General features: G+C 60.5%; 53 protein-coding genes (2 of these 53 only partly in view). 19 read left to right on the forward strand and 34 right to left on the reverse strand.

Going from position 1 to position 56,951, the window contains the following annotated elements; genetic code table 11:
• From ACQY1J_RS02560 to ACQY1J_RS02590, 7 genes are all read right to left on the reverse strand, one after another.
• Positions 1-625, reverse strand: the 5' portion of a protein-coding gene (locus tag ACQY1J_RS02560) for an acetamidase/formamidase family protein (protein ID WP_430249237.1). The gene continues 320 nt to the left of window position 1, outside the view; the window shows 625 of its 945 coding nt (coding positions 1-625); the start codon lies at positions 623-625; its stop codon lies beyond the left edge, outside the window.
• A gap of 69 nt (positions 626-694) precedes the next feature.
• Positions 695-2,323, reverse strand: coding sequence for an ABC transporter substrate-binding protein (locus ACQY1J_RS02565; RefSeq protein ID WP_430249238.1), 1,629 nt, complete (start codon positions 2,321-2,323; stop codon positions 695-697).
• A 22-nt stretch (positions 2,324-2,345) separates the two neighbouring features.
• Positions 2,346-3,266: an ABC transporter permease gene (locus ACQY1J_RS02570; RefSeq protein WP_430249239.1), complete on the reverse strand. Its 921-nt coding sequence runs from the start codon at positions 3,264-3,266 to the stop codon at positions 2,346-2,348.
• Positions 3,266-4,114, reverse strand: coding sequence for an ABC transporter permease (locus tag ACQY1J_RS02575; protein ID WP_174197818.1), 849 nt, complete (start codon positions 4,112-4,114; stop codon positions 3,266-3,268). The genes ACQY1J_RS02570 and ACQY1J_RS02575 overlap by 1 nt, the downstream gene beginning before the upstream one ends.
• Complete coding sequence (locus ACQY1J_RS02580; RefSeq protein ID WP_113111355.1) at positions 4,114-4,695, reverse strand: ANTAR domain-containing protein; 582 nt, start codon at positions 4,693-4,695, stop codon at positions 4,114-4,116. The genes ACQY1J_RS02575 and ACQY1J_RS02580 overlap by 1 nt, the downstream gene beginning before the upstream one ends.
• Positions 4,692-5,819 (reverse strand): transporter substrate-binding protein, encoded by a 1,128-nt coding sequence (locus ACQY1J_RS02585; RefSeq protein WP_430249240.1) that lies wholly within the window; start codon positions 5,817-5,819, stop codon positions 4,692-4,694. The genes ACQY1J_RS02580 and ACQY1J_RS02585 overlap by 4 nt, the downstream gene beginning before the upstream one ends.
• Before the next feature lie 260 nt (positions 5,820-6,079).
• Positions 6,080-6,877, reverse strand: a complete 798-nt coding sequence (locus tag ACQY1J_RS02590; protein ID WP_430249241.1) for a hypothetical protein — start codon at positions 6,875-6,877, stop codon at positions 6,080-6,082.
• Between the two features lie 110 nt (positions 6,878-6,987).
• Between ACQY1J_RS02590 and ACQY1J_RS02595 the strand changes: the two genes are divergently transcribed.
• Positions 6,988-8,502 (forward strand): metal-dependent hydrolase family protein, encoded by a 1,515-nt coding sequence (locus ACQY1J_RS02595; protein ID WP_249406480.1) that lies wholly within the window; start codon positions 6,988-6,990, stop codon positions 8,500-8,502.
• A 59-nt stretch (positions 8,503-8,561) separates the two neighbouring features.
• Here the strand turns inward: ACQY1J_RS02595 and ACQY1J_RS02600 are convergent, their stop codons facing one another.
• Positions 8,562-10,199, reverse strand: coding sequence for an alpha/beta hydrolase (locus ACQY1J_RS02600; protein ID WP_430249242.1), 1,638 nt, complete (start codon positions 10,197-10,199; stop codon positions 8,562-8,564).
• Between the two features lie 595 nt (positions 10,200-10,794).
• Between ACQY1J_RS02600 and ACQY1J_RS02605 the strand changes: the two genes are divergently transcribed.
• The 5 genes from ACQY1J_RS02605 (at position 10,795) to ACQY1J_RS02625 (ending at position 12,852) form a co-directional block, all read left to right on the forward strand.
• Positions 10,795-11,163, forward strand: coding sequence for a LysR substrate-binding domain-containing protein (locus ACQY1J_RS02605; protein WP_430249243.1), 369 nt, complete (start codon positions 10,795-10,797; stop codon positions 11,161-11,163).
• 280 nt (positions 11,164-11,443) lie between these two features.
• Positions 11,444-11,680, forward strand: coding sequence for a hypothetical protein (locus tag ACQY1J_RS02610; RefSeq protein WP_139283871.1), 237 nt, complete (start codon positions 11,444-11,446; stop codon positions 11,678-11,680).
• Between the two features lie 90 nt (positions 11,681-11,770).
• The gene (locus ACQY1J_RS02615; protein ID WP_430249244.1) at positions 11,771-11,977 is read left to right on the forward strand and encodes a hypothetical protein; all 207 of its coding nucleotides are present in this window, start codon (positions 11,771-11,773) and stop codon (positions 11,975-11,977) included.
• Between the two features lie 77 nt (positions 11,978-12,054).
• Positions 12,055-12,366: a hypothetical protein gene (locus tag ACQY1J_RS02620; protein ID WP_430249245.1), complete on the forward strand. Its 312-nt coding sequence runs from the start codon at positions 12,055-12,057 to the stop codon at positions 12,364-12,366.
• A 177-nt stretch (positions 12,367-12,543) separates the two neighbouring features.
• The gene (locus ACQY1J_RS02625) at positions 12,544-12,852 is read left to right on the forward strand and encodes a sigma 54-interacting transcriptional regulator (RefSeq protein WP_092662695.1); all 309 of its coding nucleotides are present in this window, start codon (positions 12,544-12,546) and stop codon (positions 12,850-12,852) included.
• A 569-nt stretch (positions 12,853-13,421) separates the two neighbouring features.
• Here the strand turns inward: ACQY1J_RS02625 and ACQY1J_RS02630 are convergent.
• Positions 13,422-14,750 (reverse strand): NAD(P)/FAD-dependent oxidoreductase, encoded by a 1,329-nt coding sequence (locus ACQY1J_RS02630; RefSeq protein WP_430249246.1) that lies wholly within the window; start codon positions 14,748-14,750, stop codon positions 13,422-13,424.
• Between the two features lie 111 nt (positions 14,751-14,861).
• A complete protein-coding gene (locus ACQY1J_RS02635; protein ID WP_430249247.1) occupies positions 14,862-16,238 on the reverse strand; it encodes an aspartate aminotransferase family protein in 1,377 nt (458 codons plus the stop codon).
• A 360-nt stretch (positions 16,239-16,598) separates the two neighbouring features.
• Between ACQY1J_RS02635 and ACQY1J_RS02640 the strand changes: the two genes are divergently transcribed.
• Genes ACQY1J_RS02640 through ACQY1J_RS02650 form a run of 3 tightly spaced genes read left to right on the forward strand, consistent with a single transcriptional unit; the run spans position 16,599 to position 18,921 of the window.
• Positions 16,599-17,264, forward strand: coding sequence for a haloacid dehalogenase type II (locus ACQY1J_RS02640; RefSeq protein ID WP_430249249.1), 666 nt, complete (start codon positions 16,599-16,601; stop codon positions 17,262-17,264).
• Positions 17,265-17,273: 9 nt separating this feature from the next.
• Positions 17,274-18,551 carry an NAD(P)/FAD-dependent oxidoreductase gene (locus ACQY1J_RS02645; RefSeq protein ID WP_092662689.1) on the forward strand — a complete coding sequence of 426 codons (1,278 nt, stop codon included), beginning with the start codon at positions 17,274-17,276 and terminating at the stop codon, positions 18,549-18,551.
• 16 nt (positions 18,552-18,567) lie between these two features.
• Positions 18,568-18,921, forward strand: coding sequence for a cupin domain-containing protein (locus ACQY1J_RS02650; RefSeq protein WP_092662688.1), 354 nt, complete (start codon positions 18,568-18,570; stop codon positions 18,919-18,921).
• A 91-nt stretch (positions 18,922-19,012) separates the two neighbouring features.
• On the opposite strand, the gene ACQY1J_RS02655 is transcribed toward ACQY1J_RS02650, so the two are convergent.
• From ACQY1J_RS02655 to ACQY1J_RS02675, 5 genes are all read right to left on the reverse strand, one after another.
• Positions 19,013-19,861: a GNAT family N-acetyltransferase gene (locus tag ACQY1J_RS02655; RefSeq protein WP_430249251.1), complete on the reverse strand. Its 849-nt coding sequence runs from the start codon at positions 19,859-19,861 to the stop codon at positions 19,013-19,015.
• Positions 19,862-20,011: 150 nt separating this feature from the next.
• Positions 20,012-20,938 carry a 2-hydroxyacid dehydrogenase gene (locus tag ACQY1J_RS02660; protein ID WP_430249253.1) on the reverse strand — a complete coding sequence of 309 codons (927 nt, stop codon included), beginning with the start codon at positions 20,936-20,938 and terminating at the stop codon, positions 20,012-20,014.
• A gap of 96 nt (positions 20,939-21,034) precedes the next feature.
• Positions 21,035-22,219, reverse strand: coding sequence for a M20/M25/M40 family metallo-hydrolase (locus ACQY1J_RS02665; protein WP_430249256.1), 1,185 nt, complete (start codon positions 22,217-22,219; stop codon positions 21,035-21,037).
• A gap of 26 nt (positions 22,220-22,245) precedes the next feature.
• Entirely contained in the window at positions 22,246-23,397 is a 1,152-nt protein-coding gene (gene argE / locus ACQY1J_RS02670) for an acetylornithine deacetylase (RefSeq protein ID WP_430249258.1), read from the reverse strand.
• A gap of 19 nt (positions 23,398-23,416) precedes the next feature.
• Complete coding sequence (locus ACQY1J_RS02675) at positions 23,417-24,871, reverse strand: NAD-dependent succinate-semialdehyde dehydrogenase (RefSeq protein WP_430249259.1); 1,455 nt, start codon at positions 24,869-24,871, stop codon at positions 23,417-23,419.
• A gap of 162 nt (positions 24,872-25,033) precedes the next feature.
• Between ACQY1J_RS02675 and ACQY1J_RS02680 the strand changes: the two genes are divergently transcribed.
• Positions 25,034-26,077, forward strand: coding sequence for a tartrate dehydrogenase (locus ACQY1J_RS02680; RefSeq protein ID WP_430249260.1), 1,044 nt, complete (start codon positions 25,034-25,036; stop codon positions 26,075-26,077).
• A 53-nt stretch (positions 26,078-26,130) separates the two neighbouring features.
• Here ACQY1J_RS02680 and ACQY1J_RS02685 read toward each other — a convergent pair whose 3' ends face one another.
• Both ACQY1J_RS02685 and ACQY1J_RS02690 read right to left on the reverse strand, forming a co-directional pair.
• A complete protein-coding gene (locus tag ACQY1J_RS02685; protein ID WP_430249261.1) occupies positions 26,131-26,610 on the reverse strand; it encodes an Lrp/AsnC family transcriptional regulator in 480 nt (159 codons plus the stop codon).
• A 118-nt stretch (positions 26,611-26,728) separates the two neighbouring features.
• Positions 26,729-27,583 (reverse strand): GNAT family N-acetyltransferase, encoded by an 855-nt coding sequence (locus ACQY1J_RS02690; protein WP_430249262.1) that lies wholly within the window; start codon positions 27,581-27,583, stop codon positions 26,729-26,731.
• A 254-nt stretch (positions 27,584-27,837) separates the two neighbouring features.
• Between ACQY1J_RS02690 and ACQY1J_RS02695 the strand changes: the two genes are divergently transcribed.
• The gene (locus tag ACQY1J_RS02695) at positions 27,838-29,301 is read left to right on the forward strand and encodes an aldehyde dehydrogenase family protein (RefSeq protein WP_430249263.1); all 1,464 of its coding nucleotides are present in this window, start codon (positions 27,838-27,840) and stop codon (positions 29,299-29,301) included.
• 65 nt (positions 29,302-29,366) lie between these two features.
• Here ACQY1J_RS02695 and ACQY1J_RS02700 read toward each other — a convergent pair whose 3' ends face one another.
• The 4 genes from ACQY1J_RS02700 to ACQY1J_RS02715 form a co-directional block, all read right to left on the reverse strand.
• Complete coding sequence (locus tag ACQY1J_RS02700) at positions 29,367-31,046, reverse strand: ABC transporter ATP-binding protein (protein ID WP_430249264.1); 1,680 nt, start codon at positions 31,044-31,046, stop codon at positions 29,367-29,369.
• 3 nt (positions 31,047-31,049) lie between these two features.
• Positions 31,050-31,892, reverse strand: coding sequence for an ABC transporter permease (locus ACQY1J_RS02705; RefSeq protein ID WP_430249266.1), 843 nt, complete (start codon positions 31,890-31,892; stop codon positions 31,050-31,052).
• Entirely contained in the window at positions 31,892-32,842 is a 951-nt protein-coding gene (locus ACQY1J_RS02710; RefSeq protein WP_430249267.1) for an ABC transporter permease, read from the reverse strand. Before ACQY1J_RS02710 ends, ACQY1J_RS02705 begins: the two co-directional genes overlap by 1 nt.
• Positions 32,843-32,914: 72 nt before the next feature.
• Positions 32,915-34,531, reverse strand: a complete 1,617-nt coding sequence (locus tag ACQY1J_RS02715) for an ABC transporter substrate-binding protein (protein WP_430249268.1) — start codon at positions 34,529-34,531, stop codon at positions 32,915-32,917.
• 892 nt (positions 34,532-35,423) lie between these two features.
• Between ACQY1J_RS02715 and ACQY1J_RS02720 the strand changes: the two genes are divergently transcribed.
• Complete coding sequence (locus tag ACQY1J_RS02720; RefSeq protein ID WP_430250007.1) at positions 35,424-36,224, forward strand: creatininase family protein; 801 nt, start codon at positions 35,424-35,426, stop codon at positions 36,222-36,224.
• 12 nt (positions 36,225-36,236) lie between these two features.
• Here ACQY1J_RS02720 and ACQY1J_RS02725 read toward each other — a convergent pair whose 3' ends face one another.
• Positions 36,237-37,190 carry a LysR family transcriptional regulator gene (locus tag ACQY1J_RS02725; RefSeq protein ID WP_430249269.1) on the reverse strand — a complete coding sequence of 318 codons (954 nt, stop codon included), beginning with the start codon at positions 37,188-37,190 and terminating at the stop codon, positions 36,237-36,239.
• A gap of 178 nt (positions 37,191-37,368) precedes the next feature.
• Between ACQY1J_RS02725 and ACQY1J_RS02730 the strand changes: the two genes are divergently transcribed.
• The 6 genes from ACQY1J_RS02730 (at position 37,369) to ACQY1J_RS02755 (ending at position 43,861) form a co-directional block, all read left to right on the forward strand.
• Complete coding sequence (locus ACQY1J_RS02730; protein WP_430249272.1) at positions 37,369-38,385, forward strand: ABC transporter substrate-binding protein; 1,017 nt, start codon at positions 37,369-37,371, stop codon at positions 38,383-38,385.
• Between the two features lie 258 nt (positions 38,386-38,643).
• A complete protein-coding gene (locus ACQY1J_RS02735) occupies positions 38,644-39,480 on the forward strand; it encodes an ABC transporter ATP-binding protein (protein ID WP_430249274.1) in 837 nt (278 codons plus the stop codon).
• The gene (locus tag ACQY1J_RS02740) at positions 39,480-40,316 is read left to right on the forward strand and encodes an ABC transporter permease (protein ID WP_430249275.1); all 837 of its coding nucleotides are present in this window, start codon (positions 39,480-39,482) and stop codon (positions 40,314-40,316) included. The genes ACQY1J_RS02735 and ACQY1J_RS02740 overlap by 1 nt, the downstream gene beginning before the upstream one ends.
• Complete coding sequence (locus ACQY1J_RS02745) at positions 40,316-41,629, forward strand: cytosine deaminase (protein ID WP_430249276.1); 1,314 nt, start codon at positions 40,316-40,318, stop codon at positions 41,627-41,629. Before ACQY1J_RS02740 ends, ACQY1J_RS02745 begins: the two co-directional genes overlap by 1 nt.
• Before the next feature lie 2 nt (positions 41,630-41,631).
• The gene (locus tag ACQY1J_RS02750; protein ID WP_430249277.1) at positions 41,632-43,041 is read left to right on the forward strand and encodes an FAD-binding oxidoreductase; all 1,410 of its coding nucleotides are present in this window, start codon (positions 41,632-41,634) and stop codon (positions 43,039-43,041) included.
• 238 nt (positions 43,042-43,279) lie between these two features.
• Positions 43,280-43,861, forward strand: coding sequence for an NAD(P)H-dependent oxidoreductase (locus ACQY1J_RS02755; protein ID WP_092662648.1), 582 nt, complete (start codon positions 43,280-43,282; stop codon positions 43,859-43,861).
• Between the two features lie 150 nt (positions 43,862-44,011).
• Here ACQY1J_RS02755 and ACQY1J_RS02760 read toward each other — a convergent pair whose 3' ends face one another.
• From ACQY1J_RS02760 to ACQY1J_RS02805, 10 genes are all read right to left on the reverse strand, one after another.
• Positions 44,012-45,622, reverse strand: a complete 1,611-nt coding sequence (locus ACQY1J_RS02760) for an FGGY-family carbohydrate kinase (protein WP_092662646.1) — start codon at positions 45,620-45,622, stop codon at positions 44,012-44,014.
• A gap of 36 nt (positions 45,623-45,658) precedes the next feature.
• Positions 45,659-46,387: an SDR family oxidoreductase gene (locus ACQY1J_RS02765; protein WP_092662644.1), complete on the reverse strand. Its 729-nt coding sequence runs from the start codon at positions 46,385-46,387 to the stop codon at positions 45,659-45,661.
• A 29-nt stretch (positions 46,388-46,416) separates the two neighbouring features.
• Positions 46,417-47,454, reverse strand: a complete 1,038-nt coding sequence (locus ACQY1J_RS02770; RefSeq protein ID WP_430249280.1) for an NAD(P)-dependent alcohol dehydrogenase — start codon at positions 47,452-47,454, stop codon at positions 46,417-46,419.
• 17 nt (positions 47,455-47,471) lie between these two features.
• Positions 47,472-48,554, reverse strand: a complete 1,083-nt coding sequence (locus ACQY1J_RS02775; RefSeq protein ID WP_430249281.1) for an ABC transporter ATP-binding protein — start codon at positions 48,552-48,554, stop codon at positions 47,472-47,474.
• A 56-nt stretch (positions 48,555-48,610) separates the two neighbouring features.
• A complete protein-coding gene (locus tag ACQY1J_RS02780; RefSeq protein WP_430249284.1) occupies positions 48,611-49,609 on the reverse strand; it encodes a sugar-binding transcriptional regulator in 999 nt (332 codons plus the stop codon).
• A gap of 18 nt (positions 49,610-49,627) precedes the next feature.
• Positions 49,628-50,533 carry a sugar phosphate isomerase/epimerase family protein gene (locus tag ACQY1J_RS02785; protein WP_430249285.1) on the reverse strand — a complete coding sequence of 302 codons (906 nt, stop codon included), beginning with the start codon at positions 50,531-50,533 and terminating at the stop codon, positions 49,628-49,630.
• Complete coding sequence (locus tag ACQY1J_RS02790) at positions 50,530-51,348, reverse strand: carbohydrate ABC transporter permease (protein WP_113469347.1); 819 nt, start codon at positions 51,346-51,348, stop codon at positions 50,530-50,532. Before ACQY1J_RS02790 ends, ACQY1J_RS02785 begins: the two co-directional genes overlap by 4 nt.
• Positions 51,348-52,262, reverse strand: coding sequence for a carbohydrate ABC transporter permease (locus ACQY1J_RS02795; RefSeq protein WP_092662632.1), 915 nt, complete (start codon positions 52,260-52,262; stop codon positions 51,348-51,350). Before ACQY1J_RS02795 ends, ACQY1J_RS02790 begins: the two co-directional genes overlap by 1 nt.
• Positions 52,263-52,329: 67 nt before the next feature.
• Positions 52,330-52,881, reverse strand: a complete 552-nt coding sequence (locus ACQY1J_RS02800; RefSeq protein WP_092662631.1) for an SIS domain-containing protein — start codon at positions 52,879-52,881, stop codon at positions 52,330-52,332.
• A 102-nt stretch (positions 52,882-52,983) separates the two neighbouring features.
• Entirely contained in the window at positions 52,984-54,333 is a 1,350-nt protein-coding gene (locus ACQY1J_RS02805; protein ID WP_430249287.1) for an extracellular solute-binding protein, read from the reverse strand.
• Between the two features lie 316 nt (positions 54,334-54,649).
• On the opposite strand from ACQY1J_RS02805, the gene ACQY1J_RS02810 reads away from it, so the two are divergent.
• The gene (locus ACQY1J_RS02810; protein WP_430249290.1) at positions 54,650-55,459 is read left to right on the forward strand and encodes an inositol monophosphatase family protein; all 810 of its coding nucleotides are present in this window, start codon (positions 54,650-54,652) and stop codon (positions 55,457-55,459) included.
• 94 nt (positions 55,460-55,553) lie between these two features.
• Here the strand turns inward: ACQY1J_RS02810 and ACQY1J_RS02815 are convergent, their stop codons facing one another.
• Together ACQY1J_RS02815 and ACQY1J_RS02820 are read right to left on the reverse strand one after the other, a co-directional pair.
• Positions 55,554-56,423 carry a sugar phosphate isomerase/epimerase family protein gene (locus tag ACQY1J_RS02815; RefSeq protein WP_430249291.1) on the reverse strand — a complete coding sequence of 290 codons (870 nt, stop codon included), beginning with the start codon at positions 56,421-56,423 and terminating at the stop codon, positions 55,554-55,556.
• A 55-nt stretch (positions 56,424-56,478) separates the two neighbouring features.
• Positions 56,479-56,951, reverse strand: partial view of a nucleoside triphosphate hydrolase gene (locus ACQY1J_RS02820; RefSeq protein ID WP_430249292.1) — the 3' portion only. It continues 193 nt past the right edge of the window; 473 of the gene's 666 nt are visible here — the last part of the coding sequence; the start codon falls outside the window, past its right edge; its stop codon occupies positions 56,479-56,481.

Consider the following 56,951-nt stretch of genomic DNA (forward strand, 5'->3'; position numbering starts at 1 on the left):
TTTCGATCGCCGTGCCGCAGACCTCACCGTCGCCCTGGGCGGCATGCGTATCGCCGATCGAAAACAGCGCACCTTCGACTTCAACCGGCAGGTAGAGCGTGACGCCGGCCGACAGGTCGCGAATATCGAGGTTGCCCCCGACACGGCGCGGCGGCACGACCGAATGGGTCCCCGGTTCGGCAGGAGCGACACCGATCGTCCCTGCAAACGGTTTCAGCGGCACCCGTCCGCCGGGGCCAAACAGCGACGGCGCCATGGTGGCCGTATCATAGGTCCAGACATGCAGCGCCGGGTCCTTGAACTGGTCGGCCAGAAGACCGAAGCCCGGAATGTTGGCCGTCCAGCCGACGCCTGACGGAATGAACCTGCGCAGCGTGACCTTCAGCGCGTCGCCCGGCTTGGCGCCTTCCACATAAACAGGTCCGGAAACCGGATTGATCTTGCCGAAATCGAGGCTGTTCAGCGTCTCCAGCGTCGCATCACGCCCGAGCTGGCCGCCGGAGGAATCCAGGCACTCGAAATGGATCGTCTCGCCCGGTTTCGCGACCACTGCCGGTTCGAAATCCTTGTTCCAGCCAAAATTATGCTGAGCGCGATGAATGGTGTGGGTACAGGCTATGCACATGGGGTCTCTCCCTTCATTCCTATCGAAACCCTCCCGGCTTCCTGGCCGGGAGGGTAACTGCGAGAAGGCTTACTGCTTCACGAAGATCGCGTCGTAATTGATGACGCGGGTCGGATCGATGTAGATGTTGTCGGCACCGCCCATGCGCAGCGACTTGGCGACGACGCGGCGCTCATTGATGACCGGAACCCATGGCGCATCGGCCATGATGTCGGTGAAGACCTTGCCCCAGGCAGCGGTACGCTCCGCAGCCTTTGCAGGATCGGACATGGAGTCTGCCGCAACGGCGCGGGCATCGAGATCCTTGTTGCAGTACCAGGACCAGTTCCAGCCGCCCTGTACGGCACCGGCACAGCCGAGGATCGGGCCGTAGAAGTTCGACGCGTCCGGGAAGTCGGCGATCCAGGCCATGCCGCCCGACCAGATCATCGGCGCTTCGCCTTCCGTGCCGCCGGCAGCAATCACGTTCGCCTGGGCAAGCGCCCGGATTTCGGCCTTGACGCCGATTGCTGCCAGATCCTGCTGGATGGCCTGGGCAATGCGCGGCTGCGGATCGGTATTCGTCGAGTAGAGCACGGTCTCGAAACCGTCGGCAAAGCCCGCTTCCGCAAGCAGCGCCTTGGCTTTGGCAACGTCGTAGGCATAGCCGGTAAACGACTTGTCGTAACCGGGCATCAGCGGCGGCAACGGCTGGTTGGCAGGCGTGGCGCGGCCGTTGAGGATACGCGCGACGCGATCCTTGTTGACCGCCATGTTGAGGGCCTGACGCACCTTGACGTTGTCAAACGGCTTCATCTTGGTGTTGAGCGTGATGTAGCCCGTATGCAGCTGCTCGCCGTCGACGATGATCCGGGCGCCGTCGGGCGAGTTCTTGATCTCCAGGAACTTTGCCGGCGGGATGCCGTCACCGGCGATATCGACCTCGCCCTTCTGCACGCGCAGCAAGGCAACCAGCGGTTCCTGGCCGACTTCGACGGTGAACTTGTCGATATGCGGCATGTCCTTGACGTAATAGGCCGGGTTCTTCTCGAACACGAGACGCTGTCCGATCGTCCATTCCTTCAGAGTGAACGTACCGGAGCCGACCGGGTTCTTGCCGAAATCGCCGCCGGCTGCCTCGACGGCTTCCTTCGGCACGACCGAGGCAAAGTTGATCGCGAGCACGTGCAGGAAGGTCGCATCGGGGCGCGACAGCTTGAACACGACCGTGCCGGCATCCGGCGTCTCGATGCCTGACAATGTCGTCGACTTGCCACCCGTCACGTCCTCGAAGCCATTGATGGCGCCGAAGAAGCCGGCACCGGGGCCTTGCGTCTTCGGATCGACGGCACGCTCGATCGAGTATTTGACGTCGGAGGCGACGACTTCGCGACCGTTCGAGAATTTTACGCCCTTGCGGAGCTTGAACGTGTAGGTCAGCCCGTCCGGAGCGACCTCAAAGCTTTCGGCGAGCGACGGCACCGGGTTCGGCGTGCCCGGCTCGTAATCCATCAGGCGCGAATAAAGGCTCTTGATCATCGACCAGTTGACCCAGTCGTAACCGATCGCCGGATCGAGCGTGGTGATGTCGTCCTTGTAGGTGACGACGATATCGCCGCCCTGCTGCGGTGCGCCCTGCGCCATGGCGGACATCGTGCCCACGGGGGCGATTGCCACCATGGTTGCAACGGTTGTGTTTCGAAGCCAGCGTTTGAACATGTCGTTCCCCTTTTTGTTGCTGTCAGCGGGTTCTAATGCGCGGGTCGATGACCGGCGCGATGAGGTCTGCAACGAGGTTGCCGAGAATGATGGCGAGCGCAGAGGTGAGCGTGACGCCCATGATGATCGGAATATCCACCTGCTGGATCGCCTGCCAGGCCAGCTGGCCGATGCCCGGCCAGCCATAGACGGCCTCGACAACGACGACACCGCCCATGAACTGACCGATGTCGATGCCGATCATGGCGATGACCGGAAGCACCGCATTGGGCAGCGCATGGCGCAAGGTGATGCGGCGCGACGACAACCCTTTGGCGCGCGCCGTGCGAACGTAATCCTGGTTCAGCACGTCGATCATTGCCGAGCGGACCATGCGGGCATACCACCCGGCACCGAGCACGCCGAGCGTGGCGGCCGGCAGAACCACATGCGAAAACGTGCCGTAGCCGCTCATCGGAAACCAGCCGAGCGTTGCGGCAAACACATAAAGCAGCAGCAGCGCCACCACGAATTGCGGCGCCGACACGCCGACAAAGGATGCCATCATCACCACCCGGTCGACAAACCCGCCGCGGCGGACGGCAGCGATCGTTCCAAGCGTCAGCCCGAGCACCACTTCGACGACGATGCCGGAAAACATCAGCGTCAGGGTGGCCGGCAGCCGCGCCATGATCAGCGTCGCCACTTCGGTCTTCTGCGCATAGGAGCGACCGAGATTGCCCTGCAGCAGGTTGGAGAGATAGGACCAGAACTGCACCGGCAACGACTGGTCGAGGCCGAGTTCGCGGCGGATGTTGGCGACCGTCTGCGCCGTTGCGCTGCGGCCGGCAATCATCCGGGCCGGATCCGCCGGCAGGGCGTAGAGCAGCACGAAGGTGATCGCCGCGACCCCGAGCAGGATCAGCGCCATCTGCACCACGCGCCGGAGAAAGAGCATCGCCATCAGCCGCGTCCCCGCTGCGTCGGATCGAGAATGTCGCGAAGGGCGTCACCGACGAGGTTGAAGGAGAGTGCCGTCAGTAGAATGATCGCGCCGGGGAAAAACACCAGCCACGGTGCCGCCTGGAAATAGCTCTGGCTCTCGAAGATGATATTGCCCCATGACGGCTGCGGCGGCTGCACACCGATCCCGAGGAAGGACAGCGTCGCTTCGAGAAGCACGGTCGTCGCGATGCCGAGCGTGCCCCAGACGATCGCTGTAGGCATCAGATGCGGCAGGATATGCAGGAACAGGATCCGCCCGTGACCGGCACCGAGCGAACGTTCGGCCATGATGAAGTCGCGCTCCACCAGCCCGCGGGTCTCGGTATAGACGATCCGGGCGACCTGCACCCAGTTGACCAGCGCGATCACCATCGCGACGATCCAGAGGCTCGGGCGAAGCAGGGCGGCCAGCACGATTGCCAGCAGCAGCGCCGGAAACGCCATCATCAGATCGGTAAACCGCATCAGGAGCGTGCCGAAGAAGCCGCGCACGTAACCTGCGACGATGCCGACGAACAGCCCGATCGTGACCGCCACGCCATTGGCGACGAGCCCGATGATCAGCGATGTGCGGGCGCCGTAGAGAAGACGCGAAAACAGGTCCCGACCCAGCGTGTCGGTGCCGAGCAGAAACGGTCCGCCCGGCGGCAGCGGGGCGCCTTCCAGCGAAAGCCCGTCGAACATCTGGTTGTCAGGATCGAACGGCGCGATCATCGGCGCGGCGAGCGCTGCAATGACGACCGTGAGGACGATGAGAATGCCGAACAACGCGACCGGCTGCCTCAGAAGCTCCTTGAACACCCGCATCAGATCGCCTCCGGGAGCGGTTCGGCGCCGGCAACGATAAAGGCCGCGATCTGCTCCATCGGCAAGCGGCGGCGCATGGCGCATTCGCGCAGCGTCCGATAGGCCTGATCCTCGCCGATGGCATGCGAGACCATCAGACGCTCGACCGCCGCATAGACCAGCGGGCGCAGGCGCGAGCGCTCCTCCAGATGCCGGATGCGATCCTGCGCCTCCTCGCGCTCCTGCTGGATGGACAGCGCCATGACGAGCGCGGGATAGACGGCGGAACTGGCGACGGGCTTGGCGATGATGGCGCCCGCCCCTTGCGACAGCGCCCAGGCAATGCGACCGGGCGCTTCCGATCCGAGCAGTGCGACGACGGGGCGAAGCGGTGCCTGCCTGTCGAACGGCAGGAGATCGTCCCAGCCCTGGTCCGCATCGACCATGATGATGTCGGGCAGATCGCCGGGCGATAGCGGCGCCCACTGGACATTTGCCTCGACACCGAGCAGCCGAAGCTGGCGCACGAGCTTTTCGGTATTGCCGTCTTCGCGGTGGAGGATCGTGACCTTTGAGCCGGCGAAAGTCGGGGTCTGCCTCATGACACCACCCGCAGTCTCGGCTGCAGACGATTGCCGCCGGTGAGATAAGGATCTGCCGCAAGCGGCGGCCGCGAAGCGATCACGTCGAAACTGTTGGAACTGTTGATGCGGCCGAGATGGAAGGGCAGCGCCGCATGGTTGGTTTCCGCATCGATGGCAAGCGGCCCAAACAGGCTCGGCCAGGGCTGGCGGCTGAGCTGCTGCCGCACGGCCCGCGGATCGTCGGTACTCGCCGCCGAAATTGCCGCAAGTGCGAGTTTGACCGCCGTGTAGGCGCTCGCAAAGACACTCGACACCCGGCGCTCGCCGAACCTCGCATGAACATTCCGCTTGAAGCGCGCGTTTTCGGACGTCGCCAGCGTATCGAAATAGGAGGCGGCGCAAAGCTGCCCCGTGGCAGCACCCGGCGCGATATCGACAAGCTCGCATTCCATCAGATCGCAGCTGACGACCGGGCAGACCTCAGGCCGAAACGCAGGCTCCCTGTCAGCCAGCGCCCGCATCGCGGCCAGAAACGCATAGCTCGAAGGCCCGATAAGGTTGTTCAGAATGAAACTTGGACGCCGCTGCTCGATCTCCGCGATGATCCGTTCGACGGCGGTTTCATCAAGCGGCAGGTAACGCTCACCGAGAACCTCGCCGCCGGCACTGCCCACCAGTTCGCGCGCCAGCCGGTTCATTTCCCAGCCCCAGACATAGTTGGCGCCGACCAGATAGGGCCGCTTGCCATAGCGCGGGATGAGATACTCGAACAGCGGCAGGAGGTGCTGGTTCGGACAGCCGCCGAGATAGATGACGCTCTCATTGGCCTCGAACCCCTCGTAGGGGCACATGTACCAGAGAAGACCGTCATGCTTTTCGATCAGCGGCAGGACTTCCTTGCGGGCAGCCGAAGTGATGGTGCCGACGATGTGGCGGCATCCCTGTCTTAGCAGATCGCGGGCACCATCCAGATAGGCGGCAAGATCCGCGTGGGGATCGAAGAACAGAGCATCGACGCCGCCATCAGACACGTCGCCGAATTCGGCAATCGCGAGATCGGCACCGTCGCGCGCGTCCCGCCCCATCGACCCATAGGGTCCGGTTGTCGAAAAGAGAATGCCAATCCTGATCGGGTCGCTCATGCGGGTGCACCAAAACCAAAAAACCCCACAACGCAGATCCCGCACGGGGCGGGGCGATGTGAGGCGAAGCTGCCTGGAGACAATCGAAGTCATGTGATGCGGCGGCGCATGCCTATTCCGCGAGCTTGAGTAAAATACAGGCAGCACTGCGTTGTCAAGTGCGACGGGTCTTCGACTTCGGGATCGCACGCTGTCTGTTGGACATCCAGACGTCCTCGCTGACATGATCTCAGACGCAGATCACTGGGATCGAGACACCGTCAGAAACGCATGGAAAAGCCCAATACCGGGCCATGCTGGGTAACGTCCCAGCGAAATTTGTTTCCGGTGAAATCGTCCGTTTCGTAGTCTTGCGAAAGCACACGATACCCAACGCGCAAAATCGTTGGATGATTAAACATGTAGGTCCGGTATCCGAGATAGGCCTGGGCATTTACTGCGAGCTTCGAACCAATATCTAACCCGCCAATGTCGGCTTCGCCGGCCAGGTTCCACCGGTCGGAAAGGTCTGTGCTCAGACGCATGCCCACGAACGGGTCAAGCCAGTCCGCAGACTTGTTTGCCGAGATGAAGCCTGCATCAGCATGCGCTTCGAGTTTTGTCCAACGGATGCCGACCGTAGGCTCGACGGTGAAATGCCGCGGTTCACCAAACACCGTGTCGCCCCCAAGTGCGAGGTCGTAGACGCGGTAGTAAGCGCCGGCTGCCAGAATAGTCGTCTTGATCTTCAAGCCGACCTCGAAGTCGGCGAGATCCTCGTCCTGGCTCGTCTGAACGTACTGTCCATCAAAGTAGAAGCCGAAAAGTCCGTTCGTCACTTCGACATTGCCCATGGCCGCAAGATCGAGGTGTTTGAAAATATCCGAAAACGGAATATCGACATTGCTATCCAAACCTGCCAGCGACGCATCGCCATCCAGGGACGCAGCCCAGACATAGGGACTGACGATGATGCTCCATTCACGGTCAGCAAGTAGATCAGTCGCCTGATCTTCGGCGGATGCCGGAAGCGACAATGCGAGCGTAAGTCCGGCCGCGAGAACGATGTTGTAAAACATAGGTTTCTCCCATCGGAACCTGTGCGTACTTCCACGATATCACTATAGTTTTTGCTTGCAAGCAGTGGTTATTCACGCGTAACCTATTTCGACTTTTCGTGGAAAATTGAATGCGGGCGTATGCTTGTGTCGTGATGCTCGCGGAGGGGGGAAGCATGAGATTTCGGTTTGGCACGAAGTACGATCATCTCACCAGCGACCTGCCGTGCAAATGTTGCGATCCCGTATTGCAGACGCTCACGCACCGAATGAATGCCGATCTCCGGCGCCGCGGATTTTTCGTCGGCGCCGCTGCGGTGCTGGCGGGGTTCGGGCTGGCGGGTCTGCCGAGCGCCGTGCAGGCTCAAGCAACGCCGACAAAAGCCGTGTTGTTCGAAAATGTGCGCATATTCGACGGTATGTCGGAAACATTGTCCAATCCATCCAATGTGCTGGTGATCGGAAACCGGATAACGTCGATTTCACCGTCACCGATCCAGATTCCAGCCGACCTTTCCGTCACGCGAATAGCGGGCGGCGGGCGAACGCTGATGCCGGGCATGATCGACGCGCATACCCACATCATGTTTGCGACGGTTCCCCAATTGGCCGTCCTGACGTCTGATATCGGCTTCATCAATGTCGCGGCAGTGAAGGCGGCCAACGACACCTTGATGAGGGGGTTCACCACAATTCGCGATATGGGCGGCCCCTGCTTCGGGTTGAAGCGCGGCATCGATGCCGGGCTCGTTCCCGGGCCCAGGATCTGGCCATCGGGTGCGTTCATTTCGCAAACGGGTGGCCACGGCGACTTCAGGCTTCCGATCGACCTCCCCGCGCGGCCGGACGATTTCACCTACAGTGAGCGTGTGGGCGGCTCGGCCATTGCCGACGATCCCGGCACGGTCCGAAAGCGCGCCCGCGAACAACTGGCACTCGGCGCGTCGCAGATCAAGATCATGGCGGGTGGAGGCGTGTCATCCGCGTTCGACCCGCTCGATGTGACGCAGTTCACGCTTGAGGAAATGGAAGCGGGCGTCGGCGCTTCGGAGAACTGGGGGACCTACGCGACGGTTCATGCCTATACGCCAAAAGCAGTCGCCCAGGCGGTCGCCGCTGGCGTTCGGTGCATAGAGCATGGCAACCTGCTCGACGACGAGACGGTGGCCCTGCTCGCGGAAAAAGGTATCTGGTGGTGCCTACAGCCCTTTCTGGACGATCAGGACGCAACGCCCTTTGCCGAGGGGTCGCCAAACAGACGCAAGCAACTGCAGATGTTTTCCGGCACCGACGCCGCCTACGCGCTTGCCAAGAAGCACAAGGTCAAGACGGCCTGGGGTACCGACACGCTGTTCGATGATAAGGCAGCCGCGCGGCAGGGTGCACAACTCACAAAACTCACCCGCTGGTACAAGCCTGCCGAAATCCTGAAGATGGCGACGGGGGACAATGGCCAGCTACTCGCGCTCTCCGGCCTTCGGAGCCCTTACGAAGGGAAGCTGGGCGTGGTTCAGGAAGGCGCACTCGCCGACTTACTGCTGGTCGACGGCGACCCGATTGCGGACATCGCCTTAATCGAGGACCCGGCGAAAAACTTCCTTGTGATCATGAAGGATGGGCAGTTGAACAAGAACATTGCTGCGTAGATCAGTTCGTCCTCTGGCCGTCCCCTCCCACGGAGATTATTGGATCACGCCGAAATCGGTCACTTGGCAAACCGCGCCTTGAGTTGCTCGACCACCGAGTGATCCATATTGGGCGGATCGGTCAATGCGATCCAACTGTCGATGTAGTCCTCCGGTGCATAGACGTGGCCAAACCCCATTGGCGATGTTGTGCCGATCGCCATGTCAAATGTCAGTTGCAGCATGGTCACCACGGGAAACCACCTGAGCCGCGGCGAGACATCCGGGCCTCTTTCCCCCTTCATCCAATCCGGCTCCTTGAACAACGAAGCAGTTTCAAAAAAGACGATCGGGTCACTGGCATATTGCAAGTAGACAAACCGTATCGGTCCCCAGGACGCTTCAAACTGGACAGGAGGGGATGCTTGGTTCGCAAAGCGCACCAAGGAACCATCGCGAAACCTGGGAAGCCACGCAGGCGAAAGGTCTTGCCGCTGATCTGTGATTGTGCGCCATCTTTGACTGCGAAATGGGGGGCCGGTCCAAAGTGCTCCCTGGAACGGATCGGCCACAACATCATAGATGTCCGTCGATAGCTGCGAATTGAGCGCACCGAGGCTCAAGCCATACAGATAGAGCTTCGGCCGCCGTTCACGCGGAAGCGTTTTCCAGTGGCTGTAGACTTCGGTGAACAATGCCCTCGCCGCAGCCTGACCATTGTCCGGCTCCACCATCAAAGACAACCAGCTCGCAAGATAGGAATATTGGAGCGCGACGCTGGCCACATCGCCGCGGTGAAGAAACTCGAGCGTGTCCATGGCGGCTGGATCAACCCATCCGGTTCCTGTCGGGACGATAATGACGAGGATCGACCGATCGAAACCTCCCTGTCGCTGAAGCTCTCTCAGGGCGAGCGCGGCTCTTGCTTCCACCGTATGGCCGTTGTTGAGCCCGACATAGGCGCGGATCGGCTCCTCGGCTGTCTGCTGCCAGAACGCGCCGACGTCGGGCGCAGTGGGGCCAGAGCTGACAAAACGGCGCCCCTGCAGTCCAAGGCCCTCCCACGACACCAGTGAAGATGCGCTCCCGGTTTTCGCCTGGTCGGTCGGTTCAGGAGTGTCGTCGTCAATCAGCGCGTCCACTTTCTGGAACGAGGCATCCGTTGCGTCCAGCGCCCATCGCAGCAGCAGCCCCTGCCCGGCAGTCCAGAACAACAGGGCGGCCAGGGTCACGCCTAGGGCGTTCGCCACCCGTCGAGGAACGTACCTGTTGATCCACCCCGAAATACCGCGAGCCGCAAGCTGAAAGACACGTCCTGTAAAGAGCAGCACGGCGAAGGCGAGGATGGCAACGGCAGCCAGTTTCAAAGGTTCAGCGCTATCGAGCGCATCCATGCCCCAAAGCAAGCGAATGGAGTTTTGCCATTCGACCGCGTGCCAGAGAAAAACACCCAGGATGGCAATGGCAGCGATGAGGAATGCGACCTTCAGGGGTCGTTCCCTGCTCGAGGCGCGAGGAAGTTCCAGGTAGCGCCAAAGCCAAGCCACTGCCACGCCCGCCATATAGCCCACGGCGGCGCAGACGCCCGAAAGCGCTCCTTGCACCAGGTAAGACCGAGGCAAGAGACTTGGAGTGAGAGAGGCAGCAAAGAAAACAAGCGCGATGAACGTGCCTGTGTGGGACAAAGAACCAAGAAAACGTCGGACCATTTGGTACATCAAACCGCCCCTAACCGGAGTTTCGCTACCCATAGCATCACATCGCGGGAAATCGTCGCCGGCATCATTGCCCTATGCTCAAAGCTGATTTTGCGGTGCGTGCTCGAAGGCGTCGACACCTAATAGGAGATGGCTGTTCTTGCTGCCCTCAAGCCGCATCTGATCAAGGGATACCTGTTCGGACTGCCCATGAGCGATAGGGATGCCAGCCAACTCATCGAAAGTCAGCGGCAATTAAATGCAAATCAAACAGCATTACAAATCCAGTCAGCTCGAGGGATCAAGATTTGAACCCTTCACTGGATCCGACAGCGTAGTCTCCCCGTTTTAGAAGCTGAGACAAGTGTTTCACAAAGCTGTTGGCGGCTTGTCATCGAATGCGCAGCGAACGACTGGTTACGGGATTTAGGTCCAAGGTCGCGAATGACCGATTGGCGGGGCGCGGTGCGGAAATTATTCCCGCATGCGGCCCGAAGCGTCTACCGGCGATCGTAGCGGCGTGCCGCTACGATCGGTTTTTGAGGCATTGATACAGGTGATCCGACTGCTGACTGCGGCATCTTCTATTCGGCTACGTCGATGACGATTTTCCCAAATGCGCCTCGATCCAAATGGTCGAAGGCCGCTGGAAGATCGGGCAGACAATAGCAGGAATCCACCACAGGGACGAGCCCTGTACCCATCGCGGTTCGAAGGTGCAGATGGCGTCCTCGATGTTGATGTCGAGAACGTCGTTACCGTCAACGATACGGAGCTACTCCTTTCAGCAGCTCGCGAGGGACTTGGACTGGCTTACCTCATCGAGGACCTGGTGGAACCCTATTTGAAAACCAACGAACTTATGCGAGTGCTCGAACCGGTTTGCAAGCTCTTCCCCGGCTTCTATCTCTACTACTCGGAACGCTCTCACATGGCCGCATCTGTTCGGGCATTCATCGATTTCATGAAAGCCAGGAGCTCTTAGACGATCGGCCGATGCGAAAGATTGCTTCCCAGCCTTTCAGAAGGAGCGACCAGTAATTCACCGTTTTGACCCGACCGCATCGCGCGACATTGAGGAAGATGGTGTTGTCCGCGAGAGGGAAAAGCAGGATGGCGAAAATGAGTTTGCGATAAACCAATGTCATACACACGCCTCCTGCGATCAATCTCTCGCTCTGAGCACGAAAGGACACGCTCGACAGTTTAGGTGCTATGAAGGTGATCCGGTTGCTGGTAGCACGTTGCATCACATAGGAATGATCATGACCCTGGACGAAACAAACCAAATTATCGTCAACGCTTTTAAGAATAACAAGTTTGGCGTATCACCGACTTCGACACGCGGTGCTGTGCAAAACTTTTCGAAGAAGCATGGCCTCGAAGGTGCCGAATTCACAGAGGCCCTCGCTTCAGCGATAGCAAGCGGCCTTATCGCACCCATGGCGGACTCAGCGCTCACAATTAGAAATGCCGGCCGAGCCATGCTGCCTGCGCGCTAATCCTGTCTTCTTATCTTCTGGTGCGGGCAAGGCTGCCACTTGGGATAGGTGGGAGTGGTCTGATGAATACCCGTTTGCTGGAAGTCGGATGTGAACGACCATTTCGCGATGATCACGCCGTTGGGCAGTAAGCGGGTGATCGACTTAAAGCAGGCGCAACCACGATCGGAGGTCGTCGAGGACGCGGCGGTGTGTCTCGACCGCTCCAAGGACCTGGTGGATGCTCTTCCTGAGCGAGACTTGTGTTCTCAATTTCCACCGTCTGATCCCGCTTTGTGGTGGCCGAAAGCCTCTTGAAAAGCCGGCAGCACCGACGAAAGGAACTAAAATCACGCAACAGCCGTTCTTCAAGTGAATAGAAGATCGGTTCTCAGATGCGCAACGTCGCCGAGCTCGCCTCCATCGTCTCCTTCAGCGGTCTCATGTTTGCCGCTTTCGTGGCCCCTGCCAATGCGTTTCAGTTCCCCGAGCCCCAGGCGAACGCAGAAGCTTTCGGTGGGAACTCGGCCTCGGCATATGCCGAGAATGGACAAGGTTTGGCGACCGCGAATTCCTCCAAGCTGACGCCGAGCGAAGTCCGACATATTACATGGTGCGCCGCCCGGTATCGGCTGAGCTACGATGCAGTCAATGACGTCCACATCGGCGAAGGCGGCGTCCAGTCGAAGTGTATATCTCCCAGATAACGTATTACCGGCACCTTGACGGCTGACTTCCTGCCTGATGGGTTTTATCCAGACCTTTTTCTTTGCTGCCAACAAGGCATGACGGACGCGTTATCCCACGTCGCGACATCTACAGTCGACGCATGATGGCAGCACGAATTAGTCGCGGCCGTCCTCGCGGAACTGGCCGCCCATCTGATGTCTGGCATCATTGCGAACAGTAGCGTCGAGATCGATCTGGGCATTCTCCGGATTAGCGTAGCCGCCTATCTCGATCTGAAGCAGGCCGTGCAGAACCCGGAGTTTCGGGAGGACCTCTTCTTCCGTCTGGCGGTCCTCCCAATCGAGTCGGTGCCTCTGCGGGACCTGAGGGAAGACATTCCCCTCATCGCCCAGCGTTTTATGGGACGGCAGAGCGTCGCCCACCGGCGCGAGTTGACGCTGTCGAACGCCAACCTCCAGACTCTGCAGCGATATGCCTGGCCGGGCAATGTCCGCGAGTTTTAGAACGCGATCGAACGGGCCTCCATTTTGTCACAGCAGAGCCGCATTGACTTTGCCTTCGCGGACGCTCCCGCACCCGGAGCGCAGCCGCGACCGTCCGGGCGGCTGGAGCGGTCCTCACGGAAGCCGAGATGCGCCGGCAAGACTGGGACAACATCGGCAATGCCTGCAGCGTTGCGGCCGCAAGGTTTTTGGGAAAGGGGGGCCCCGAACTCCTGGACATGAAGCCAACAACGCCTGCCTCGTAGGTGAAGGCACTCGGCATTGTCTGACGGCTCGGTGCACAGGATCACAAGTGCGGGTTACGGCTGGAGACTTCGCTCCAGCCTCGCAAGTAAAGTAATCCCCGACGCAAAACACCCGCAGCTTGTCGCTACGGGTGTTTTTCGATAATGATGATTTGGTTGCGGGGCCCGATTGCACCGAGACTTGTAAAATCGGCCGCCTTGATGGAGTTCGCACGGTCGGCAATTCCGCATTCGCCAAACCACTGATGACACGCGTGAAATCGCTCGCCCTGCCACCGACCGTTCGTGAAGCCGCTACCTTGCACGTTGAGAAGGCAGATGCCGCTAGAATTCGGAAACCTTGCCCCACGATCCCTTGGCGAAACGTTCCAACCTATAATTAGTCAGGTCGACGAAGGTAGCCTGCCCGGTCAACATCTGCGCGACAAGGAGGCCGGCACCGGGACCGATGCCAAACCCGTGACCGGAAAACCCGGCCGCGATCATCAGGCCCGGAATCTTGTCCACCGGGCCAATCACCGGCACGCCATCGGGCGTGCTGTCGATGTAACCGGCCCACGTGGCCTGAACGGGATTGGCAGAAAGGCCGGGTAGAAGTTTTCTTGCTCGTGCAAGCGTATCCTGCGCAATAGCGCGGTTCGGCTTCGGGTCGAGAATACGGGCCCGCTCCATGGGCGTCGGCCGGTCGAGCTTCCAGATGCGGCGCGTCTCGTGTTTCCAGCCCCAGCCCTGCAGACTGCCCGCAGAAAGGTTGCCCCAGCGACGGGTGAACATCGGCAGGAAGGCTTTGGCGTATCGAATATTCTGCGGCGTCGGGTCGAGCTGCGCCCGGCCGGAAACCGCCAGCGTCCAGCCGCCATCGCCGCGCGCGGTGATCGACACATCTTTTGTATGAAGCGCTGGTGGAATGTCTCCGGCGGCACCCGGACCAACAGAGAGGATGGTCGAGCGCGTCGATGCCTGTGGCATTCCGACGCCAAGCTGGTGGCAGAAGGACGATGCCCATGCCCCACCTGCAACGACGACCTGCGACGTAGCGATGGTTCCCTTTTCCGTCACCACGCCGCTGACGCGACCGGCGGAAAGTTCGACGCCGCGCGCGGCGCATTCCTGCAAGACTGCCCCACCATACTTGATGACGCCGAGCGCCAGAACGGGTGCGGCACGCGATGGATCGGCAATGCCGTCATCCTGCGAAAACACGCCGCCCTTCCAGGTCTTGGCCGTCGCTCGACCACGCTCAGCGGCTTCCTGCGGCGTCAGCATGGCGGTGCGCACGCCTTGGGTGACGGCAAAGTCGCGCCACTTCGCCCAGCCGGCGATCTCGCTTTCGTCATCGGACAGATAGGTCAGACCGCAACGGCGGAAACCGGTATCCTCGCCAATCTCGGCTGCGAGCGCATCCCATAGTTCGAGGCTTTTGGTCGCCATCGGCAGTTCGCGGGCATCGCGGTTCTGCTGGCGGCACCAGCCCCAGTTCCGGCTCGATTGTTCCGCGCCGATCCGGCCCTTTTCTAAGAGCACGACACTGACGCCGGACCGCGCCAGATAATAGGCGATCGAGGTGCCGACGATGCCGCCTCCGATCACCACCACATCAGCGCGGGCCGGCAGATCGGTTCCGGTGGCAATCGTCATCAGGGGCGCGGGCATAAAACTCTCCAGGCAAAACAGCAATGGTCTCGGCGTGCGACCCTATATGGTCGCCGTGAAATGCGGATCACGCAGCGGCAACGGTCGCGGCGTGTTCCTGTTCAAAATGGTCTAGCCCAATTGCGCACGTACATCCGCGTCCTCGAGCGTCAGGTCAAGCACATGCCGGGTGCGCTCGATGATGGCGTCGATTTCGGCTTCGGTGCAGCACAGAGGCGGCGCATAACCAATGACACCCCAGGCAAAAGCGCGAATGACAAGGCCGGCATCCCAAGCGCGCTCAAAGATACGCGTCGAAGGCAGGGATGCAGCGGGCAGCGGTGTTTTCTTGGCCTTGTCGGTGGTCAGCTCGATCGCGGCCAGCATGCCGCGACCTCTCACATCGCCGACCAGCGGATGATCCTTCAGTGACTGGAGACCTGCCTGCAGGCGCTCGCCCATCAGGCGACCGTTGTCGAGCAGTCCGCCCTCATAGAGGTCGAGGACTGCGAGACCAACGGCAGCCGAGACCGGGTGCGCGGAATAGGTATAACCATGGCCAACGACTGCCTTGCCGGCACCGTCGGCAATCGTCTGGTAGACCTTTTCCGACAGGAACACGGCACCCATCGGCACATAGCCAGAAGTCAGGCCCTTCGCTGTGGTGATCATATCCGGCACGATGCCGTCTTCGCTCGAAGCAAACATGGGGCCGGCGCGGCCGAAAGCGGTGATGACTTCGTCGACGACGAAGAGAATGTCGTATTCGGTGCACAGATCGCGCATTGCCTTCATCCAGCCCTTGGGCGGCACGATGACGCCGCCGGACCCTTGGATCGGTTCGGCATAAAATGCCGCGACGCGTTCCGGCCCGCCCAATTCCTCGATCTTTGCCAGAAACTGTGCCTTCGAGTGTTCGATGATGGCGGCAGCATCATCACCCACCGGGTTGCGGTAGGGATAGGGCGACGGGATCTTGTGCTGCCAGTCATAAGGCACGCCGAAACCGGCATGGAAAGCGGGAATGGCGGTAAGGCCGGCGCCGGCGGTCGAGGAGCCGTGATAGCCGTATTCCAGCGTAACGAACAGGTCCTTCTGCGGCAGACCGCGCGCGTGCCAGTAATACCGGACGAACCGCACCGTGCTGTCGACAGCGTCGGAGCCGCCGAGCGTGAAATAGACATGGTTGAGGTCACCCGGCGCATGATCGGCCAGACGTGCCGCCAGCCGGATTGCCGGTTCCGAACCGAGGCTGAAATAGCCGGTGGCATAGGGCAGTTCGCGCATCTGCTTCATGGCGGCCTCGACGACGCTTTCCTGCCCGTACCCGGCATTGACGCACCACAGGCCGGCAAAACCGTCGATCAGTTCCTTGCCCGAAGCATCGCGCACCGTGGCACCTTGTCCCGACGTCAGCACGCGCACGCCGGCCGCTTCATGACCACGCCAGCTGGCGACCGGATGGATGAGATGGCGGCGATCGAGTTCGACAAGAGAATTGGACAGCATGATCATTTCCGGTTGTTGCGCCCGACCTGCATCGTTCAGATGAGCAGTGGCGACCTTTGATATGGCCCGATTATCCGGCCCGGAACGCGCACTGTTCGGTTGATTGACCGGCTGCCACGAAAGATTGCGCTGTTCGTGATCGATGATGCCAAAGGATATGCCGGCGCAGCGCAAAGCAGATGGCAATGGCGGGACAGCTTTCGCGCGGCTCCCGCAAGATCCTATCGCCGCGGCCTCGACATACGGTGTTTTGTGCTTCTTCCGACCCGCAATGCGGCCGGTCCATCTTCAAACAGGCCATAGGATTTGTGTCAGGAGCCGCGAAGGCTCGCCAACGCTCGCAACACAGGAATTCCCGCCATGACTTTCCGACCGAAGTTCGTCACCTTCGATTGTTACGGCACGCTCACCAATTTCGACATGGCGGGCGCCGCACGACGCATTTACGGCGATGATCTGGCCGAACCTGACATGCTCGCCTTCATCAAGAGCTTTTCCGCTTATCGTCTCGACGAAGTTCTCGGCGCGTGGAAGCCTTATGCGGACGTGGTTCACAATGCCGTGGAGCGCACGTGCAAGAAACATGGCGTGCCGTTCAAGGCCGAAGATGCAAAGCGCATCTATGAGGAAGTTCCAACCTGGGGTCCCCATGACGACGTACCGGCCGGCCTCGCGGCCGTTGCCAAGGAGATCCCGCTCGTCATCCTGTCCAATGCGATGAAGAGCCAGATCATGTCCAATGTCGAAAAGCTCGGTGCGCCTTTCTTCAAGGTGATCACTGCGGAAGAAACCGGTACCTACAAGCCGCAGATGAATGGCTTTGAATACATGCTCGACGTTCTGGGTTGCGGGCCGGAAGACATTACCCATGTCTCCTCGTCCTTCCGCTACGACCTGATGACGGCGCATGATCTCGGCATCAAGTCAAAAGTCTGGGTCAACCGCAAACACGAGCCGGCCAACCCGTTCTACGAGTATACCGAGATCAAGGGCATTGGCGGCCTGCCGGGCGTGTTTGGCCTTTGAGGATGTGACATGAAATACCTCTCCTACTGGCACGATACGGCGCCCGCCTTCGATGCGGCATCGAAAGATGCCGCTGGCGGCAGCTTTGACTATGCGGTCATCGGCGCGGGCTTTACCGGGCTGGGTGCTGCCCGCAAGCTGGCTCAGGAGGGGCATTCCGTCGTGGTGCTCGAAGCCGAAACTGTCGGCTTTGGGGCATCGGGCCGCAATGGCGGCCATCTCAACAACGGCATCGCTCACAGTTACGGCCATGCCCGTGAAACCTTCGGCCCAGACAAGGCACGTGCTATCTACAAGGCGTTCGACGATGGCATTGCCACGATCGAGCGGATCATTGCGGATGAGAAAATCGACTGCAATTTCCGGCGGTCCGGAAAGCTGAAGCTGGCCTCCAAACCGGCGCACTACGAGGGCCTCGCCCGCAATTTTGAGGCGCTGCACAAGGATGCCGACCCGGATACGGCAATGCTCAGCCGCGCCGACCTCATCAACGAGGTGCGTTCCGACGCCTTTCATGGCGGCATGTTGCAGACAAAGAGCGCGATGATGCATATGGGCCGGTTCGTCAGCGGGCTTGGAACAGCCGCAGCCCGTCACGGTGCCGTCATCCACGAGGAGACACCCGTGACTTCGCGCGAGCGTGACGGCAATGTCTGGCGGCTGAGGACGCCACGCGGCGAAATTTCGGCAGGCAAGGTTCTGCTGGCGACCGGCGCCTATACCACCGCTGCTTTCCCCTTCTTCCGCCGCCGCATTATTCCGGTCGGCAGTTTTCTGATCGCCACCCGTCCGCTGACGGATGCCGAGGTGGCGGCGACGGTTCCGGGCCAGCGCACCTACGTCAACACCATGAACGTCGGCAATTATTTTCGCCTGGCGCCGGACAACCGGCTGATATGGGGCGGGCGGGCGCGTTTCTCCGCCAGTTCGGACCAGCGTTCCGATGCCAAGGCCGGCGCAATCCTGCGCGACAGCATGGCAAAAATCTTTCCGCATCTGGCCGATATCGACATCGATTATTGCTGGGGTGGTCTGGTGGACATGACCAAGGACCGCTACCCGCGCGCCGGCGAGGCCGAGGGCCTCTATTACGCCATGGGTTACTCCGGCCACGGTGCGCAGCTTGCCACCCACATGGGCGAGATCATGGCCGACCTGATGACAGGTTGCATCAACCGCAATCCCTGGGATGGCCTCGCCTGGAACGCAGTTCCCGGCCATTTCGGCAAACCCTGGTTTCTTCCCCTGGTCGGCGCCTATTACAAGGCGCTCGACCGCTTCCAGTAATTTTCAGGAGCAAGACATGAGCCTTCTCATCAAATTCGACCAGTCGAAACTCGGCACGCCGGTGACACGCAAATGCGACCCGGAAAAGCTGGTGGAGGGTGATCCGACCTACAGCACATGGGCATTCGAGGATGCCCGCAACGGTGAAGTGATCACCGGTATCTGGGAAGCCACGCCAGGTTCAAACCATTCCATCAAAGGCGAGAAGTTCGAGTTCTGCCACCTGCTAGAAGGTGTCATCGAACTGACTGAACAGGGCCAGGAGCCGCGCATTTTCCGCAAGGGCGACAGTTTCATGATGAAGCCAGGTTATGTTGGCATCTGGAAGACCATCGAAACCGTGCGCAAAATCTACGTCATCGTCGGCTGAAGCCGACCCACGCAGCAGAATCCCCAACGACTTGACCCGGAAACATCGCTGTCTCCGGGTCTTTTTTGATCACTGCACTATCGAAGAAAAATCAACACAGCGCCTGGCTGGCCAGCGCATAGACACGCCCGCCGCCGTATGGGGTGGCGCCTTGTGCGCCGGGCCGGGTCATTGCGATACCGCCGCCGACATGGGCAAGGCCCGCGGCTTCGACCAGCGCGACATCCGCCGCCGCATCGGTAAGATCCACACGCAGGAACTTTCCGTCATGGCGTGCGATGGAGGCTGCAAGCAGCGTCCTGAAAGCTTCTTCGTCTCGCGCAACCAGCGGCCCGAGTATGTGGCCGCGTCCAAACGGGCGGCAGGAGGCAAAACCGCGCAGACCGTTTTGATCCCGCGACAGCAGAAAGGGCTTTTCCTCGATCAACACCTCCATCAAGGCGCGGCGGTCGAGGCCCTGGGCTGCCGTATCGAATGCGATCAGTTCCGGTAAGTCGGCATACGTCACCTCAGCGACCTCGGCATCAATGGAGGCCGCGCTGACAATGCCCTGATACTGACGGATCTCGCCGGTCGCGACGAAACCGAGTTTCTCATAAAGCGGCAGACCTGACTGTGTGGCGATCAGTCGGCATTCGCGACCACCGGCACGTTCCAGCAGCTTTTCCACCAGCCGGCGCCCGACACCAAGGCCGCGCATTGCCGGATCGACAATGATCATGTTGCAGGTAGCCGCCGTATCACCGTAAGGCGTGAGCAGCGCCGTTCCCATCAGTTTGCCATCACACACCGCGCCAAAACCCTGGCTGATTTCGAGCAGAAACTGCCAATCTTCCAGACGATGCGGCCAGGCTTCCTGCTGGGACAGACGCTGCGCCTCGACTGCATCGGGAGGTCCGAGGTCGACGATGTTGATGTCAGAAGCGGTAACGGTCTGCATGAAGCCTCCACTGCGATAACATCCGATCCTCGCATGAGGCGGCAGTTGCAGGTCGCCGGGGATGGCTGCCGTTGCCGCATTTTCTGCCAAGTTTCGAACGTGCTGCGAACGTTGCTGCCACAAGGCATGTGCGACACCCGACCATCCGGATCAATATCCGTGCTTCGGATCGACCAGCCCCTTCGGCAGTTCGCCGTTCAGATGCCGGCGGATGTTGGTGATGGTCGCCTCGGCGGCGCTTTCCGGGCGGCTGTGGCCGGCGATATGCGGTGTCAGCACAACATGCGGATGCGACCACAGACGGTGGCCGACCGGCAGCGGCTCGGGATCGGTGACATCCACGAACGCACCGGCGAGATGGCCGCTGTCGAGTGCTTCAAAAAGTGCGTCCTGATTAAGATGGCCGCCACGGCCCGCATGCACGAGGCCGGCACCCTTCGGCAATTGTGCGAAAAGTGTCGCATCGAGGATATGGCGCGTTTCATCCGTCAGCGGCAGCAGGCAGACGAGGATATCGGTTCCGGCCAGCATGTCGCGCAGGCCATCGGCGCCGTGGTAGCAATCGACGCCGTCGATGGTTTTGGCGGTGCGGCTCCAGCCAACCAGCTTGAAACCAAAGGGGCGCAGCGCATTGACGGTCGCCATGCCGAGTTCGCCCAAGCCGAGAATGCCGACCTGCCGCTCGTCAGGCCAGACGAAATCGCGGGTCTTCCAGATTTCCTGCCGTTGCTGCGCGAGAAAGGCCGGCAGGTCGCGGTGCAGGCCGAGAACGCCCATCACCACATAATCGCGCACCAGCGTGGTAACGCCCTCCTCGATCATCCGCACCAGTTTTGCGCCCGGCGGGATATCGACGGCGGTCATCTGGTCGATGCCGGCGCCGGTCGAGAAGATCAATTCGAGATTGGGGTAACGCCTTGCGAGATTGTCCGGAAATGTCCAGGCCATCAGATAACGCACATCGGCCGGATCAGCCTCTTCCACCGAGCCCGCAAAGCCGACCTCCGGCATATCGCGGCCAAAAATCTTGCGGAACGTTTCTACACGGCCGGGATAGGACAGGATCTGAAAGGTCATTGCTTCTCCAGTTAGGTGCACAGGGCTGCCCGCCTTGGGCGGACAGCAATAAACCATATGACCTGGCTCAATCTTCCAGATCGGTAATACTGAGGATCACAGCCAAAAGCGCATGCAGTGAGCGCAGTTGCGGTCACGATCCACGTCGATCCATTCCTCGAGCGAGTGGGCACGGCCGCCGACACCCGAGCCGGAACCGATGCAGACCGCCGGCACGCCGAGGCTGATCGGAATATTGGCATCGGTGGACGATGCCGTCAGGCGCGGTTCGAAACCGAAAGCCTTGATCGCATCGAGACTCGACGTGATGATTGGCGCATTGTCGGCAACGGCGCCTGCGGGGCGGTGGCCGATGCGCATGGCCTCGACCGTTACCTTGCCGGTAGAGATGTCGGCACGGGCGTTTTCGGCAGCGACCGCCTTTTCCAGCAGGGCATGGAATTCGCCATCGATGCGGTCAAGCTCGGTTTGCGACACGGAGCGCAGATCGAGTTCGAACCACACGGTTTCGGGCGTCGCGTTGATCGAGGTGCCGCCGCCGAAGACGGAAGGGGTCGCGGTGGTTTTGGGTTCCGTCGGCAAATGCAGTTCCGAAAGCCCCGTCAGCACTTCGGCCATGGCATAGGCCGGATTGACCGTGCCGAACGCGCCATAGCTATGGCCGCCCGGACCATTGAAGGTCACGCGGTAACGATAGGAGCCGACCGCCTGATTGACGATGCGCGCCGTTTCCGGGCCATCGACGGAAATGAAGCCGTCGATGCGGTCTCGATACTGGCCTTCCGTAAACAGATGGCGGATGCCGCGCAGGTCACCCTTGCCCTCTTCGCCGACATCACCGACGAACAGGATCGTTTTTTTCGGGCGTATGCCGGACTGCTTGATGGCGCGCATCAGTGTCAGGTTGGCGGCAAGGCCGCGCGTGTCGTCACCGACGCCCGGTGCGAAAAGTTTGGTGCCCTCACGGCGAACGGTAACATCGGTGCCTTCGGGAAAGACCGTGTCCAGATGTGCGGCCACGACGAGATAACCGTCATTGCCGGTGCCGCGGATCAGGCCGCAGACATTGCCGATCTCGTCGCGTGCGGCCTCTTCCAGCCCGGCTTCCTGCATCATTTCCAGATAGGCGGCGGCCTTGCGCTCTTCCCTGAAGGGGGGAGCGGGGATCTCGGTCAGCGTGATCAGTTCGTCGACGAAGCGGTCATAGCCAGCATCGATATGGGTAAGTGCACTCTTGAAACCGGCGTGGTCGAGCACTTTGCGGGTAATGTGATTGGTCATCAAATGGCTTTCTTGAGAATCTTGCGTCAGAGGTCGCGACACAATTCTGCACCGAGCCTGCGCAGCATCGCCAGGCATTCCTGCAATTCGGACAGAAGAATGAATTCGTCCGGCCCATGCGCCCGCCCGATATCGCCGGGCCCGCAGATGATCGATGGAATGCCGGCCTGATGGTACAGCCCAGCCTCGGTGCCGTAGCTGACGGCCTGAACCGAGGGATTGCCACTCATCCGCTCCATCAGCGCGACAAACCCGCGATCCTCGCAGGGCGGCAGCGCTGGATAGCTGGAGGTTTCACGCCATGTGGCCGACAGATTGCGCCCTGCCGCCTTCGCTTCGACGTTCAGCGCGTCGATACGGTCGATAATCGAGACGCTCAGCGAACGCGGATCAATGCCCGGTATGGCGCGCGCTTCGAATTGAATTTCGGCGCTGTCGGGAATGATGTTGACGGCAGCGCCGCCGTGTATCACGCCGGCCTGGCAGGTAGAATGAGCCGGTGCGAACCGCTGGTCGAAAGGCCCATCCCGTTCCATAGACTGCGCCATCTCACGGATATGCACCAGCATGTCCGCTGCGGCATATATGGCATTTTCGCCGAGCGCCGGATTTGAAGAGTGACCCGCCTTGCCGGTAAAGTGCAGCTCCAGCGACTGTTTGCCCTTGTGAGACAAGACCGGCCGCATGCCGCTCGGCTCGCCGATGATGGCGCCCACCGGTGGGGCGCAAAGCTCCGGCAGCCGGGCAATCATGTGGCCGACGCCGCGACAGCCAATCTCCTCGTCATAGGAAAACGCAAGATGCACCGGGCGGCGCAGGGGCATGGCGGCAAACTCCGGCACCATGGCCAGAATACAGGCAAGAAAACCCTTCATGTCGGTGGTGCCGCGGCCAATCAGTTTTTCTCCACTTGCGGAGAGGCGAAACGGATCGGATGCCCATACCTGATTGTCGACCGACACGACATCGCTGTGGCCGGACAGGATGTAACCCGGCTTGTCGCGCGGACCTATTGTTACAAACAGGTTGGCGCGGTCGCATTCCGGTCCCGGCAGAACCGTCACGTCGATGCCGTCATGCGACAGGTGTGACCGTAGGCAATCGGTCACCACGGTATTTGGTGTGCCGGGAAGTGACGGGATGGCGACCAGATCAGAGAGTATTTCCTGCACAGACATCCGCGTCCCCATCTTGCCATTACAGTCCGCCGATATGAAAGGTCTTCGTCTCGAGATATTCCTCGATACCGAGTTGCGACCCTTCCCTCCCGAGGCCCGACTGCTTGATGCCGCCGAAGGGGGCGACTTCGGTCGAGATCAGCCCGGTGTTCAACCCCACCATGCCGGTCTCCAGCGCCTCACCGACCCGGAAAGCTCGCGCCAGATCGCGGGTGTAGAAGTATGAGGCGAGACCGAAAGGCGTGTCGTTGGCAATCGCGATCGCCTCTTCTTCGGTTTCGAAACGGAAAAGCGGCGCCACAGGCCCGAAGGTTTCTTCCTGGGCGAGCATCATCTGCGTGGTGGCGACGCTCAGAACCACGGGCGTCACGAACTGCGCGCCCTCTGCGCCGGAAACGGCCGAGGAAATGACCTTGGCACCCTTGGCGAGCGCATCTGCGACATGGCGGTTGATCTTTTCCACGGCGGCCGAGTTGATCATCGGGCCGATATCCATGCCATCCGTCAGGCCGTCGCCGACCTTCATTGCCGACACAAGTGCCGCCAGCTTTTGCGAGAAGGCGTCGTAAATGCCGGCCTGGACAAGAATGCGGTTGGCGCAGACGCAGGTCTGGCCGCCATTGCGGAATTTTGATTGCAACGCGCCTTCAATGGCAAGATCAAGATCGGCGTCATCGAACACGATAAACGGCGCGTTGCCGCCGAGTTCCAGCGACAGGCGCTTCACTGTGCCGGCGCATTGCTGCATCAACAGCGAACCGACGCGGGTCGAGCCTGTGAAGGACAGTTTGCGCACCACAGGGCTGGAGGTCAGCACGCCACCGATCGCCTCCGGCTTGCCTGTCAGCACATTTATGACACCGGCCGGGATTCCGGCCCGCTCGGCCAGAACGCCAAGCGCGAGCGCCGACAACGGTGTGAAGTCGGAGGGCTTGATGACGACGGTGCAGCCGGCAGCCAGTGCCGGCGCGACCTTGCGGGTGATCATCGCGGTTGGGAAATTCCACGGTGTGATGATGGCGCAGACGCCGACGGCTTCCTTCATCACCATGATGCGGCGCCCGGCTGTCGGCGACGGGATAGTGCTGCCGCCGATCCGGCGGGCCTCTTCGGCAAACCATTTGATGAAGGCATTGCCATAGGCGATTTCGCCACGCGCTTCGGCAAGCGGCTTTCCCTGTTCGAGCGTCAGGATGCGCGCCAGATCTTCCGTGTGCTCGACAAGCAGCGCTGACCAGCGTTCCAGAAGTTTCGCACGCTCTGCGGCCGTGCGGGCGCGCCATTCCGGTAGTGCCTTTTGAGCAGCGGCAATCGCCTGCGCCGTATCCTCTGCCGTACAGTCGGGCACCTTGGCGATCACCTGTCCATCGGCGGGGTTGACCACCGCGATACGTGCGCTGTCTGACGCATCACGCCATTCACCGCCGATCAGGCAGCTCGTCTGGAAAAGAGAGGTATCTGAAAGCCCAAGCATGAAAACATCCTTTCGTCTTGATCCATATGTGCAACGTCGGGCGCGAACGATCATGCGGTTCTTTTCCAGCGCCGGGCAGAATATGCTGCGCTCGTCGAAAAGACCGGCAGCAAATCACGGAGAGGTCTGCGACCCTTGCGATAAAGACATGAGGAGACATCGATGGCTGCCCACAAGATTGCATTGATCCCCGGCGACGGGATTGGAACACCGGTCACTCAGGCCGCATGGAAGGTGATCTCACAGGCCTGCGCGCTCGACGGCGTGGAGCTCGACGGCACCTGGTTGGACTGGTCCTGCGACACTTTTCTCAAGACCGGACGGATGATGCCGGAAGACGGCATCGAAACATTGCGCGCATTCGATGCCATTTTGCTCGGTGCCGTCGGCTGGCCACAGAAAGTGCCGGACTCGGTATCGTTGCACGGATTGCTTTTGCCCATCCGCAAGAATTTCACCCAGTACGCCAACATTCGACCTCATCGCCTTCTGCCGGGCGTGGTCGGCCCGTTGCGGACTGACAATTTCGACATTCTCTGCATCCGGGAAAACACGGAGGGTGAATATTCCGGTGCTGGCGGCCGGGTGCATCAGGGCACGGCCGATGAAGTGGCGGTCGAAACCTCGATCTTTACCCGTAAGGGCGTCGAGCGAATTTTGCGTTTCGGTTTCGAGCAGGCCCGGAAACGGCGCGGCAAACTGGCATCGGTGACAAAGTCGAATGCCCAGAAATATACGATGGTGTTCTGGGACGAGGTCACCGATCAGCTAGCCGCCGAATATCCGGATATCGAGGTGTCGCGTTATCACGTCGATGCGATTGCTGCCCGCTTCGTGATGGCGCCGGAAACACTGGATGTCGTTGTGGCTTCCAACCTGTTCGGCGATATCCTTACCGATCTCGGTGCCGCCATTCAGGGCGGGTTGGGTTTTGCGGCGTCGGCCAACATCAACCCGGACCGCTCTGCCCCGTCCATGTTCGAACCTGTCCATGGTTCGGCACCGGATATCGCTCATCTCGGCATTGCCAACCCGATCGCCGCCATCTGGTCCGCGGCGATGATGCTGGAACATCTGGGCGAAACCGCATCGGCCGCTCGGGTCATGGCGGCCATCGAAGCGACCACGGCAGCCGGCATCGGCACGACACCCGGACAGAATTCGACGGACGAAATTACTAGGGCGGTCAGCGACCGCATCGTCTGATCAGCAACGACAGGACGAGCGCCTGCCGGTCCGACTGGCGGGCGGATTCATCTTCAAGACTCGGGAAACAGGGTGCGCAGCGGCAGGTGGTGTTTCACGAAGGCTGATTTCATCACGATGAAGCTGAAATACTTGTCGATGCCGATCTCGGCCTCGAGCAGGCGCTCCATCAATTCCTGATAGTCGGAAATGCTGGCCGTCACGAATTTCAACAGATAGTCATAACCACCGGAGATAAGGTGGCATTCTATCGCCTCTTCAACCTTTTCTATCGCTTGCTGGAAGCGCGAGAAATCGTTCTGGCGATGGTTGCTGAGCGTAACTTCGGTAAACACCGTGACGGTGGGGCCGAGTTTTGCCAGATCGATATGGGCGGAATAACCGGTGATATAGCCGACCTGCTGCAGCTTCTTCACCCGCATCAGGCATGGGCTGGGCGACAGGTGAACGAGGTCGGCAAGTTCGACATTCGTCAGGCGTCCGTTTTTCTGCAACTCGTGCAAAATCCGAATGTCGATGCGGTCAAGCTTCACGTCTGTACCCTTGCGTTATCCAGCCATCCGGCCATCGCGTGCATGATATCGGGGAGTTTGCGATCCAGCCAGAGCAGAAGTCACATCTCTCCCCCGGTGGAGGTTGGCGCGGCAGATCCTATCCCAATGCCTGATTGGCAAGTCCATACACCGTCAGTTCCGGCACCTTGCCGATCGGCTCCAGTTGCATCGTGGTGACGTGATCGAACAGGACGAGACCTGCCTGTTCAAGCGCTGCCTGCAACGGTCCGTTCGGATGGCGCGTATCCATGCGCAGGAAATTGCCTTCGTGCGCCGCAATGAGCGGGCGGATCAAGGCGATGGCATCCTCTTCACTGGCGGCCACGACCGGGCCGAGCACATGGCCACGGCCGAAACGGCGACACAGGGCGTAACCATTGATCCTGCCATTTTCCTCCAGCACCGTCGCTTCCGACAGCGGCAGAAGATGTTCGACGACATGGCTGCGGTCGGAGCCGAAACCGCGACGGTCGGCGTCGATGATCGCGGCAATGTCGGCGTCGGTCATGGACCGCACCCGCATATCTTCGCCCGGCAAGGCAATTGCCGTGCCCTGATGCTGAAGCACAAGCGCATATGGCTGAAAACCCATCGAGAGATAGAGGTTGTAGGCGGCCTTGGTGGCGTTGAGCCGCCGTACCTTGCCTTTTGTCCGCTGCAGCATTTCATCCATCAGCCACCGGGCGGCGCCATGGTTCTGCAGGCGCGGCGATGTGATGACCATGCCGATATTGGCGACACCTTCGCCGAGTGGAAACAGCATGGCCGAACTGACCGGGCGGCCGATCTCGTCAAAGGCGACAACGCCTTCGCCGAGCGCCAGCGCGACGGCCCAGTCCTCGGGGCGATGCGGCCAGTTCACGGCGATCGAAAGCTCGTGCAACCGAGGAATATGCTCCTCCGCCATTGGAACGAGCTGAAGCTCGAAATTGTCGATTTTTCTCGTTTCCATGCCGCTATCCGCTCAATCGCCGCTTCTGACAGAATAACATCCTAGAGAGGTATCGCAGCATTTTCCGCGCTTTACCTGTGGCTACGCATCATTTTCTTCTGCCGCGTTTCTTGGGCAGCAGGCGCAAATGCGCAGTATCTTCGGTCCCTCGAGGTCGATACGGCACAAATGCCCATCCATCCTCCGGTAACCTGTCGGCACCATGGTCGAGCACACATCCTCGGCCGATCGCTTGAAAACCGGATGGACCTTGCATGACGCTCTCCTTTGATCCCGCAACGCTTCGCCTGCCGAAGGGCCATTTTATCGACGGACGTTATGTCGAGGGCGCGGACGCACTGGAAATCCGGCGTCCGAGCGACGGCAAACCGCTGGCCGCCATTCCGGTCGCCGACGCGGCACTGGTGGATGAGGCGATCCAGATTTCGGCACGCGTTCAACGCCAATCCGACTGGGCGACCTGCATGCCGCGTGACCGTGCGCGCATCCTGCGGCGCTTCGCCGACCTGATCGATGAGGAAGCCGTTTATCTGGCGCAGCTGGAAGCCGTCTGCTCGACCCGGCCGATCACCCAGGCGCGCCAGAGCGACGTGGTCAACTGCGCCGACCATATCCGTTTCTTCGCCGAATTTGCCGACAAGGAAGGTGGCCAGGTCGTTCCGACCGCGGACGCGCAGATGGGCATGATCCTGCATGAACCCTATGGCGTGATCGGCGCGATCGCGCCCTGGAACGTGCCGCTGTCCATGGCCGCGTGGAAACTTGGCCCAGCGCTTGCCGCCGGCAATGGCATCGTCATCAAACCATCGGAAATGACGCCATTCTCGACGCTGTATCTCGCCGAACTGGCAGTGCGTGCCGGCATCCCGGCCGGTCTCGTCAATGTCGTGCTCGGCGATGGCCCGGTGACCGGGACTGCCATCACCACGCATCCGCTGGTCGGCAAGGTCAGCTTCACCGGCTCCACCCGCGCCGGTGTGCAGATCATGCAGGATATCGCCCGTACCGGCATCAAGCCGATGACGCTGGAGCTTGGCGGCAAGAGCCCGCAGGTGGTGTTTGCCGATGCCGATATCGACCTCGCCGCCGCCTGTATCGCCCGCTCAATCACCGGCAATGCCGGCCAGGTCTGCGTCGCCGGATCCCGCCTGATCGCCGAGAAATCAGTGGCGCAAGAACTCGCCACCAAGATCGCCGGCCATATGGCGGCGATGCGGCCCGGCAAGACATGGGATGCCGACACCACGTATTCCCCGATCATTTCCGAGACCCAGATCGCCCGCATCGAAGCCATCGTCGATGCCGCCAAATCTGCGGGTGCGGAACTCGTGGCCGGCGGCTGCCGCATGCAATCGGAGGGTTATTTTTATGCGCCGACCATTCTGGCCGGTGTCGATGAAACCAACCCGGCCGTGACGGAAGAGATTTTCGGACCGGTCCTGAGCATCCAGACATTCGAAACCGAGGAAGAAGCAACGGCACTCGCCACCCACCCGACCTACGGTCTGGCATCGGGCCTGTTCACCCGCGACCTGTCGCGGGCAATCCGCATGTCGCGCAAGCTGGAAGCCGGCACCGTCTGGGTCAACCGCTATGGTCGTTCACGCGACATGATCCTGCCGACCGGTGGCTACAAGAGTTCCGGCCTCGGCAAGGATCTCGGCCGCGAAGCCTATATGGGGGCGATGCGCACCAAGTCGGTGCTGATCGATCTCTGATCGTTCGAACGAGAATGGTCCAGAGCGATCCGGGCCATTTGTCTTTGGGCTGTATTTTCCAAGCGTCACGCGTGGGCGAATTTGCGCACCAGTTCCGGGTCCTGTTGCAAATTTTCGAGCCATGTCGGATCGAGCGTCGGCAGCGAAGAGGCCAGCAGTTTCGTATAGGGATGGCGCGTCTCTGCATGCAGGTGAGCGGCGGCAAAGGTTTCCAGCTTCCTGCCGCCGAACATCACCACTACCTCGTCGCAAAGCGATTGCACGGTGTGGATGTCGTGGCTGACGAACAGGTAGGAAAGATGCAGTTCGCGCTGCAACTCCTTCAACAGTTCGAGAACCTTGGCGGCTACGACAGTGTCCAGCGCTGAGGTGATTTCATCGCAGAGTAGCACATCCGGCTTGGCGGCAAGCGCGCGGGCAAGGTTGATGCGCTGGCGTTGACCGCCCGACAGTTCGCGCGGAAGCCGGTGACGGAACTGCGCCGGGATGCGCACCATGTCGAGAAGCTCGATGACCCGCTTGTCGCGCGCTTCGCCCTTCATGCCGTGGTAGAAGGTCAAAGGACGGCCGATGATGTTGCCGACCGTCTGAGCCGGGTTAAGCGCCGTGTCAGCCAGCTGGAAAACGATCTGCATTTTGCGTAGTTCGTCCTTGCTGCGGGCGCTGACCTGCGGGCGCAGTTCCTTGCTATCGAGAATGCAGGCACCCGCTGCGGCCGGCAGCAGACCTGCGGCAACCCGCAGGAGCGTGCTCTTGCCGCAGCCGGATTCGCCGATCACGCCGAGAGAATGGCCTCGTTGCAGGGTGAGGCTGACGCCGTCGACGGCAACGATTTGCGGCCGGCCGTCGCTGTTGACAGGACCGTAACCGGCAACGACATCGCGCATTTCCAGAACCACGCTGTTGGCGGGGCGCGAGCCGGCGGCTTCCGCTTCCACCGGCTCGAAAGCCGAAATCAGCGCCTGCGTATAGGGATGTGCCGGGGCGCCGACGATCTGCTCTGTCTCGCCGGCTTCCTGAACCTCGCCATCCTTCAAGACGATGATGCGATCGGAAATCTGCGCCACAACCGCGAGATCATGCGAGACATACACGCCGGTCATGCCACGATCGAGGATGGCGGCCTTGAAGGCTTTCAGCACCTCGATCTGGGTGGTGACGTCGAGCGCGGTCGTTGGTTCGTCGAAAACGACCAGTTCGGGATCGCCAAGCAGGGCCATGGCGGCGGCCAAGCGCTGCAACTGGCCGCCCGAGACCTGATGCGGATAACGGTCGCCGATGGTTTCCGGTGATGGCAACGACAGGCTACGGAACAGGCCAATCGCTTTCTTACGCGCAGCCGCCTTGTCCATGATGCCGTGGATCTCGGCGACTTCGACCACCTGATCCATGATCTTTTTCGACGGATTGAACGACGCCGCCGCACTTTGGGGAACGTAGGACACCGTGTTGCCACGCAGCTTTCGACGGGCATTTTCATCGAGCGCGATCAGGTCGACACCATCGAGCAGGACACGGCCACCGGAAAAATGGCATCCGGAGCGAGCATAGGCGAGCAGCGACAAAGCGATCGTGGTTTTGCCAGAGCCGGATTCACCGATCAGTGCCAGCACTTCGCCGCGCCGGACATCGAAGGACACGCCCTTGAGGATCTCGATTTTTCGACCGCTGTCAGCGGTCGCGGTCACTCTGAGGTCTTCGACCTTGACCAGCGTGTCGCCAACGGTTTTCGAATGAATGGTCATGGTCTACTCCAGCTGGTCGCGAATGCGCTGCGGCAGGTTGTCGATCAGGAGGTTGATGGCGAGCGCCAGGCTGGCCAACGCCAGCGACGGCACGACCACGGCCGGCGATCCGTAAGAAATGCCGATCATGTTTTCGCGCACCAGTGCGCCCCAGTCCGCGAAAGGTGGCTGCACGCCGAGGCCGAGAAAACTGAGACCCGACAGAAGCAGGATGATGTGGACGAAACGCAGGCCGAGATCGGCCATGATCGGTCCGACGATATTGGGCAGGATCTCGTGGATCATCACATAGAAATGGCCTTCGCCCCGTGCACGCGCCGCCGAGATGAAGTCGAGCGCATTGACATTAACCGCCATCGACCGGGTGAAGCGGAAACACCCGGGGAAAAAGATGATGGTGATGGCAAAGATCAGGATCGGGATGCTGGAGCCGCCGCCGGCGACGATGACCAGCGCCAGAAGCAGGTTTGGAATGCCGACAAACGTGTCGATGGCGCGGCTGAGGACCATGTCGAACAGGCCACCGAAAGCGGCAGCCAGCAGGCCGAGCGTGATGCCGATCAGCGCCGCAAGGATCAGGCCGACAAAGGCGATGCCGATCGTGTAACGGGCGCCGACGATCAGGCGGGAATAGATGTCGCGACCGATATAATCGGTGCCGAGCCAGTATTCACCGCTCATCGGACCAAAATAATCGTAACTGACCATGTCGCCGACAGGGTAGTGAACCAGCAGCGGTGCAAACACCGCGACGATGATCCAGAACAGGACGACAGCCAAGCAGACAGCGGCGATCGGGCGAATATGCATGCGGATCTTGCGTCGTGGTGCAGCGGAAACGGTCATCAGCGCAACCTCGGATTGGACAGGATGGCGATGATATCGGCTGCAGTGATCAGCACGAGATAAAAGCCGCAGAAAATCATCGAGCAGGTCTGGATGAGCGGCATGTCGCGCGTCGAGACACCATCAACCATCAGCTTGGCGAGGCCTGGATAGTTGAACACCGTCTCGACAATAATCACACCGCCGAGAAGGCCCGACATGCTGAGCGCCACGGAATTGACGATTGGTGCGACCGAGTTCGGCAGTGCGTGACGCAGCACCATGCGGCCGCGCGAGGCGCCCTTCAGCACAGCCATTTCCACATAAGGGGTCGCCATCGCATCGGCGATGGCCGCGCGCGACAGGCGGATCATTTGCGAGCAACTGCCGAACACCAGAACGGAAACCGGCATGATGAAGGCAAGCACGATGGTGCGAAAATCCGCCGTTGCCGGGATGAAGGACAAAGCCGGCAGCCATTGCATGTAAACGGACAGCCACATCACCAGCAGCGTGGCGATCATGAATTCCGGGAAGGAAACGAGCATAATCGCAGCTGACGAGATCGCCCGGTCGAAAATTGAACCTCTCCAGATGGCGGCGACGATACCGAGACCGAGCGCCAGCGGAATGGTGATCGCCATGGTGATGGCAGCGAGTGTGAGAGAGTTCGGCAGGCGTTCGGCAACGAGGTTGGCAACCGGCCGGTCAGAGACATGCGAATAACCGAGGTCACCGGTCAGCAGCCCAAAGATCCACTCGAAATAGCGCAGGATAGCCGGACGATCGAGACCGAGCGTTTCGCGAAGCTGGGCTGCGGCTTCCGTCGTCACAGCCTGGCCAAGCAGTTCCTGTGCGGTATCGCCGGGCAACAACTCCGTGATGAAGAAGACCGCCAGCGACACGAGGAACAGCGACAGAACGGCTACCACCAATCGCCCGCCGATCATCTCAAGGATGCGTTTATTCATATAGGCAGTGCCTCTCGCTCAGTCTGGAAATCCCGCAGAAAAGGCGCGCGGTATCCCGCGCGCCATGATCGATCAGGCGTCGAGCCAGACGGTGTCGGCAATGTTATAGCCCTGCAGCATGCCGAGCGGATGTGGATTGAGGCCGCCGACCTTGGTGCTCATGGCATCGGCGCTAGCGATATAGGCCGGGATGATGGTTGCCGCATCCTTGGCCACCATAGCCTGCATCTCGCCGTAGATCTGCTTCCGCTTGACTTCGTCCAGAGAACCGCGCGCTTCGAGCAGCATCTGGTCGAATTTCGGGTTGACGTAGCGGCTTTCGTTCCAGGCGGCGTCCGACTTGTAGAGCAGCGAGAACAGGATATCCGCGGTCGGGCGGGCATTGATGTTGCCGAAGTGGAACGGCGCCTTGATCCACTGGTTCGACCAGTATCCATCGGCCGGCATGCGCTGCACGTCGATCTTGACGCCGATCTTGGCGGCATCCTGCTGCAGCACCATCGCCATGTCGGGCGAGGCCTTGGCAGCTTCCGAGCAGATCAACGGAATGCCGACGCCGAGAAGGCCGGCCTTTTCGAAATGATGTTTGGCGCGCTCGGGATCGAAGGCTGGTGCGACGACATCCGCATTGAAATAGCGGTTGGCGCGCTGGATGGGCTGGTCGTTATGCGGCTCACCGAAGCCACGCAGGACGGCGCGGTTGATGGCATCGCGGTTGATGAGCGCGCGCACGCCGTCGATGAAGTCCTTCTTGGAGCCCGGCTCCATATCCATGCGGATATTGAGGTTGGTGTAGCTGCCGCCGGGAGCGACCATCAGCCGAAGATTGGGGTTGGCCTTCACGAGCGGCGCCGAGCGGGCATCCATCGAAGCACCGATATGGATATCGCCGGAGAGCAACGCGTTGACGCGGGCATTTTCATCCGGGATGCCGAACATCTCGATACTGTCGACATAAGCCGCATCTGACTTGAAATAGTTCGGGTTGCGCTTGCCGACCGTGCGGATGCCGGGTTCGAACACTTCAGTCATATAGGGACCGGTGCCGACAGCCTTGGTGAAATCCGAGGTGCCCTCCGGGATGATGACGAAATGATAGGTGCCGAGGATGGCCGGAAGGTCGGCATTCGCCTGGTCGAGTTCGATGCGCACCGTGGTCTTGTCGACGGCCTCGATCTTGATCATCGCCTTGGCCAGCGCATTGGCGCGCGAGGTCAGTTTCGGGTCGACATGGCGGCTGAGCGAATAGACCACGTCGGCAGAATCCATCGTCTTGCCGTTGTGGAAGGTGATGCCGGTCTTCAGCTTGATCGTCCAGACCTTGGCGTCCGTGGTGTCAAAACTTTCCGCCAGCTCCATCTGTGGCGTCAGCGAGTTATCGAGCACCGTCAGCTTGTTGTAGAAGGTGGACATGCGCATGTAATCGCCCTGCGCCGAGGCTCGGACCGGATCGAGCGTATCGGCGGTCGAGGTCGAGGTGAGCGCCAAGCGCAGCGCGCCACCCTTCTTGGGCGTTTGGGCGACAGCATTTCGTGCTGAACCGATGAACGTGCCAGCAGTTGCGGCAACAACGCCGCCGGCAGCGAGCATGCGAAGCAGATCGCGACGGGTCGCGCCGCGACGAATGGCGTTTTCAACTGCGCTGTCGTCGTTGCGGCTCCAGCGGGACTTATCGAATTGATGTGTCATGACGATGCTGTTCCCTTTTTTATCGGTTTATCAGCGTTTTTCGAACCATTTGAGGCCCTCACAGAGCCTGCTAAGGCAAGAATTCTCGCTTCAGCCACTATTGCCCGCTTCAGGATGGCTGTTGCGCGGTATTTGCCGCGTGGACCGCATAATATTTCACGAAATGCTGGCGTACAGGCGTTGTGTGCTGTGCGTTGCACTTCGCGTTCAGCAGGCAAACCTGTGCAAGCATAAAGTGTACTTGTGCGACACGCCTCTGGTTGCAACCTGTAAGGTTGAAGTATTATAACATGCCTCCCAACGGTATCCGCAACACACCGGTTCTGTTTGAGCATCGGCTTTTTACATCGCCTGGAACTTCACCCAGAGCGGCATCTTCGCAACGGGGGAAGACCGCATGACCGTGTTTGTGGGACTGCCGGAGGAGACGATGTTTCGCGGCATGCCGGCGGACAATTATCAGGAAAAGATCGCCAAGCTGAAGCAGCAATTCGACCTGAACATGTCGAGGTAGCGATCGCAAACGGCTGTTTCTCGCCCGCACAATGGCGAGGAAGAAGCCAAGCAGCGTCTTATGCCGATCGTTCGTGTCACAATTCCCAGAACACAAGACACCCGCATCATGAGCTACGGGTTTGTTTTAATGATTTGGTTTCGGGGACCTGATGCTATTGAAACTTGTAAATTCGAACTTCAAAGCGGCCCGGCACATGCAACCAGCACGCCCAAAGCGCACCTGCCAACATTAACCTGGCACCGCTGGTGCCAGAATCCTCCCGACCCAGAGCCCGGCGAGCGCAAATTAGCATCGCTGCGAGCGAAATATGGTGCTTTTCGCGTCCCGCATTTTTGCCTTATCGAACGGTATAAGAACACAAATCGGGGCAAGGCCATGGCCAGACCATTCTTCTGGAACGAACTCACGACCTATGATTTCGCCTCGCTTTCGGCCGAGACGACGGTCGCTATTCTTCCGATCGCCTCGACCGAACAGCATGGCCCCCACCTGCCAATCGCCACCGATGTTGCAATCGCCAATGGCATGCTCGCTGAACTGAAGACCCAGCGGCCTGATGACTTAAATCTCCTCGTCCTGCCGACCCAGGAAATCGGCAAGGCCAACGAACATGTCTATGGTCCCGGAAGCCTCTCCTTCGGCCCGGAAATCCTGATCCCCGCCTGGACGGCGATCGGCGCAAAGGTGGCTGAAGCCGGCATCCGCAAGCTCGTTATTGTCAATTCGCACGGCGGCAATGTTGACGTGATGAGCATCGTCGCCCGGGAACTCCGCGTGCGCCACCAGATGGCTGTCGTCTCCACGCAATGGAGCCGCTTCGGCAATCCCGACGGCATGATCTCCGAGCATGAAAGCCGCTACGGTATTCACGGCGGTGAGGTCGAGACCTCGCTGATGCTGCATTTTCGCCCCGAGCTGGTGCGTATGGACAAGGCGCAGAACTTTGTGTCCAAGGCCGAGGAAATCGGCGCAAGCTCCAAATTCCTCACGCCCCTGCCGCCTCATTCGCTCGCCTGGATCGCCCACGATCTTAACCCGCATGGCGTGGTCGGCGACGCCTCAAAGGGCATGGCGGAAAAGGGTGAGGCCATTTGCAAACATCAGGTGGCAGGCTTCATCGAACTCCTGCGCGACATCGCCGCCTATCCCCTGTCGAACCTCTATGCTCCCGGCTGAGGCCACAAACCGTCACGCTGTTGCACGGATATTTTCAGGAATATGCCCGCGGTCCTTCAGGTCCTGCACCAGAAGAAGCAATTCCTGCATCAGATATTCGATGAACAGGCTGGTGGCCGAATCGAGCGGTGCCCGGGCCCGGGCAAACAGTTTCATCGGCTGATGGCGCACATGCGCCTCGGTGAGCGGCCGGAAGACGAGCTCGCCGCGTCGGCATTCGGCCAGCGCATCAAGCGGGTTGAGCAGCGTCAGCCCCGTGCCCGCCTTGACCAGTTGCTTCATCAACTCGGATGAATTCGTCTCGACCACCGGATCGACCGGCAGCGGCAGCGGCGCCAGCGCCAGATCGATAATGTTGCGCAGGCTGGTGCCTGATTGCGCCAGGATCAGCGGCTCCTGCACCACCTCCACAAGATCGACCGGCCCCTCCTCCAGCGCAAGCCGATGCCCCGGCGGCAGCACGACGCCAACAGGCACGTCGAAATTGGCAAGCGTCCGGATGCCCGGCGTCGCTGGAATATTGAAGCCGAGGCCGACATCCACCTCACCGGTAAGCACCGGATTGATCGTCGTCACACCGCCATCGCTTCGCAGCTTGATCTGCACGCGCGAATGCTTGGCGATAAAGCCCGACAGGATTGCCGGCAGCGGCCCGGAGGCGAGCCCCACGGTCGTCACCAGCGACACCTTGCCAATCTGCGGCGTCTTCAAGCCACGCAGCCGACCCTCCAGCCGCTCGTAATTCTTCAGCACGTCGCGGATATGCTCGATGCAGAGTTCGCCGGCAGCCGTCAGCCGCAAACCCTTCGGCAACCTCTCGAAGATCGGCGCCCCCAGCTCTTCCTCCAGCGCGAGGATCTGCCGGTTGACGGCTGAGGAGGCGACGTTGAGCCGCGCAGCCGCCTTTCGGATTGAGCCACAGCGAACGATTTCATTGATATAGATGAGCTTTCGAGAGTGAAGCACGAGACCTCCGCTGCGCAAAAAATAGCCATGCCGCTTCACTATGCAGCAATCAGCGGAGCAGTGCAAAAAAAGCATCGATGCAGGCGAATTTTGATGCTTTTCAAGACGCATGCCAGCCGATCAAATGTCGCCAAAGGAAGCCCGAAAACGGGACCCGGAACGAACAGGGGAACGATCAATGCGCGACACGCTCACCAAGACCAGTCTCTTAGCCCTTTTCGGCCTCAGCGCATCGCTGACCGCAACCACGGCGGCCTTCGCCCTCGACGAGGTCACCTACGGCACCAACTGGCTCGCCCAGGCCGAACATGGCGGTTTTTACCAGGCCGTGGCCGATGGCACCTACGAAAAACATGGCCTGAAGGTCACGGTCGTGCAGGGTGGCCCGCAGGCCGCCAACCGTGCGCTTCTGATCGCAGGCAAGGTCGATTTCTACATGGGCAGCCCCCTTGGTGAGATGGACGCCGTCAAGGAAGGGATCCCGCTGATCGACGTCGCGGCGATCTTCCAGAAGGACCCGCAGGTCCTGCTCGCCCATCCCAACCAAGGCATCGAGAAGTTCGCGGACCTCGCCAAGCTCAACTCGATCTTCATGGGCAAGGACGGTTACGTCACCTATTACGAGTGGATGAAGAAGAATTTTTCCGGCTTCACCGACGAGAAGTACAAGCCCTATACCTTCAACCCGGCCCCCTTCATCACCGACCCGAAGTCTGCCCAGCAGGGCTACCTGACCTCGGAACCCTATGAGATCGAGAAACAGGCCGGCTGGGCACCAAAGGTCTTCCTGCTCGCCGACAACGGCTACAATCCCTATTCCACGATGATCACCACAACGACGGCCATGGTCGAAAGCAAGCCTGATGTCGTGCAGCGCTTCGTCGATGCCTCGGCCGAAGGCTGGTACAGATACCTCTACGGCGACAACAAGGCCGCCAACGACCTCATCAAAAAGGACAATCCGGAAATGACGGATGGTCAGATCGAATACTCGATCAAGAAGATGAAGGAATACGGCATTGTCGAATCCGGCGAGGCGACGGACAAGGGCATCGGCTGCATGACCGACGCGAAATACAAGGCCTTCTTCGACTCCATGGTCCAGATCGGCGTCCAGCCGGCCGACCTCGACTACAAGAAGGCCTACACCACAAAGTTCGTCTGCAAGGGCGTTGGAATGGCGCTGAAGAAGTGACCTCCACCTCCCCCTTGAGGGGGGTGATCGCAGCAAAGCTGCGGGTGGGGGTGATCACTGCCAACTGACAGAAAACCCCTCCCAAACCCTCCCCACAAGGGGGAGGGCTTAATCCAGTCGCCACCCTCGCCTCGCTAAAGGGAATCGAGCGGTGTCCACAAGTCCTCTCCCCCCTTGTGGGGGAGATGGCCGGCAGGCCAGAGGGGGTCTTCTGCCCGCTGGAAACGCCTTTCAGCATTCCTTCAAACCGAGTATCGCATGGCCGAGATAGACCCCATCACCCCGCCCCCTCCCAAACAGCGCCGGGCGCTGTTGGTGATGAAGGACGTGTCCAAGGTCTTCTCCAGCGGCACGTTGGCGCTGACCGGTATGTCGCTCACCGTCGACGGTGGCGAATTCGTCTCGTTGCTCGGCCCCTCAGGCTGTGGCAAGTCCACAGCGCTCCGGATCATCGCCGGCCTGGGCGACACCACGACCGGCACGATCGACTGGCCGAGTTCACGCATCAACTCCAAGGGCCTTCCCGACGGCGATATCTCCTTCGTGTTCCAGGAGCCGACGCTGATGCCCTGGGCGACCGTATTCGGCAATGTCCACCTGCCTTTGAAGTTGCGCGGCATCTCCAAGGCTGCCGCCAGAGACGACATCTTGGCCGCCCTCGACCGCGTCGGTCTCAAGGACTTTGTCGACGCCTATCCGCGCGAACTTTCCGGCGGCATGAAGATGCGCGTCTCGATTGCGCGCGCACTCGTTACCAAGCCGAGGCTCCTCCTCATGGACGAACCCTTCGCCGCCCTCGACGAGATCACCCGCCAGAAGCTCAATGACGACGTGCTGCGGCTCTGGCGCGAAACCGGCATCACGGTCATCTTCGTCACCCACTCGGTCTTCGAAAGCGCCTATCTGTCGAACCGTATCATCGTCATGAAGGCACGTCCCGGCCGCGTCCACGACGATTTCCCTTTGGTGACCAGCGCGGAGCGTGGCCTGCAATACCGCACCTCCGAGGAATATCGGGCGACCTGCGACAAGGTCTCGCGCTCGCTGATCGAGGCCATCGGGTTTCCGCTTGCTGACGGTATGGAGCTTCACTGATGAGCACTCTCACGCCAGTCTCCAACCCCGGACCGAGTTTTGCCTCGATCTACGGCGAAACCCTGCTGAAAATCCTCGTGCCCATCCTCGTCGTCTGCACCCTGCTCGTCATCTGGCAGGCCGGCGTCTGGGTCTCGGGCGTGCCGCAATATATCCTTCCAGGCCCGATAGCCATTGCCGGTGCCCTGTTCAAGGACTGGGGCACGCTGTCGCCGGCGCTCTGGGTCACCACCAAGATCACCCTGATGTCGCTCGGCCTTGCCCTTCTCGGCGGCGTCGGCATTGCCGTTGCCCTCGTCCAGTCGAAATGGATCGAGATTGCCTTCTACCCGATCACTGTCATCCTGCAGGTGACCCCGGTCGTCGCGATTGCTCCGCTGATCCTGATCTATTCGCCCTCGACGCAAGTGGCGCTGCTGATCTGCGCCTTCCTCGTCGCCTTCTTCCCGATCCTCTCCAACATGGTTCAGGGCCTGAAGAGCGTCGATCACAACCTGCTCAATCTCTTCGACCTCTACGGCGCCTCCCGCTGGCAGACGCTGCTCTATCTGAAACTGCCGGCCTCGCTCCCTTACTTTATGACCGGCCTCCGGATCGGCGGCGGCCTGGCGCTCATCGCCGCCGTCGTTGCCGAATTTGCGGCAGGCTCGGCCGGCGCCGGCTCCGGTCTTGCCTTCCGCCTGCTTGAGGCTCAGTTCCGTCTGAACATTCCCCGCCTGTTCGCGGCCCTGTCTTTGCTCTCCTGCCTCGGCGTCGTGATTTTTGCCATAACCTCCTTCATTTCCTGGCTGGCGCTTCATCGCTGGCACGAGAGCAGCCTGAAACGAGAAAACTGATGTCGAGCCCGGTCACCGCCCTCCCTGCCGCAAAGCGCTTCGTCCTTGCCAATGCGACGCTGCCGCAGATCTGCGTCGACGGCGTCGAGGCGCCCGCCTGCGAGGGCCTGATCAGCGCCGACATCATCGTTGCCGATGGCAATGTCGAGGCAATCCTGAAGCCCGGCACCGCCCCATCCGGCCTGCCCTCGACCGATCTCAGAAACGGCATGGTCTGGCCGACCTTTGTCGACATGCACACCCATCTCGACAAAGGCCATATCTGGGACCGCCGGCCGAACCCGACAGGCGACTTCATGGGCGCGCTGGAGGCCGTAAAAGCCGACCGGGAAGCCAGGTGGTCGGCTGCCGACGTCAAGACCCGCATGGAATTCTCGCTGCGCACGGCTTACGCCCACGGCACCAGCCTGATAAGAACCCATCTCGACAGCCTGGCGCCCCAGCACCGCATCTCCTTTGAGGTGTTTTTCGAGGTGCGAGAGGCCTGGGCCGGCAAGGTCGACCTGCAGGCCGCCGCTCTCTTCCCCTTCGACCAGATCACCGACGAGACCTTCTTCAAGGATCTGGTCGAGGTGATCGTCAACCACAAGGGCCTGCTCGGCGGCGTCACCTATCTGATGCCGGGCCTCGACGAAAAACTCGACATCCTCTTCCGCACAGCCTCCGAAAACAGCCTCGACATCGATCTGCATGTCGACGAGACGCAGGACAAGGAAACCCTGACCCTGAAGACCATCGCGGAAGCCAAAATCCGCAATAGTTTCGAGGGCTCAGTCACCGTCGGCCATTGCTGCTCACTCGCCCGCCAGGACGACGACCTGGCCAGGCGCACCATCGATCTGGTGGCCGAGGCCGGCCTCTCGGTCGTCTCCCTTCCGATGTGCAACATGTATCTGCAGGATCGCCACCCAGGCCGCACGCCACGCCAACGCGGCGTCACCCTCTTCCATGAGCTCACTGCCGCCGGTATCGCGACCGCCGTCTCCTCCGACAACACCCGCGACCCCTTCTACGCCTATGGCGATCTCGACCCCGTCGAGGTCTTCCGCGAGGCGGTGCGCATCATCCATCTCGACCATCCGCTCGACACCGCCGCCCGCGTCGTCACCCGCACACCCGCCGACATCCTGAAGCGCCCCGACCATGGCCGCATCGCCGTCGGCGGCCGCGCCGATCTCGTCATCTTCAGCGCCCGTCGCTGGAGCGAATTTCTTTCCCGTCCGCAGGCCGACCGCATCGTGATGCGGAATGGCATGGGCATCGACCGCAGCCTGCCGGATTACCGCGAACTTGACCCACTTCTTGGAGCTTAGACATGGCTGATTACGCCAAAATCATCGAGGAGCTGGAAGGCATCGCCGTCGAGGACAATCCGGCTCTGATCAAAATGAAAAGCCGCGATTTCTACTGGTATTCGCCGATTTTGAAGGCCGAGCTGGACAACGTGATCGGCGACCTCATCGTCTTGCCGACCACGGAAGAAGAGGTGATCCGCACCCTGAAGGTCGCCTATGCACATGGCGTGCCCGTCACCCCGCGCGGCGGAGGCACCGGAAACTACGGCCAGGCCATGCCGCTCTCGGGGGGCATCGTGCTCAACCTCATCAACATGAACAAGGTGAAAGAGATCCTGCCCGGCCGCGTCATCTGCGAGCCCGGCATCATCATCTCCGAACTGGACCGCCAGACCAAGCAACATTCGGCCCAAGAACTGCGCTTTCATCCCTCCACCAAGCAGACCGCCAGCATCGCCGGCTTCATCGCCGGCGGCTCCGGCGGTGTCGGCTCGATCACCTGGGGCGGCTTGCGCGATCTCGGCAATATCCTGAGGCTGCGCGTCGTAACCATGGAAGCCGAGCCGCGCGTGCTCGAACTCTCCGCCTGGGACCTGCAGAAGGTCTCCCATGCCTATGGCACCAACGGCATCATCACCGAAGTCGAGATGCCGCTGGCGCCTGCTTACGACTGGGTCGATGTCATCGTCGGCTATGACGACTTCATGGATGCGGTGAAATTCGCCGATGCGCTTGCCCACAAGAACGGCATCCTCCTGAAGGAAGTCGCCCCGATCGCAGCACCGATCCCTTACGACTACTTCACCCGCCACAAGCCCTGGCTGAAGGAAGGCCAGTCGGTGGTGGTGCTGATGGTCGCGCCCCATTCCATCGAACCCTTCCTCGCCTTCGCCGAGAAGATGAAGGGCGATGTCTGCTTCCGCTCCGATACGGTCGAGAGCATGAAGGGCATCCCGCATGCCTTCGAGCTCACCTGGAACCACACGACGCTCCGCGCGCTGAAGGTCGATCCCGCGATCACCTATCTGCAGGTCCAGTATCCCGGCCCCGACCACGTCGAGAAGGTCCGCACCATGACGGAACTCTTCCCCGACGAAGTCATCGGCCATCTCGAATTCATCAAGTTCGACGGCCAAATCCAGTGCGCCGGCCTGCCGCTGGTGCGCTACACGACGAAGGAGCGGCTGGAGGAAATCATCCGCATCCACGAGGAAAACGGCTGCCCGATCTTCAACCCGCATCGCTACACGCTGGAAGAAGGCGGCATGAAGCAGACCGACCACGTCCAGCTCGCCTTCAAGAAGGAAACCGATCCGAAGGGCCTGCTCAACCCCGGCAAGATGATTGCGTGGGAAAACCCGGATTTCGATTTTGCGGCGGGGAAGAACTACCTGTTTCCGGGGCTGGGGGTCTTTTCCGAAGCCTCATAGGCGCACACGATGCGTTGCGGCTCCCCCGTTCCGGAGCCGCAACGATTGACCGCCACCACACCCCATTCCGAAGGTACTCCCGGCCAGACCTTTCCGGCCCATGCCTTTCACGACATGGCATCCTCCATCCCTCGGCTAAAGGCGGCGACGGATCAGCATGCTGGGACAAACGGCGCGGAAGTTTTCGAACTGGAACCCCGACCGCTGATGCGGCGGGCAACGACTTGGAGCTTTTGACATGCGCGTACTCGTCCTCCACTCCCATCCCCTCGAAGAGAGCTTCGGCCGGGCGCTCTACAAGCTCACCTGCGAGAGCCTGGAAAAGTCCGGCCATGAGGTCGACGGATGCAATCTCTATGAGGAGGGTTTCGACCCGGTCCTCTCCGCCCATGACCGCCGCGTCTATCACGACATTCCCGACAACCTCTCCCTCGTGCAGCCCTATGTCGAGCGCCTGAGACAAGCGGAAGCACTTGTCATCGTCACCCCCGTCTGGAACTTCGGCTTCCCGGCCATGCTGAAGGGCTATTTCGACCGCGTCTGGCTGCCCGGCGTCTCCTTTGACCTCGCGGATGGCAGGCTCACCCCGACGTTACGCCACATCAGGAAACTCGCAGCCGTCATGACCTATGGTGCCACCCCGATGCGGGCCTTCCTCGCCGGCAATCCGCCGAAGAAGATCGTCAAGCGCGTCATCCGCGCCCAAATCAAGATCGGCGCCCCAGTCACATATCTCGCCCACTACGACATGAACAATTGCACCGAAGAAACGCGCGCAGCATTCATGGCCAGGGTCCGCCGCGAGATGGAAAACTTCTGAGACGGAAAAAGGATTGAAGACCTTTTTCATGGCCTTGGACCTAGCGTGGCATGCGCGGGCCTGAGTGCAAAGAGGCTTCTATAACTTGCCGTGACGCGTCCGTAGCTGTCATCGCGTTTGCTTTGGTGTCGCAACGTCCGTGACGGAGAGCTAAAAGTCCCTGATCTTGCGTAATTCCGACTGGAGCGTCCGGAAAGCTTGGAAGCGCCGGTCGTGAATGGTTCGGATATCGCCGGAAGCCGGTTCGTAGATGCGGCCCGCTTTGCTGAGCGCTTGCATAGCCTGCCTCAGATCAGTGAAAGATTTCGCCGCAGTCGCTCCCAAGAGCGCTGCTCCGAGCAGGACAGGCTCCGACGTCTTTGGTGCAACCACCGGCTTTCCGCTCGCATCTGCCAGGATCTGGCGGGTCAGATCATGCTGGCCAGCGCCACCGCTGATGATGATCTGCTGCACATCTGCGCCAGCCTCTGCCTGTGCTTCGATGATCTGGCGCAGGCCGTAGCCTATGCCGCAGAGCCCAGCCACATAGAGCGCTACCAGATTTTCGAGATCCCTTTCCATGCCGAGACCGGCGATGGCAGCGCGTGCGGCGGGATCGGCAAAAGGTGCACGGTTGCCGAGAAACTCTGGAAGAACATGCAGACCCTTCGCCAGGGAGACGACGTGCGACGTCGAGGATACTGCCTGTAGCGCCAGATTGGCTAGCATCACGGGCAGGGAAAGACCTTCCGTCTTCGCCCGCGCGCTCGCCTCATGGAAGGCGGGATGAAAGCTGATCAATTGATCGATCGCAGCGCCAGCCGCGCTCTGACCACCTTCGTTCAGCCACAGCCCGGGAACCATTGCCGAGAAATAGGGCCCCCAGACGCCGGGGACGAATTTCGGGCTGCTGGTGGAGGTCAGCGTGCAGGATGAGGTGCCGAAAACATAGCCGAGGTTCAGTTCCGGCGTGCCGCCAATGCCAACGGTGCCGATACCGCCGGCATGCGCGTCGATCATGCCGGCGGACACCGGCGTGAAGGGACGAAGACCAAGCTCCTCTGCCGCCGCGTCCGTCAGGCCCTGCCCGACTGCGGTGCCGGGCTCGACGATCTCCTGGCCGATCCGGGCGAAATTCTCGTCGGCGAGTTCCTGCAATCCGATCTGGCGGAAATAGGTGGGGTCCCAGCGGCTTTCATGCGCGAGATAGGTCCACTTGCAGGCAAGCGTGCAGGTAGAGCGAGCGAGGCTGCCCGTGGCGCGCCAGGTGAGGAAGTCGGCCAGATCAAAGAACTGCCAGGCCTCAAGGAAAACCTGCGGGCGATTTTCCTTGAGCCAAAGGAGCTTCGGCGTTTCCATTTCGGGCGAAATACGGCCTCCGACATAGCGCAGCACGCCGTGACCGAGCGCATTGATCCGCTCGGCCTGTTCGACAGCGCGATGATCCATCCAGACGATGATGTCTCGCGCCGGATCGTCCGAAGGACCAACGGGCAGCGGACGTCCGCCCTCGCCGAGAACGACGAGGGAGCAGGTCGCATCGAAACCGAGGCCTGCGACCTGATCTGGCGAAACCTTCGCCTGCTGAAGAGCCGTGCGAACTGCATGGCAGACCGAGGCCCAGATATTGGCGCTGGATTGCTCGACCATGTGAGCGTGATCGCGATAGATCTCGATGTCGCGCTTGCCGGTTCCAAGGCACTCACCCTTCTCATCGAAGACGCCGGCGCGCGCACTGCCCGTGCCGACGTCCACGCCGATAAAATACCTAGAACCGCTCATGCCTCACTCCTCCGGCTAATCGATATCGTGTCGTGCCTATAGATCGACGCTATTCGGCAAGATCACAAGATCCCGAATGACCACATTGCGAGGACGCGACAACATGAAAAAGACTGCCTCCGCCACTTCCTGCGGCTGCATCAGGCTGCCATTCGCCAGGGCCTCATCCATTTTTTCCTTCGGCCAATCATCCAGGAGAGACGTCACGACGGGACCGGGAAGAACAGCACCAACGCGGATACCATGCTCTGAAACCTGGCGACGCGTCGTGTGCACGAAAGCCTGCACCGCGAATTTGGAAGCGGTATAAATCGGCTCCCAGACGACGGGAACCACACCGGCAACCGAACTGGTGAAGAGGATATCGCCGGACTTCTGTGCGATCATATGCGGCAGAACCGCTTGGACGCTGCGGAATGCCGCATTGATGTTCAGGTTCAGCATGCGGTCCCATGCGTCGGGATTGCCTTCTGCCACGGCCCCGCCGACATAGGCACCCGCATTGGCATGGAAGATATCGAGCCTTCCCGCCACGTCCAGAATGCGCGGAAGAAGGCCGGAGACGCGTGGCCCATCGAGGAGATCGACCACCACCATGCGGGCGCGCTCGCCCAGTTCTTCGCAAAGTGACTTCAGCCTGTGCTCGGCGCGATCGACAAGCACGACAGTCGCGCCCTCATCGATCAGCTTTTTCGCGCAAGCAAGCCCGATCCCAGAAGCGGCCCCGGTAATAGCCGCGACCTTTCCGTCCATACTCTTCGTCATGATGAAACTCCTGTGGCGTTGCGCCTCGGTTAATCGGCAAGCCGGATCTGCAGCTTCACATCTTCCGCCAAACCTTTCGCCGCCCGTTCAAAGGCAGCGATGCTATCGGAAAACGCATAGGTCTCCGTGATGAGCGGTTTCAGGTCGACCTTGCCAGATGCGATCAGGTTGACCGCGCGATCGAAATTGTTGGCGTATCTGAACACAGTTTCGATGCGTGCTTCCTTGATAATCGAAGCAGGCACATCGAAGTTGACCGGTTCGATCGGGAGGCCCACCAGGACCAGCGTGCCACCCGGACGCATGAGATTGAAGATACCCTCGTAAGCTCTCGGACTGCCGCTCGCCTCGAAAATCACATCCGCGCCCCAGCCATCGGTTGCGTTCATCACGGCATCCTGCAGCGACGTTTCCTTGATGTTGACGGGCGTGACACCCGCGTATTGCCCGGCGATAGCAAGCTTTGGCGCGCTGAGATCCGAGATGATGACGCGTGAGCAGCCACCGGCGAGTGCGGCAATCGCTGTCATGATGCCGATCGGGCCGCAGCCGATGACGACAGCAACATCGCCGGGCGTGATCTGCGCACGGGTGGCTGCCTGCATGCCGACCGCAAAGGGTTCGATCATCGCGCCTTCGGCAAAGGATACAGTGTCGGGCAGCTTGTAGGTAAAGGCTGCTGGATGCACCACCTCCGCCGTCAGCACGCCATGAATAGGCGGCGTCGCCCAGAAGCGGACATCCGGATCGACATTATAGATGCCAAGCTTCGAGGCACGCGCTTCCATGTTCGGAATGCCCGGCTCCATGCAAACCCGGTCGCCGACCTGCAGTGTCTTCACCTGCGAGCCGACCTCGATCACTGTGCCTGCCGCTTCATGACCCAGCACCATCGGCTCTTTGACGACGAAGGAGCCGATTGCGCCATGGGTGTAATAGTGGACGTCACTGCCGCAGACCCCGACGGTGTGAATGGCGACCTTGACGTCGCCGGCGCCGACTTCGCACGGCAGATCGATATCGCGGATCGCCAGCTCGCCTTTGCGTTCGAGTACCAGAGCTTTCATGTCGTGACTTCCTCAAGTCAGAGTGCCAGGCCATCCGGCGTAAAGAGATAGATGTGGCGCGGATCGATGCCAGCGGTGATCTGAGCGCCAGGCGTCAGATCCGGCCGCCCATTGGCGAGGATGATGATGGTTTCCTCGCCGGTTCGTGCGTAGATCTGCGTTGAGCCACCCAGGTTCTCGGAAAAGTCGGCGGTCAGATTGAGGAGTGGCGTGGCAGCCGCGACATCCAGATGTTCGGGTCGAAGGCCGACCGTCAGTGTGTCGCCAACCTTCGCCTTACCCGCGGAGAGATGCGTGAGAGACAGGGTTCCAGCCTCAAAGGCCGGATGCGAAAGCTGCAGGGTGGCGCTGTCGGCACCCGTCACCTTGGCTTTGAGAAAGTTCATCTTCGGCGAACCGATAAAGCCCGCCACGAACGTGTTCGCTGGATGATCGTAAAGCTCGGTCGGCGAGCCGATCTGCTCTACGAGACCGGCGCGAAGAACGACGATGCGGTCCGCCAGCGTCATGGCCTCAACTTGGTCATGGGTGACATAGACCATGGTTGCACCGAGATTGCGGTGCAGCTTGGCGATTTCCACGCGCATCTGGCTGCGCAGTTCCGCATCGAGGTTCGAGAGCGGCTCATCGAACAGGAAGATCTTCGGGTTGCGAACGATCGATCGACCGATTGCAACGCGCTGACGCTGACCGCCGGAAAGCGCGCGCGGCTTGCGCTCCAAAAGGGGCTCGATCTGCAGGATGCGGGCCGCTTCGGCGACGCGACGCTTGATCTCGTCTTCCGGCAGTTTCGCCATGCGCAGGCCGAAGGCCATGTTCTCGAACACACTCATATGCGGATAAAGCGCATAGGACTGGAAGACCATCGAGACTTCGCGCTTCGCCGGCTCCTCATAGGTCACGTCCTTGCCGTCGATGGCGAGCGTTCCTGACGATACGTCCTCAAGACCGGCGATCATCCTCAGCAGCGTGGACTTGCCGCAGCCGGAGGGGCCGACGAAAACCACGAACTCCCCCTTGGAGGCGGTAATGTTGACACCCTTGATGACGCTGAGTTCCCCAAACGTCTTCTTGATGTTGTCCAGCTGCAGGAAAGTCATGTTCACGTTACTCCCAATTCCGCGATACCGGGGCAGATCCTCCAGTAGCGCCTTCTCTATTTGCCTTTGGTGTCTCTCTGGATTTCGTTCTGCAGCAGGCCGGTCGCACAGTTCTCATCGGTCACAAGACGCTTGACATAACCGCCGCGCAGGATGGCGCGAATGATATCGACCTTGTACCAGCCGCCCGAGGCCAGGATGGAATGCTTGACCGACTTCAACTGCTCCGGTGTCAGCGACAGCACCCGCTCGTGCAACGGATGATCGACAGGCTTGCCAGCGGCGTCCAGAAACACGCCGAGCAGGTCGCCCACGGCGCCGGCTGCAAGAAGGCTCTCCAGATTTTCGGAAACGGTCGGCGTCTGCACGAGGAGAGAACGTGTGGTCATGTCGCCGCAGGACACCAGCGCCACATCGACGGATCGCGCGCGACGCATGGTTTCGCGAATACCGTGATGGGCAAGCAGCGCCTCCCGGCTCTCCACCGAAGGGAAATAGAGAGGCGCCGTGAGATACCAGCATTCGGCGGAGATCGCCCGTGCATAGCCTGTCGCAACCTCGAAAGTGCTGGAGCCGGAACCGCGCGTCAGACCGCCCATGACGGACGTGACCCAGCTATCGGGAAGAGGACGTGGCGTCAGCCGTTTGAGGCCTGCTGTCAGGGTTTTTCCCCAACCGACGCCAAGCCCCATTCCATCTTCTAACAGCGTGTCGAGAAGGCCGCCCGCGGCATCGCCGATGGCCCGCTGGTTTTCCTGATCGTCGGGCAAAGTCGGGATGACGCAGACCTCATCCAGCCCGTAACGCTCCTTCACCTTGTTCTCAAGCTCGATGCAATTGGCCATGGGCAGGCGGATGTCCACCACGACCGAACCGTCCGTGCGCAATTGTCCAAGCGTCTTGTTCACCCGAAGACGGGTGAGCCCCAGTTGATCAGCGATCTCCTGCTGTGTCAGGCCGCCGATGAAATAGAGCCAGGCGACACGCGCACGGATCTGCTGCGCGTCCATGTCTTCCATCGTTGTCGTCGGCGTCTCGGTTCCCTTGGGCGGCATGGTTCGTCGTCTCCTAATTCAGGCAAAGGCCTGCTTGAGCGACGCGGCCGATGCCTTCAATGCATCCAGTATGGATTTGCTATCTCGTTCGAATGGGTAGAACACTTCGAGGAATACCGGAGATTGCGCAAGTCCCGTGCGGGCAAGCAACGCTTTGGCCTCAGTGGGATCGACTCGACCTTGTTCCGTGAAATCCCAGTGTCGGTCGAACTGGAAATCCGTCTGCTGGATGTGCACAGCGCCGATGACATCGTTCAATTGGGCGAACCATGGCTCCATTGTATCTGCCCGCTCGCCATAAAGCGGCTGGAAGGTGCCGTGCCCCCAATCAACGCAGAGGCTCCAGGGTGTCGCGGATCCGGCCACATCGGTCATCATCTGGCGCGCCTGGTCGACGGTCCACGGCCATTCGCGGCGCATCGGCGTCGGCTCGACGTAAAGCTCGGAAAGACCGGCCGCCTTTGCCTTGTCGCCCAGGCGCAGCATCCGCTCAATCAGGCCTGTATAATCGCGTTCATCGATGGCTTGCGCCTCGCTTCCATCTGTGCGGGAGGCAATAGCGCCCAGCGGACCGCCGACGCCCGGAATGCCGGCCTCGGCGGCGAAACCATAGGCGCGTTCAAGCCATGCCTCGGCGAAAGCGCGCACGTCCTCATCCGGGTGCAGCAACTGATTGAAGGTGTAATGCGCAAGCCCGATGAAGGCGCTGTGAATGAAGATGCCGTGATCGTCTGCCGCCTTTCTCACATCTTTCGCTTGGCGGGAAAGCACAGGCGCTGGCCACATCGGATCGACCAGATCGAAGGAGAACTGGATGAGGTCCAGGCCCAGTTGATCCCGCACCACGGGCGCCCAGAACTCAGGCGTGATCCAACGCTTGACGCAGAAGGAGAGGTTGATGCCCAAAGGGTTCGCCGCATTCATTTCGTCGCTCCCATTGTAAGGCCGCGCACCATGTGGCGCGATACGATCAGCGCGAAAATGGTGACAGGAAGAACGATGACGGTCCCGGTCGCCATGATCTTGCCCCAGGGCAGTTCATAGCCGGACATGAAACTGGTCGCGACGACCGGGGCGGTCTGCACATCACGGCGGGTCAGCACGAGGGCGTAGAGCAATTCGTTCCAGGAGAAGATGAAGGAGAAGATGGCCGAGACCGCAATGCCCGGCGCGCCGAGCGGCAGGTAGATCTTGCGGAAAATGGTGAACTGATCGGCACCGTCCAGACGCGCCGCCTGTTCAAGATCAGGCGGGATGGACTTGAACTGGTCCGTGCAGATCCACACCACGATCGGCAGGTTGAATGTGAGATAGATCAGGATCAGCACGAGATGCGTATCGAGCATCCTCAACTGAAGTGCCAGAATATAGACCGGGAGCGCCAGAACGATCGGGCTCGTCATGCGGTTGGAAATGAACCAGAACCAGAGGTCGGACTTGCCGCGAAACTCGTAGCGGGCAAGGGCGAAGGCGGCGGGTGCGCCCAGAAGAACGGCAAGTGCCGTTGTCGCCGTGGCTATGATCAGCGAATTGCCGACAGCTCCAATCACCTTCGAATCCGCGAAGATTTCTCGGTAGTTATCGAGCGTCGGGGCAAACATCCAGACCGGCGGCGAAGCCAGGATATCGGCCTGCGTCTTGAAGCTCGCCGAAACCATCCAGTAGAAAGGAAACAGTGTGAACAGGATGACGGCGGTCAGGCCAAGGGCATGCAGGATGGTACCGGACGAAAGACGCATCAGTTCACCTCCTTGTAGAGAACGCGGATGTAAAGTCGGCTGAGCAGGATGGTGATCACCAGCAGCAGGATGGCCTGTGCCGATGCCGTGCCGAGATCGAAGATGCGGAATCCGACACGCTGGATGTAGATGGAAACGAGGTCTGTGGCGGAGCCCGGCCCGCCGCGCGTCATGACGAACACCATATCGAAAAGTTTCAGCACATCGGCTGAGCGCAGGATCAGAAGCGCCGTCAAACCTGGCATGAGATAGGGAAGCTGCACATGCTTCAAGAGCGCCCATTTGGAGGAGGTTTCCAGCCGCGCCGCTTCCTCGATTTCACCCGGCACCATGGAGAGACCAGCCAGAAAGATGAGGGCGCAGAAGGGCGTCCATTGCCAGATATCCATGATGACGATGGCCGCAAAGGCACCCGCCTGCGAGCCCAGCCAATCCAGCCCGCCGATACCGAGCGCATCGAGGAACCAGTTTGCCACCCCAAAATCACGATTGAAAATGAGCCGCCCGATGAGGCCGACCACGGCATAAGTGGTGGCGAGCGGCACCACCAGAGTGACGCGCGCCAGCGATTTCAGGAAACCCATGCCCGTCTTGTGCAGAAGAAGCGCGATCATCAGGCCGAGCGCAATCTCGACAGGCAGAACCGTGATGTAGAACTTCGCCGTCAGAAACAGCGAAGCCCAGAAGGTGCCATCGGTCAGCACGGATATGTAGTTTTCCAGCCCGATAAACGGAAAACCATCCCGCGGACGCGCGATATTGTACCGTCTGAATGACGTCACCACCGCAAAGATCGTTGGATAAATGCCGATGATAAACAGCGTGAAGACAGCCGGTGCCAGAAACCAGAACGGTGTCCAGCGGCCGTAACCGCGATTGGGTCTGAGCTTGGGTTGAGGCGTCATCCTCGTCATCGACTTATCCTGTTCATGCCCGGATGGAAGGGGTAGCGTTGGCCCTTGGGGAGCAGCGCAAATTCCCTCATTCCAGATTGGTATGGTTGGCGCGCATGGCAGCGGGCGTCACGCCGAGCTTGTCCCGCACGGCAAGCACGAGCAGCTCGAACGCAACATAAAGAGCGCCTTCGTAAAGCGAACCCATGGGCAGCACCGAGGTGCCCCCACCTTGATCATTCGCCATGGTCTGTGCCGGAACATGCAACACCAAATCCGCTTTCGCAGCAGCTGCTCCGGAAGGTTGGGCTGTCACCACCAGAACCCGGGCACCAACAGCCTTTGCAATGCCAATCAGCGCCGACACGGTTGAGAAATCGCCGGGGCCTGCCGAGACGATGAGGAGATCGCCGTTTTCGACCGGTGGAGTGGTCATATCTCCCACCACCGCGGATTTCAGGCCCAGATGGAAGAGGCGCATGGCCAGCCCCTTGATCTGTAGTCCCTCGCGGCCCACACCGTAGAGTGCGATGCGATTGGCCGTAGCGATGGCGTCGGTTGCCGCCGCAAATGGGGTATGATCGATCCCGGCGATGCAATGGCCAAGTTCCGCCAGCGCCTTTTCATGAAGATGAAGCATGGGTTCTGTTCCGCAGGATCCGAAGAGGGACGTGGATGATGGCGACCGCGCGCCACCATCCACCAGCAAACACCCTGGCAGGTGCTGGAGAGTGTCAGAGGTTTACTGCAACAGCTTCTTCTTGCCGTCGTAGTAGCCTTCCTTCTTCAGGATATCTTCCATGCGGGTGCCGATCTCCTTGGAGCCAGCCTCAACGGAGACCTCACCCAGCATGACCTTGGAGCCCCATTCGGCAACGACTTCGGAAATGGCCGGCCATGCCGGGAAGCGCGGACGGAATTCCGGCACGCCCTTCTGCCAGGAGGCCACCATCGGCTCGACGAACTTGTACTTCGCCTTGATCGCCGGGTCGTTGTAGATCGACATGCGGCCCGAGACGCCGCCCGCTTCCACGTATGACTTGGCAATATCTTCCGAGGTTGCCCACTGGATGAAGAGCCAGGTGGCTTTCTTCTGCTCCTCGGTGGCTTGCGCAGCCACCGCCAGCGAGAAACCGCCCAGGGCCGGCAGACGCCCTGCCGGGCCAGCCGGTTCTGGAGCAACAGCAAGGCAGTCGCCAAGCTTTGACGTGGCCGGGTCGACCAGCGTTCCATAGAATGCCGACCATTCCGTGATCATCGCGACCTGGCCCTGTGCCAGCGCATTGACCGCTTCTGCATGGTCGAAGCTGACGATGCCGGGCGGCATGTACTTCATCAGGGCCTGACGGAAGTTGAGGCCGGCCTGGCTTTCCTTGCTCATCAGATTGGACTTGAACTGCTTGTCGAGCAGCGAGCCTCCGAAGGGCCACAGGAAGCGCATGAAGCTGTCGGCCGACTGCGTTTCACCGCGCAGCGACTGAAGCGCGAAGGCATACTGGTTTTTCGATGCATCCGTCAGCTTCGGCCCATAGACGTTCATCACCTCGTCCCAGGTTGCCGGGGGCTTGTCGAAGCCGGCTTCCTTCAGCTTGCAGGAATTGTAGAACAGGAGGCCGGAATAGTTGTCGAAGGGCAGGCCATAGGTCTTGCCGCCCCAAGAGCCAAAGGCGTCGAGCAGAAGCGGGAAGAAGCCGTCCAGCTTCAGGTTGGGGTCGGTGATCGACTTGTCCGCGGCGAACTTATCAATCGGCTCGATCCAGCCGTTTTCCGCGAACTCACCGATCCAGACCAGATCGACGAGCGCCATGGTGATGTCACCCTGCGACGTGAAGTTCAGGACTTCCTTCTCGCGGGTGTTCTCGTAGGGAACGATTTCGTAATTGACCTTGATGCCGGTCTTCTTTTCGAACTCCGGCAGAAGCTTGATGATGGCGCGATAGCCAGGGCGATCCAGAAAGATGCCGCTGATTTCCGTACCCTTCAGCGGCTTGGCGGCATCTTCCAGCCAATCGGCATGCGCCGCATGCGGCATCACGGCGCTGGCAGTCGCAAGAGCCAGTACGCTGGCGCAGATTCTCAACAGACGTTTCATTCCACTCCTCCTACGGTGAAAGCCGCCTCCCCGGCAGCCTCGTTCGATCTTCAGACGAAGGGGGTCCGAGAAGGTCCCAGTCGTGGCACCACCTCCATCCGGGCCTCCCAAGAACCGGCATTTACCCCTTCGAGCCTACTCAGAGACATGGCTTCGCCATTCGCGCATAAAGCGCGTTTGGCAATTTATATCAGTTACTTAAGCTCGCCGTTCCTCGCGGCAGGGTGGATTATTGATACATCTGTATTTTTATATTTGCAATAGCATCGCTGCGCGAATTAGGATGTCACGAGACACAGGAAACGGGAGGCAGCCGTTGGTTCATCATCACCGCAATCCCAACGATATTGCCCTTCGCTGCAAGCTCGCCGAAGACGTTGCGCGGAAAGCGGGAGACAAGGCCCGTTCGTTCCTGGCGACACCGGAAAAGCTCGGATGGATAGAGAAGGCATCCTCGCAGGATATCGTGAGCGCCGCCGACGAGGCGACGGAAACCTATCTGCGCCAAATGATACGGCAGGCCTTTCCGGAGGATGGCATCGTCGGGGAGGAAGCGGGATCAACGACAGGCAATTCCGGCTTCGACTGGGTCATAGATCCCATTGACGGAACGATGGCCTTTCTGGTGGGCCAGCCAAACTGGACCGTTTCGGTCGCAGTGCTCCATCAAGGCGAACCAGTGATCGGCGTGGTCGTGGCTCCCATCCTGGACGAAGTCTATGTCGGCAGTCTGGGCTGCGGTGCGACCCTGAACGGAAGGCGTCTCGCGATCAGCGAGGATTGGACCATTCGCTCCACGACAGTCGGCTTCGGCGGCACTGAAAGAGCTGATCCCCTGAAGGTCGGTGCCTTCGTCACGCGCCTGTACCAGGAAGGGGGTGTCCTCTTCCGCGTTGGTTCGGGTGCCTTGATGCTCGCCTATGTCGCAGCCAACCGGCTTGCAGGCTATTACGACCCGACGCTGTTCTGCTGGGACTGCATGGCCGGCATCGTGCTGATCCGCGAGGCCGGCGGGCTGGCGGAATTCGCCGGCAGCCTGTCGGAACCGGGAGAGATATGGGCGGGAAACCGCAATGTCTTCGACAATCTCAAGCGCATCAGTGCAATGCGCGATGAGGGCATGTGAGGGATCGGCTGGTAATGGCATATTGCCCCTGCGCGAGGTTCGCTCTTCTTGACCGAAGAACCAACCTCGCTTGGAGATATCTCAGGGCGACAGGTCAGCCGCCGAGGACAAACCTTGAAAACGCCAGCGAATTGCGAGCATCCTCATCCATCTTGGCTTCGTTTGCACCATCGGTCAGGTCACGCCAGACGCGAATGTCCGAGCCGATGGTGCCACCGGTCTTGACGAAGGGTTCCATGACGACCACGCCGCTGTAGTTGATCTCGCGGAGGGCGGCACCGATCTCGTGCCAGGGCATCCGGCCCTTGCCTGGGACACGGCGATTGCTTTCGCCGGTATGGAAGTGGCCCAGAAGCGATCCGGCGGTGCGGATCGCATCTCCGAAGCTGTCTTCCTCGATATTCATATGGAAGGTGTCGAGCATCACCTTGACGTTCGGTTTGCCGACCTCCTTGACGAAGGCGACGCCTTCGGCTGCGGTGTTCAGAACGTGGTTCTCGAAGCGGTTCAGCACCTCGATGCACAGGTTGATACCGAGATCGTTGGCGAAATCGGCTATACCATGAATGCCTTCGACACCGCGCGCCCAGTCGCCTTCCTTATCCACCGGCTGCGAATAATCGACTGGCCAATAGGAGTGCAATGCACCGCCGATCGTCTTGATATCGAGCTTCGCAACGTTGCTCAGCGTCTTTTCGAAAAAGGCCTTGCCAGCCGCGCGCACCTCCGCGTCGGGCGAGGCCAGATACTTGCTCTTCGACGGGCCAATGCCGGCCGTCAGAATGATATTATTGTCGATGGCACTCTGCTTGATGGCGGCAAGTTCGGCGTCGTCATAGTCATTGATATGGTGCGCAGCCACCTCGATCACGTCGAAGCCGAGCTTGGCGACCTTCTCGATATAGGGGCCGAATTTCGCGCTCCACTCATGCTCCCAATAGGAATAGTAGATGCCGTGTTTCATGAATGTCTCCCTTTGGAATTGAAATCTTAAGTGGCTTGCTGATGTGCAGGTCGGCTTACCCGCTATTGCTCACGCGCAGATCGGGCTCGGCGCTGTTGGCTGCGATGAAGATGCCGTTCGGCAGGTCGTTTTCTTCAACCTTCTTGTTGATCTCCCCAGGAGAAAGGCCGAAGCCGCGCCAGCGGTTCTGAAGCCGTTGCCGCAAGTCCTCCAAGGGGACATCTACGAAAACGGTGAGATCAAAGATCGGCTTCAGCCGGTTCCAGGGCTCCTGCTGTGCCAGCAGGTAATTGCCTTCGCAGACGATGATTTCCGTTGACTGGGGAATGAGCCGACCGCCAGCGCGGGCAATCTCGATCGACCGGTCGAAGACGGGAACCGCGATGACATCGTCTTCATTCGCCTTCAACCGTTGCAGCATGTGCCGCAGACCGTGCGCATCAAAGGTATCGATGGCGCCCTTGAAGGCACGCCGACCCATCTCGTTCAGCACGGCATCATCATAGTGATAGCCGTCCATGGGAAAAA

Origin of the sequence: Neorhizobium sp. DAR64860/K0K1, assembly GCF_050500205.1 — a bacterium.
Lineage (GTDB): Bacteria > Pseudomonadota > Alphaproteobacteria > Rhizobiales > Rhizobiaceae > Neorhizobium > Neorhizobium soli.

Bases quoted from the DNA above. Each gene is read 5' to 3' on its own strand.
- ACQY1J_RS02565 (WP_430249238.1), bottom strand. From the start codon at position 2,323: ATGTTCAAACGCTGGCTTCGAAACACAACCGTTGCAACCATGGTGGCA.
- ACQY1J_RS02570 (WP_430249239.1), bottom strand. From the start codon at position 3,266: ATGGCGATGCTCTTTCTCCGGCGCGTGGTGCAGATGGCGCTGATCCTG.
- ACQY1J_RS02575 (WP_174197818.1), bottom strand. From the start codon at position 4,114: ATGCGGGTGTTCAAGGAGCTTCTGAGGCAGCCGGTCGCGTTGTTCGGC.
- ACQY1J_RS02580 (WP_113111355.1), bottom strand. From the start codon at position 4,695: ATGAGGCAGACCCCGACTTTCGCCGGCTCAAAGGTCACGATCCTCCAC.
- ACQY1J_RS02585 (WP_430249240.1), bottom strand. From the start codon at position 5,819: ATGAGCGACCCGATCAGGATTGGCATTCTCTTTTCGACAACCGGACCC.
- ACQY1J_RS02590 (WP_430249241.1), bottom strand. From the start codon at position 6,877: ATGTTTTACAACATCGTTCTCGCGGCCGGACTTACGCTCGCATTGTCG.
- ACQY1J_RS02595 (WP_249406480.1), top strand. From the start codon at position 6,988: ATGCGGGCGTATGCTTGTGTCGTGATGCTCGCGGAGGGGGGAAGCATG.
- ACQY1J_RS02600 (WP_430249242.1), bottom strand. From the start codon at position 10,199: ATGTACCAAATGGTCCGACGTTTTCTTGGTTCTTTGTCCCACACAGGC.
- ACQY1J_RS02605 (WP_430249243.1), top strand. From the start codon at position 10,795: ATGCGCCTCGATCCAAATGGTCGAAGGCCGCTGGAAGATCGGGCAGAC.
- ACQY1J_RS02610 (WP_139283871.1), top strand. From the start codon at position 11,444: ATGACCCTGGACGAAACAAACCAAATTATCGTCAACGCTTTTAAGAAT.
- ACQY1J_RS02620 (WP_430249245.1), top strand. From the start codon at position 12,055: ATGCGCAACGTCGCCGAGCTCGCCTCCATCGTCTCCTTCAGCGGTCTC.
- ACQY1J_RS02625 (WP_092662695.1), top strand. From the start codon at position 12,544: ATGTCTGGCATCATTGCGAACAGTAGCGTCGAGATCGATCTGGGCATT.
- ACQY1J_RS02630 (WP_430249246.1), bottom strand. From the start codon at position 14,750: ATGCCCGCGCCCCTGATGACGATTGCCACCGGAACCGATCTGCCGGCC.
- ACQY1J_RS02635 (WP_430249247.1), bottom strand. From the start codon at position 16,238: ATGCTGTCCAATTCTCTTGTCGAACTCGATCGCCGCCATCTCATCCAT.
- ACQY1J_RS02640 (WP_430249249.1), top strand. From the start codon at position 16,599: ATGACTTTCCGACCGAAGTTCGTCACCTTCGATTGTTACGGCACGCTC.
- ACQY1J_RS02645 (WP_092662689.1), top strand. From the start codon at position 17,274: ATGAAATACCTCTCCTACTGGCACGATACGGCGCCCGCCTTCGATGCG.
- ACQY1J_RS02650 (WP_092662688.1), top strand. From the start codon at position 18,568: ATGAGCCTTCTCATCAAATTCGACCAGTCGAAACTCGGCACGCCGGTG.
- ACQY1J_RS02655 (WP_430249251.1), bottom strand. From the start codon at position 19,861: ATGCAGACCGTTACCGCTTCTGACATCAACATCGTCGACCTCGGACCT.
- ACQY1J_RS02660 (WP_430249253.1), bottom strand. From the start codon at position 20,938: ATGACCTTTCAGATCCTGTCCTATCCCGGCCGTGTAGAAACGTTCCGC.
- ACQY1J_RS02665 (WP_430249256.1), bottom strand. From the start codon at position 22,219: ATGACCAATCACATTACCCGCAAAGTGCTCGACCACGCCGGTTTCAAG.
- argE (WP_430249258.1), bottom strand. From the start codon at position 23,397: ATGTCTGTGCAGGAAATACTCTCTGATCTGGTCGCCATCCCGTCACTT.
- ACQY1J_RS02675 (WP_430249259.1), bottom strand. From the start codon at position 24,871: ATGCTTGGGCTTTCAGATACCTCTCTTTTCCAGACGAGCTGCCTGATC.
- ACQY1J_RS02680 (WP_430249260.1), top strand. From the start codon at position 25,034: ATGGCTGCCCACAAGATTGCATTGATCCCCGGCGACGGGATTGGAACA.
- ACQY1J_RS02690 (WP_430249262.1), bottom strand. From the start codon at position 27,583: ATGGAAACGAGAAAAATCGACAATTTCGAGCTTCAGCTCGTTCCAATG.
- ACQY1J_RS02695 (WP_430249263.1), top strand. From the start codon at position 27,838: ATGACGCTCTCCTTTGATCCCGCAACGCTTCGCCTGCCGAAGGGCCAT.
- ACQY1J_RS02700 (WP_430249264.1), bottom strand. From the start codon at position 31,046: ATGACCATTCATTCGAAAACCGTTGGCGACACGCTGGTCAAGGTCGAA.
- ACQY1J_RS02705 (WP_430249266.1), bottom strand. From the start codon at position 31,892: ATGACCGTTTCCGCTGCACCACGACGCAAGATCCGCATGCATATTCGC.
- ACQY1J_RS02710 (WP_430249267.1), bottom strand. From the start codon at position 32,842: ATGAATAAACGCATCCTTGAGATGATCGGCGGGCGATTGGTGGTAGCC.
- ACQY1J_RS02715 (WP_430249268.1), bottom strand. From the start codon at position 34,531: ATGACACATCAATTCGATAAGTCCCGCTGGAGCCGCAACGACGACAGC.
- ACQY1J_RS02720 (WP_430250007.1), top strand. From the start codon at position 35,424: ATGGCCAGACCATTCTTCTGGAACGAACTCACGACCTATGATTTCGCC.
- ACQY1J_RS02730 (WP_430249272.1), top strand. From the start codon at position 37,369: ATGCGCGACACGCTCACCAAGACCAGTCTCTTAGCCCTTTTCGGCCTC.
- ACQY1J_RS02735 (WP_430249274.1), top strand. From the start codon at position 38,644: ATGGCCGAGATAGACCCCATCACCCCGCCCCCTCCCAAACAGCGCCGG.
- ACQY1J_RS02740 (WP_430249275.1), top strand. From the start codon at position 39,480: ATGAGCACTCTCACGCCAGTCTCCAACCCCGGACCGAGTTTTGCCTCG.
- ACQY1J_RS02745 (WP_430249276.1), top strand. From the start codon at position 40,316: ATGTCGAGCCCGGTCACCGCCCTCCCTGCCGCAAAGCGCTTCGTCCTT.
- ACQY1J_RS02750 (WP_430249277.1), top strand. From the start codon at position 41,632: ATGGCTGATTACGCCAAAATCATCGAGGAGCTGGAAGGCATCGCCGTC.
- ACQY1J_RS02755 (WP_092662648.1), top strand. From the start codon at position 43,280: ATGCGCGTACTCGTCCTCCACTCCCATCCCCTCGAAGAGAGCTTCGGC.
- ACQY1J_RS02760 (WP_092662646.1), bottom strand. From the start codon at position 45,622: ATGAGCGGTTCTAGGTATTTTATCGGCGTGGACGTCGGCACGGGCAGT.
- ACQY1J_RS02765 (WP_092662644.1), bottom strand. From the start codon at position 46,387: ATGACGAAGAGTATGGACGGAAAGGTCGCGGCTATTACCGGGGCCGCT.
- ACQY1J_RS02770 (WP_430249280.1), bottom strand. From the start codon at position 47,454: ATGAAAGCTCTGGTACTCGAACGCAAAGGCGAGCTGGCGATCCGCGAT.
- ACQY1J_RS02775 (WP_430249281.1), bottom strand. From the start codon at position 48,554: ATGACTTTCCTGCAGCTGGACAACATCAAGAAGACGTTTGGGGAACTC.
- ACQY1J_RS02780 (WP_430249284.1), bottom strand. From the start codon at position 49,609: ATGCCGCCCAAGGGAACCGAGACGCCGACGACAACGATGGAAGACATG.
- ACQY1J_RS02785 (WP_430249285.1), bottom strand. From the start codon at position 50,533: ATGAATGCGGCGAACCCTTTGGGCATCAACCTCTCCTTCTGCGTCAAG.
- ACQY1J_RS02790 (WP_113469347.1), bottom strand. From the start codon at position 51,348: ATGCGTCTTTCGTCCGGTACCATCCTGCATGCCCTTGGCCTGACCGCC.
- ACQY1J_RS02795 (WP_092662632.1), bottom strand. From the start codon at position 52,262: ATGACGAGGATGACGCCTCAACCCAAGCTCAGACCCAATCGCGGTTAC.
- ACQY1J_RS02800 (WP_092662631.1), bottom strand. From the start codon at position 52,881: ATGCTTCATCTTCATGAAAAGGCGCTGGCGGAACTTGGCCATTGCATC.
- ACQY1J_RS02805 (WP_430249287.1), bottom strand. From the start codon at position 54,333: ATGAAACGTCTGTTGAGAATCTGCGCCAGCGTACTGGCTCTTGCGACT.
- ACQY1J_RS02815 (WP_430249291.1), bottom strand. From the start codon at position 56,423: ATGAAACACGGCATCTACTATTCCTATTGGGAGCATGAGTGGAGCGCG.